Raw genomic sequence first — 57671 nt, forward strand, 5'->3', positions numbered from 1 at the left:
AAGTTCATATAAAAAAACAACTGCTGCTCAAACGATTAAAAAAGAAAACACAGACAGTCAACAAAATAAAGAGAACAAAACAGAAAAAGAAACGGATGTATCTTATAAAACAATTGAAGTAAAAACTGGTGAGACAGTTCTTTCTATTACAGAACAAATTAACAAGAAAAAAATTCCTTCCATAGAAAAAGTCATTGACGACTTTAAACAATTAAACAAAAGTACATCTGCTACAAAAATACAAATTGGAAAGTCTTATAAATTCCCCTTATATCAATAAGCTATCACTTAATCCTTGTCAATTACATAAAGGCGCTGATACAATAGTAAAAGTGAAACCGAGTACTTCGGTTTCTATAGCCCTATATCACGTATACTATCATTGATATGAGGGACTAAATAAGAAACTTCTTTTATAAGGAGAGCGATCTATTCGTGAATGAAATGACTCATCGTACAAAAACACGTCCAGTTAAAGTCGGTAATTTAACAATCGGCGGTAATAATGAATTAATTATACAAAGTATGACAACAACAAAAACACATGATGTTGAAGCAACAGTTGCTGAAATTAAGCGTTTAGAAGAAGCCGGCTGTCAAGTCGTCCGCGTTGCCGTTCCAGATGAACGCGCAGCAGATGCTATTGCTGATATAAAAAAACAAATCAACATTCCACTTGTTGCTGATATTCATTTTGATTATCGCCTTGCTTTAAAAGCAATTGAAGGTGGCATTGATAAAGTACGTATCAATCCAGGTAACATTGGTCGTCGCCATAAAGTAGAAGCTGTTGTAAATGCAGCAAAAGAGCGCGGTATTCCAATCCGTATTGGTGTAAACGCTGGTTCATTAGAGCGTCACATTTTAGAAAAGTACGGGTACCCAACTGCAGATGGTATGGTTGAGAGTGCGCTACATCATATTAAAATTTTAGAGGACTTAGATTTCCACGATATTATCGTATCTATGAAAGCCTCTGATGTTAACTTAGCAATTGAAGCATACGAGAAAGCTGCTCGTGCTTTTGATTATCCATTACATTTAGGTATTACAGAGTCCGGAACATTGTTTGCCGGAACTGTAAAAAGCGCTGCTGGTCTTGGAGCAATCTTAAATAAAGGTATCGGAAATACACTACGTATTTCATTAAGTGCTGATCCAGTTGAAGAAGTAAAAGTTGCTCGTGAACTATTAAAATCATTCGGTCTTGCGTCTAACGCAGCAACACTTATCTCTTGTCCAACTTGTGGTCGTATTGAAATCGATTTAATTAGCATCGCTAACGAAGTGGAAGAATACATCTCTACACTTCAAGTACCAATTAAAGTTGCAGTACTTGGTTGCGCTGTAAATGGCCCTGGTGAAGCTCGTGAAGCTGATATCGGTATTGCCGGTGCACGTGGAGAGGGATTATTATTCCGTAAAGGGCAAGTCGTTCGTAAAGTACCAGAAGAAACAATGGTAGAAGAACTGAAAAAAGAAATCGACGTAATTGCTGCTGAAATGGCTGCTGAACGAGAAAAAGAAAAAGAGACACAAGAACAATAAAAAGAAGGTTGCCACAACATTTGTGAGCAACCTTCTTTTCTACGTAAAAAAGCTCGTCAGTTATATAACCGACGAGCTTTTACTTTGCACATTTTGGACAACGACCATATATTTCAAACTTATGCCCTGTTACTTCATAACCGGTAAAATCTTTATTCATAAAATCCATTGGGCAGGAAGTAATCTCTTTCGTTCCCCCACAATCCAAACAAATAAAATGATGATGATGTTCCATAATAGAACAAGTAAAACGAAAATGTTTTTCACCATTTAATTCCGTTTGTTCTAAAACACCAATCTCAGCAAAAACTGTTAAGTTACGATAAATCGTATCAAAACTAAGCCCCGGATAATCGTCCTTCATATGCTCTAAAACGTCTTTCGCAGTTAAATAACGATTATGTGCTGCAAATAATCTGAGCATCTCTTCTCTTTTTCCAGTATGTTTGTATCCTTTTTCTTTCATTAGGCGTAAAGCTTCTGTTAGATTCATACCTATCCCTACTTTATGCAGTTTTTTTCTTCTTCCATAAAATCGCACCGATTAAAATAAGAACTGCTATCATAACAATTGTACCACCTGGCGCTAGATCAAGTTGATACGAAGCAAACATTCCACCAATTACTGCAATTTCACCAAATAAAATGGAAAAGAAAATTGTTTGTTTAAATCCTTTAGCAATACGAATACTTGCTGCAACTGGTAACGTCATTAATGATGATACAAGAAGAACCCCCACTACACGCATTGATACTGCAATGACAAGAGCAACTAATATAATGAAAATAAAGTGAATCCATTTCGCTCTTAAACCAGTTGATACTGCGTATTCCTCATCAAATGATAATAGAAACAGCTCTTTATATAATAAAATAATTGTCGCAACAACAACAATTGCTACAATCCCAATAATAATTAAATCTGTACTTGTTACAGCACTGACACTACCAAATAAATAACTAAATAAGTCTGTGTTAAATCCATTTGCAAGTGAAATGAAAATAACTCCAACCCCCATCCCTGCCGAAAGGATAATTGGAATTGCTAATTCTTGATAGTGCTTATATACAGTTCGTAACTTTTCGATTAGTAGCGCTCCACCAATCGAGAAAATCATCCCCATATATAAGGGGTTTAAAAACCCACCTGTAAAAATGGTTTTTTCAAGTAATAAACTTGCTGCAATACCCGATAACGTCACGTGACTTAATGCATCCGCAATAAGAGATAAACGACGAATAACAACAAACACACCAATTAACGGTGCAACAAGTCCAATTAAAATACCTGCGTATAAAGAATTACGTAAAAAGTCATATTGTAAAAAATCTTGTATCATTATATCCTCCCGTGATGCTCATGTTCGTGTTCTAAACGATGAACATGATGTCCATATAAGACGGACATTTCTGCATCTTCTAACTCTCGGAACTTCTCTACATTCCCATGGAAATGTAGATGTTGGTTTAGGCATGCAACATGTGTTACTTTTTCAGTAACAGCTCCCATATCATGAGTAACAAGAATTAATGTGATCCCGAGCCTTTTGTTTAAATCCTCTAATATTTCGTAAAAACTTTCCACATTTTTCACATCGATTCCAACAGTAGGCTCGTCCAAAATAAGCAATTCAGGATCACTAACGAGCGCACGAGCAATAAATACACGCTGTTGCTGTCCACCAGAAAGCTCTCCAATGTTACGACCTTGAAACTCACTCATCCCTACATCAGCAATTGCTTTTTCTACCTTTTTCTTATCCTCTTTTGTGAAAAAGCGAAAAAGCCCTTTTTTCGAAACAAGTCCCATTGACACAACTTCAGAAACAGTTGCTGGAAAACCAGAATTGAAACTATTTGCCTTTTGGGATACATAACCAACTTTGTTCCATTCCTTAAACTTCTTACTATCAACGCCAAACACGCGAATGCTTCCTTCTTTTGGCTTTAAAACACCTAATAAACACTTAAGTAAAGTTGATTTACCTGAACCATTCGGTCCCACTAAACCTAAAAAAGCTCCCTTCGGAACTTGCAAATTAATATTTTCTAACACATTCCGATCTTCGTATCGGAATGTTAAACCTTCAATTTCTAATATATTATTCATAGCATCTCACCTATTTTAATTCAGAATGATTCCGATTTATATCTATTTGAATTATAGTACAGCTTATTATAGTTGTAAACCAATCTGCCTAAAATATATCTATTTTTTCAAGAAACCTTACTATTATAACAAAAAGCAGAGAAAAATTCTCTGCTTTCGAAAAATATTCCTATAAACTTTTTAGTGAATAGCCGATTTAAACTTACCACCATTTGTCTCTTGCGTGCTCATAATCGTAACAAACGCATTTTCATCAATTTCATGCACAATTGATTTTAACTTCGTCACTTCTAGACGCGTTACAACTGCATAAATAACTTCTTTTTCTTTATCCGTGTAACCACCTTTCGCTACAAGCTTTGTAGTTCCACGGCCAAGACGATGCAAAATCGCGTTTGATACTTCCTCATATTGATCAGATACAATTAAAACCGCCTTCGTTTCATCTAACCCTTGAATTACTGTATCGATCGTTTTAAATGCGATATAGTACGTCATAACAGAATACATCGCTTGTTCCACACCAAACACAAATGCTGCCCATGCAAAAATAAATAAGTTCACAAACATTACGAATTCACCAACAGAGAACGGTAATTTCTTCGTTAATAAAATCCCCATAATTTCAGTTCCATCTAGCGATCCACCATGACGAATTACAAGTCCTACACCAAGACCTAAAATAAGACCACCAAACACTGTCGCTAAAATAGGTTCTGTTGTAAATGGTGGTACCGCATGTAACGTTGACTCAATGAAAGCTAACGCTACAATACCAAATGTCGAAGATAACATAAATGTTTTTCCAATTTGCTTATAACCGGAATACATAAATGGGATATTGAGAACAACGACTAAAGTAGAAAAACTTAACCACCAAATGTTAGGAGTAAGATAATCTAATATAAGAGAAATACCAATAATTCCACCATCAATAATTTTATTTGGCATTAAAAATAGTTCAATTGCTACCGCCGCGCATGCTGCTCCAAAAATAATCATAACTAAACGATAAATGAGATGAATAACACTTTCTTTTCGATGTTGCTTTTGCTCCATAAGTCCTCCCTTTACTCTTTTTCTGTAGTTTTGTCCTTATATTATAACATACGCTTCTTTTCCTCATGAAAAAAGAAACTCCATACGAATATGTACAAGCTATATGCTCATATATTTCGATAGAAGAACGCGTGAAGGAGGATAATAAGATGAACCTCATTAAACAAATTGTTAATAAAAAATTAAATCATATTTCTACAAAAGAGTTATTAAAATATAGCAAAGAATATGAAGTTCCCATTACAGCCGCACAAGCTGATCAAATCGTTTTACTTATGAAGGGTAAAAATATTAATATTTACGATAACAACGAGCGACTAGAGCTCTTAAAACAAATCGCAAAAGTAACTTCCCCTGCCACTGCCCAACAAGTAAATACATTATTTCAGCAACTACTAAAATAAGGAGGGGATTTCCCCCTCCTTATTGCGCTTTAATTTTTTCAAGAAGCCCTTCATCAAAAGTGCCGTTTTTCAGCATTTCGATTTCCAATTTGTATGGCGGCTTCTTATCTTTTTTATCTTCCCCTACATACGGTGTTTCAAGAATTTTTGGTACATGCATTAACTGTGGATGATGTACAATGTGATGCAATGCTTTATACCCAATGTGACCAAATCCAATGTTTTCATGACGGTCTTTTCCTGCTCCGCGTATATTTTTACTATCATTAATATGAAGTACTTGTAAACGATCTATACCAACGATTTTATCAAATTCGTTTAATACGCCGTCAAAGTCATTTACAATATCATATCCTGCATCGTGCGTATGACATGTATCAAAGCATACAGATAGCTTTTCATTATATTTTACACCATCAATAATTTTTGCAATTTCTTCAAAGCTACGACCGCATTCTGTTCCCTTTCCTGCCATCGTCTCTAACGCAATGTTAACCGTCTGTTCTGGCGTTAATACTTCATTAAGCCCTTTAATAATTTGTTGAATACCAGCATCCGCTCCAGCACCAACGTGCGCTCCTGGGTGAAGAACAATTTGTTTCGCTACACCTAATGCCGATGTTCTTTCAATTTCCATGCGAAGAAAGTCTACGCCTAATTGGAATGTTTCTGGCTTCGTCGTATTCCCAACATTAATAATATACGGCGCATGGACGATAATTTCCTCAATTCCGTTCAGCTCCATATGTTTTCTTCCTGCTTCTATGTTCAATTCTTCAATTGGTTTTCTTCGTGTATTTTGCGGTGCACCTGTATAAATCATAAACGTTGTTGCACCGTATGAAACAGCCTCTTCACTTGCTGCTAATAACATTTTCTTACCACTCATGGAAACATGAGATCCAATCTTTAACATACAATCACCTCTTCAATATACAATAGATATAATGATAGCATAATTTGTAGAAATATGTAGTGAATTGTTTGTTCACAAAAGATGCACTACACAAATTTATATGACTATTTATACAGACTATACTTTTCATTTAAATTAGCTGGATTAAGTGAAACTTTAATCAATACTTTTCTATCCATATTGATTACACCTCCCACAAATAGCGGGATAAAAAAAAGATAAGGGAAACCCCTTATCTTTTTTTATTGCCATATTTTTTCTTCACTTTGTCACGTTCTGTTGCAAGTTTACGTTTATAGTTTGGTTTTACTTTTTTCGGTTTTTTAATAACTTTCGTTGCCATAACATCAAGTTCGTCATTTGGTTTTTTACGGCTCTTACGACGACGACGCTCACCTAAATCGGCCCACTCATCTCCGCGTAAATCTACATGCTTGAACTCAATATGACGTTGTTTTTCTAAACTATCTAACGCTTCTTCGTTTGCTGGATCATATATCGTCACTGCAATACCAGAATGCCCCGCACGTGCTGTTCTTCCAACGCGGTGAACGAAGAAATCTAAATCTGATGGTAGCTCATAGTTAATAACATGGCTAATCCCTTCAATATCAATACCACGTGCTGCTAAATCAGTCGCAACAATATATTGGAATTCAAGGTCACGAATTTGTTTCATCATTTTTTTACGATCACGTGGTGATAAATCCCCGTGAATTCGTCCAACTTTTAAGCCGCGTTCCATTAATCCATCAGCAACTTGGTCTGCCATCTTTTTCGTATTCGTGAAAACAACTGCTAAATACGGTTTAAATTGAAGTAGCATTTTATGCACTAAATCAATTTTATTACGATGTTTAGAAGGCACTAAATAGTGTTCAATGTTTCCAGCTGCAACTTGTTTTGGATTGATATGAATATGCTCTGGATTCTCCATATACTTCTTCAGAAACGGTTTTAGTTTTTGAGGAATTGTTGCAGAGAAAACTAACATTTGCAAGTTTTTAGGCATGCGTGCTGCAATTTTATCTACATCATGAATGAATCCCATATCAAGCATTAAGTCTGCTTCATCGACAATAATCGTATTTGCTTTATGAACAAATAATGCTTGCTCTTCTACTAAATCTTTAATACGTCCTGGTGTTCCAACTACGATATGAGGTTGTTTTTTCAACTTTTCAATTGAGCGTTGTTTATCAGTTCCACCAATTAAACAACGTGCTGTAATCATTTGGTCTTCCGCACAAAACTTTGTTAATTTCACGATTTCTTCGTAAATTTGTTGTGCTAACTCACGAGTAGGCGCTGTAATAACAAGTTGTACTTCTTCACGACTTGCATTAATTCTGTTTAATGTAGGAAGTAAGTATGCATGTGTTTTCCCAGAACCTGTTTGGGATTGTCCAATTACACTTACACCTTTTTTCACGACCGGGAAAATTTTCTGCTGAATTCCTGTCGGCTCTGTAAAGCGTAGTTCACGAACTGCATCTATTAAAAATGGTTTAAAATCATACTGTGTAAAAGTTTGTTGTGTCATAAGTTACACCTTCTTTCTAAAATTTCTACTGCGCGCACAAATCAGTCAAGTCTACATTATATCGAAATCTACAAGTAAAATCCATCTTTAGTTTAGGTTTTCACTTCAAAAACTAACCTTCTTCCCTTTTATTGCATATTGTATGTGTATATACCTAACTGAAGAAAGGAGGATTTCTCACATGTTTCCGAAATCCCCTACAAGGCAAATGTATCCGAATCCAGGGCAACAACCTTATACACCATATCCAATTCCACAACTACCACCAATGGCACACAAAAAGAAAGGTTTTCTTGCTAAGCTTTTTAAAAAACACGATCCAACCGAGCCTTTTATGCAAATGGTTCCACCTTACCGACAAATGGAGGGGCAACCGATGATGCATCAGCAACCACCACCGCCACAATATCAACAGCAATATCAGCAGCAATACCACCAACAATATCAGCAGCAACATCCACAATATCAACCATACATGCAGCAACACCCTGAGCAAATGATACCGCCTCAAATGTATGAATCAAATGAAACGCGCGGCGGCGCAACTACAGCTGCGGCAACAGCAAGCAGTGGCATCGGCAGTTTCTTTTCGAACTTAATTTCGAATCCTACTAATATGATAAACAACATCGAAAAAGTATCCCAAGTCGTTCAATCTGTAGGTCCTGTCGTCGAACAGTATGGTCCTATTATGCGTAGTCTACCAAGCATTGTTAAAATCCTCACCTCTGGAAAAAGTACGGAAGAAAATCAAACGGAAAATGTAACAGAGCCAGTTGAGGTAGAAAGTCCGCCTCCTGCACCTCAAAAAAAGAAACGAAAACGAAAGAAAATAGTGATTGAACCTGTAATAGAAAAAGAGTTACCGAAAGAACCAGTTCAACAAACAGCAACAAAACCAAAACTATATGTGTAACAATCCTTTGTTTTCTATCCACTCCTCCTTTATAATGTAAAAGACTATGCACAAAAGTATCCCTTGTTTAGAAGGAGAGGATTACTCATATGAAAATTGTTAAAATTTCCCCTCGTGGTTATTGCTACGGTGTTGTCGATGCAATGGTAATTGCACGTAACGCTGCATTAGATAAATCATTGCCGAGACCCATTTATATTTTAGGTATGATTGTTCACAATAAACATGTTACAGACGCTTTTGAAGAAGATGGAATCATCACATTAGACGGTCCAAGTCGCTTAGAAATTTTAGATAAAATTGATTCTGGTACTGTTATTTTCACAGCACACGGTGTTTCTCCAGAAGTTAAACAACGCGCAAAAGAAAAAGGTTTAACAACAATCGATGCCACTTGCCCAGATGTTACCAAGACGCATGACCTTATCGAAGCTAAGAAAGCGGAAGGGTATCATGTCATTTATATCGGTAAAAAAAATCATCCAGAGCCAGAAGGCGCAGTTGGTATTGCACCTGACATCGTTCACCTTATCGAAAGAGCCGATGATTTAAAAACATTAGAAATCCCAACAGATAAAATTTTAGTAACAAATCAAACAACGATGAGTCAATGGGATGTTCAACATTTAATGGAGGACATTCAAAAAAAATTCCCAACAGCAGAATTCCATAAAGAAATTTGTTTAGCTACTCAAGTTCGCCAAGAAGCTGTCGCTAAACAAGCTGATGTTGCAGACTTAACAATTGTTGTTGGTGATCCGAAAAGTAACAATTCAAATCGCTTAGCACAAGTATCACAAGAAATCGCGGGTACAAAAGCATATCGAGTTGCTGATGTAAGCGAAATTCAATTAGAGTGGCTACAAGGTGTAGAAAACGTAGCTGTTACAGCAGGTGCTTCTACTCCAACGCCAATTACGAAAGAAGTTATCGCTTTCTTAGAGCAATATGACCCAATGAATCCCGCTACATGGGAAAGAGTTCGAAAAGTACCGTTACAAAAAATATTACCTCGCGTGAAAGTGAAAAAAGAACAATAATAAAAACCGTTGCTTACATGAGCAACGGTTTTTATTTTTCTTATACAAATATAAATGGATCTGTATGTAACTGCGAAGCATGAATGTGTACATTGAGTTTCTTTGCATCCACTTTTTCTTGTAATTGCTTTTGCACACCTTGTTTCATTACTTTTTCAACATTATGTCCCGGGTCAACTATATTTAAACCGAGCATCATCGCATCATGAGCAACATGATAGTACATGTCACCAGTTACATATACATCTGCTCCTTTAAATTTCGCTTGGTTTATATATTTATTACCATCTCCACCAAGTACAGCTACTTTACGCACTTTATCATCTAACTTACCGACAACTCTTGCGCCCTTCACGTCTAATGATTGTTTCACATGTTCTGCAAATTGGCCAAGCGTCATTTCTTCTTGTAAGTATCCTATTTTTCCTAGGCCTAACGTTTCACCTTTATTATCAAGCGGATACACATCGTACGCTACTTCTTCATAAGGGTGCGCCGTTACCATTGCTTTAATCACTTTCCGCTGTAAGGAAGCTGGAATAATCGTTTCGATTCGCACTTCTTCTACACGTTCTAACTGTCCAGTTTCCCCGATATAAGGATTTGTCCCCTCTTGAGGTACAAATGTGCCTGTACCCTCGCTACTAAACGTACAGTGGCTATAATTGCCGATATGACCAGCACCTGCGTCTCCTAATGCTTTCCTTACTTCTTCTGCATGAGTGACTGGCACAAACACAACAACTTTTTTCATTTCTTCTGCATATGTCGGTGCCAAAACTTCTGTATTTTGCAATCCTAACGCCTCAGCAAGTAAATCATTTACCCCGCCCTTAGCAACATCCACATTTGTATGCGCTGCATAGATTGCAATATCATTTTTAATACACTTTTCAATAATTTTCCCATACGCCTTATCTGTATGAATTGCTTTTAACGGGTTAAAAATTAAAGGATGATGAGCAATAATGACATTTGCCCCTAATTGAATTGCTTCATCCACAACTTCTTCCGTTACATCTAACGCAATCAATACGTGCTGCACGGGTTTATTAAGCGCTCCAATCTGCAGGCCAATCTTATCTCCTTCCATCGCCAAATGCTTCGGATACATACTTTCAAATAAAGAAATAATTTCATGGCCGTTTGGAATTTTACTCATGATAAAACCTCCCCTATCATTTTCATTTTCGCTTCTACTTCCCCACGCTTCGCTTTTGTTTCTTCAGAATCAGCCGCACGTTCCAACTGTTTTAAAATATTTTGGAAGTTTTTTAATTCTCCTTCCCATTTTTCAACGAAAGCCTCACTTTTTTCTTTTATTAAAAATGGTCCCATAAACAATTCAGCTTGTTTATTTTCAGAGTAAGGCGCTACAACATTTCCTCGCTCCCCTACTAAAATTTCGTAAATTTTCCCATCTTCTTTTACGATTTTTTCATGGATAAGCTCCCAACCATTCTCAATAAACCATTCACGAATATGATGCGCTGCAATATTCGGCTGTAAAATTAAACGTGTTACACCTTCTAATTTTTCTTTACCACTTTCTAAAATGTCACGAATTAACGCTCCGCCCATTCCAGCAACCGTAATTACATCTACTTCTCCTGGCGCTATAACAGCTAATCCATTCCCTTTACGCACATCTACTTTATCTTGTAAACCACTTTCAGCTACAGTTGCTTGCGCAGAGCGAAATGGTCCATCTACAACCTCTCCTGCAACTGCTTTTGTAGCAATATTATTTATAATTGTATAACACGGTAAATACGCATGATCCGATCCAATATCAGCAACTGTAGATCCTACTGGTATTTCACGTACAACTTCTTCTAATCGTTTTGAAAGCTTTACTTCATTCATGTATTTCCATTACTCCTTCTCTTGTCAGTCTGTCTCCATGATAATGAATTTATAGTAGTTGTTGCAAGCCCATAACAACAATTCACCGCTCTATCATTCATCGTATTTTAGAAAATATAGAAAAACAAGCCCTTTGCATAAGCAAAAGGCTTGTCATACGGAACTTTATTTTTTCTTCGATAACCAATCAGCTACTTTAGCGGCTTGATCAGCTGGAACTATATTGGCAGGCATATTGCCTTTTCCTTTCGAAAGAATTTCTTTAATTTCATCCTTTGAAAGTTTCCCACCAATTTTTTGTAAGTTAGGTCCAACTGCCCCTTGTAACTGATCACCATGGCAGCTCGTACAGCTTTGCTTCACAATATCCTCTGGCTTTGATGCTGTTTGTGCTGGCTTCCCGCCATTTTTTGCATCAGCTAACTCTTTAGATTTATTTAGCCCCTGAAATGAAAATACAAACATAACGATAATACCCAATGCTGCAATAAGAGCGAACGGAATCAGCGGATTACGTTTCATATCTCTTCTCCCCCCTCTATACCCCTAAATAGTTAGATGATTCAGTCATTTCCATTGTACTTGAAAACGCTCTATCAGAAAAGAGTAAACTACCACTTGTTAAAAATATTCCATAAATTCAGTTTATTGTTTTTTATTGTCATATCGCTTATTATTTCGATAATTATTAACGTTTCTCATCATATTTTTCGCTTTTCTACATATATTTTTGTATATAATAAACAAAATTAATCGAAAAATCGAAAAATGAGCATTTGCAAATCAAAAGACAATTCTGTAAAATAAATTACAAGAAATTGTAATCGTTGCCCATAGCTAAATTTTAACAAAAATTAACAAAATAAAAAAGTTTACTTCACAAAAGTGAAGTAAACTTAAAAAATAACCTATTCTAAGAAATCCTTAAGACGCTTACTACGGCTTGGATGTCTTAATTTGCGAAGTGCTTTTGCTTCAATTTGACGAATACGCTCTCTCGTTACGCCGAATACTTTCCCAACTTCTTCAAGCGTACGAGTTCGTCCATCATCTAAACCGAAACGAAGACGTAGAACATTTTCTTCACGATCTGTTAGTGTATCTAACACATCTTCTAATTGTTCTTTTAGCAATTCATAGGCTGCATGGTCCGCAGGCGATGTTGCTTCTTGGTCTTCAATAAAGTCACCTAAATGGGAGTCATCTTCTTCACCAATTGGTGTTTCAAGAGAAACTGGCTCCTGTGCAATTTTTAAGATTTCACGTACTTTTTCTGGAGCAAGATCCATTTCCTCACCAATCTCTTCAGGAGATGGTTCGCGACCTAAATCTTGTAATAATTGACGTTGTACACGAATTAACTTATTAATCGTTTCAACCATATGAACTGGAATACGAATTGTTCGTGCTTGGTCTGCAATGGCACGTGTAATAGCTTGGCGAATCCACCAAGTTGCATACGTACTAAATTTGAAACCTTTACGATAATCGAACTTTTCAACAGCTTTAATTAGACCCATATTACCTTCTTGAATTAAGTCTAGGAAAAGCATGCCACGGCCTACATAGCGCTTTGCAATACTTACTACAAGACGTAAGTTTGCTTCTGCAAGACGACGTTTCGCTTCTTCATCGCCTTCTTCAATACGCGTTGCAAGTCGAATTTCTTCTTCTGCAGATAGTAAGTCTACACGACCAATTTCTTTTAAATACATACGAACAGGATCGTTGATTTTAACCCCAGGTGGTACACTTAAATCATTGAGGTCAAACTCTTCTTCTGTTTTTGTAATTTGGCGATTATTAGGGCCTTCTTCGTTGTCATTATCACCAACTAAATCAATGCCTTGTTCACCTAAATATTCATAGTATTCATCCATTTGATCGGATTCAATTTCAAATCCATTCATGCGTTCTGCAATCTCTTCATATGTAAGAACGCCACGTTTTTTTCCGAGCTCAGTGAGTTGTTCTTTCACTTGCTCAAGGGTCATTTCAGTTTCAATTTGTTTAGAACGAGCTGGTTTGTCAGCCATCTGTTCCCCTCCTTACGCGAGATACAAACATTCATTATACTAAAACTTTATCAAAAAAGCTATTTTCTCGCTTTTTGATTTTGTAAATATGCTACATAATATTTAGCAGCCTCTACAGGATCTGTTTTTTCCATTTGTTTCACTTTAAAGATGATCTCCATCTTTTCAAGTTTTTCCTGATGCCGTCTAAGCGTCTCCAAATGGCCTTGCAACACTTCTTCTGTGTATTCTGGATTAATAAATTCATCCGTCGAAATATCAGTGATAATATTTTTCAACTTTTCATCAGAGAGCCAACTTAAAAATGTTCCGACTGAAGGTTCATTTCCCTTTTCATAATATGCGTATAGTTCATATAAAATCCCTTTATGTTCTTCTGTATGAAAATCTTCTATATGGGATTCCATACGAACAGCTACTTCTGCACTTTGCAACATATGGTAAATAATTTCTCTTTCCGCTCTTTCAAAACCTGTTAACTTCGGTTTTGTTTGAACGACTTGAGACGGTTTAGCAACCTGCTTTATTTGTTTTTGCTGTACCTTTTGTTCTTTGCGATATTGGTGCAATTGATTCAAAAGTGTTTCCATTGAATACGAAAATTCTTGCGATAATGACTTCAAATATGACTCTGCCTGCATCGCATCTTGTAACAACGATAACTCTTTTAAAACACTTTTCACATATTCTTCTTTGCCAGACTCATCTTGCAAATTTTTCCCTAAACGCAAATAATTTATTTTAAAACCAACAAAACTCACACTTGATTTCACAAGATTTTCAAAAGCAGTAGTCCCATATTGTTGCACATATTCATCAGGATCAAGCTTATCTGGCAAGGATGTGACTTTCACTTGGCAACCAACTTTTAGCAATAATTGCCCTGCTTTCATCGTCGCTTCTCGCCCTGCTTTATCACCATCATAGCAAAGAACAACAGTTTCAACGTTACGTCGCAGAAGTTTTGCTTGTTCTTCAGTTAAAGCTGTTCCCATTGTCGCAACAGCTTCTTCCACACCACTTTTTACCGCAGCTAGTACATCGGCATATCCTTCAAAAAGAACCACTTGCCCACGTTTTCTAATAAACGGTCTTGCTTGGTGGAAGTTATACAACAATTTACTTTTGTGAAAAATCGGTGTTTCAGGGCTATTTAAATATTTCGGAGTGTCATCTCCTAACGCCCTTCCACTAAACGCTATCACCTTACCTTGTAACGTATAAATCGGGAACATAACTCTTCCACGGAAGCGATCATAATGACTACCATCCTTCTCACTTCTTATTAGAAGGCCAGCTTGTTCCATACTAGACAGCGATAAACCTCTTTTTTGTAAAATTTTCGTCGCTGCATCCCAAGTAGGTGATGCATAACCAATTTCAAACTTCTCAATCATCTCTTTCGTAATACCACGGTTTAATAAATATGAAAGTGCTTCATTTCCCTCTTCCGTATTTACTAATAAATGATGATAATACTTTTTCAATAATTCATGAGCTTGTTGCATGATGACAGTGTCATCAGATATGTCTTCTTGTTGTCCTTGCCCTGATGTATACTCTGCAACCGCAATTCCATTTCTTTCGCCTAGCTTTTGAACAGCCTCGGTAAAAGCCAGTCCTTCCATTTTCATTAGAAAGGAAAATACATTTCCACCTTCTCCACATCCGAAGCAATGAAAAATTTGCTTATCAGATGAAACAGAGAATGAAGGAGAATTCTCACCATGAAATGGACAAAGGCCGAAATAGTTACGCCCCTGTTTTCTAAGTTGAACGTATTCACCAATGACTTCTACAATATCGGATGATGTCCGAATCTGTTCAACAACTTCTTCGGGAATTCTGTTCCCCATAACTCCATCTCCGTGTCGTATTTTGTATTCGATATAAATTAAAAAATTCCTTTATAATTCGACAATATTTTTCTAAACTTGTTAGAAAGTGTTGCCGATTACATTGTATAAACGATTTTAAACCTTTCCTATAGGTCCTTTATCTGCATAAATCGCATATACATACTTGCTATATAAAATTGTATACATTTGCTCATCTGTTACAAATGTATCTCTTAGAAACAATACATATACACCTTTTTATAAGAAGAGTAGCAAGCCACATATACTGTTTGATCTTGAGATTTGTAACTTTCTCATGTTGATCCATATAACGATCAACTCCATTTTGTTCAGTATCTACAAAGATCCAATGGCCTTGCTATTTCCTTAAAGGATGAGCATATGATGCGACAAACAAAATTCCGACATGAAATTCCGCTCCAACTTGCACAATTTCAGCCTTCACGGGATATACATCCACACCAACTAATATGTTGTCAATGCTTTGCATATTTCTGTATTCTACATCCCTTCTGTGAATCCTTCCATAATGTGCGTTTTCTTGTATAGATTTTGTCGATTTAACGTAATTACATGTCTTTTTCGTAAATCCTATCCCTAGTTTATTCTGAAAAATTAAAGTCTAAACGTAAAATATAGGTTTTTATCACAATTTTTTATTATAATATATTTTCTTCAACTACGCTACATATCCCTTTATTTTTTCATCTTACATTTCAGGATGACAAACTCACACCTTGAATATACTAAAAGACAAAGGAGTATAAGTATAACCATTACACTACAATCTATTACAAAATCCATAGGTACCATATTTCACACGAGCGAAAAAAGCACATTCACCTTTGGTAAATGTGCTAAAACATTTTTTGGTTTTGCACTGCATTCACAATAATATTTGCTGTTTCTTCAATTGCTTTATTCGATACATCGATTACTTGACAATTTATTTTACTAATTACTTCCTCAAAGTGATCAATTTCTTCTTGAATACGATTAATATTTGCATATGTTGCTCCATCACTTAATCCAAGTGATTTTAATCGTTCTTTTCGAATATGATTTAACTTATCTGGCGTAATTTTCAAGCCGAAACATTTTTCTTTTGCCACTTGATATAGTTCTTCAGGTGGGTCAACTTCTGGCACGAGTGGTACATTCGCAACTTTCAAGCGTTTATTATGAGCTAAATATTGAGAAAGTGGTGTTTTTGATGTACGCGAAACACCAATCAACACGATATCCGCTTTTAAAATACCTCGTGCATCTCTGCCGTCATCATACTTCACAGCAAACTCAATCGCTTCAATCTTTTTAAAGTATTCTTCATCTAACCTACGGACAACGCCTGGCTCATATCTCGGCACTTGCCCCGTAATTTCTTCAATTTGATCAATAAGAGGGCCGATAATATCGTATGCCTCTACCCCTTCTTTTGCAGCCTCTGTTACTAAATATTTGCGCATATCAGGCTTAACTAACGTAAAACATATAAGTGCTTGATTACTCTTAGCAATCGAAATCACTTCTTTTAATGTCCCTGTATCTTCTACATACGGTACACGTCTAATATCAGGAGCAAACGGGAATTGCCCCATTGCTGCTCGAACAACCAAATCAGCCGTTTCCCCTACAGAGTCAGATACGACATATACGATTTTATTATCCATTACATTACCTCACTTTAAACAAATTACACTTATTCGTTATTTACTAAATTTACAAACGCACGTGTAATATTTGTTTTTGTAATTCGCCCAATCACTTCTAAACCTTGTTTCGTATCTTTTACAACTGGCATTGCATCAATCTGTCTTTCTATTAATTCCATCGCAATATCATATAAAGAATCCTCTCTACGACACATCGCAATGTTTGGCATCCTTGTCATGATAATATTAACCGGAAGAGAGGTTAAATCCTGCTTTCCTAAGCTCGCTCTTAATAAATCTTTACGAGACACAACACCAACTAATAGAGTCATCTGATCTACAACGAACAATGTACCAACGTCCTCTAAAAACATCGTACAAATTGCATCGTATACGGAAACATTTTTATCAATTACAACCGGTCTAGATTGATAATCTTGTACTTTAATTTTCTTAACAGCTTCAGATAATAACTGCCCCCCAGTTTTACCCGTATAAAAATAACCTACGCGTGGACGTGCTTCTAAATAACCAGCCATCGTTAAAATTGCTAAGTCTGGTCTTAGCGTCGCACGTGTTAGACCCAATTGCGCTGCAATTGATTCCCCTGTAATAGGACCGTGATCTTTTACAATCTGAATGATATGTTCTTGCCGTTTATTCAGCTCTATGATAATCACCACCTTTAATGCACAACGAAAAAAGTTATACTATCTCTTAAATATTATATACTAAATATGCTATTCGAAAAAGAAAGTATGTAAAAAGGACCGTATACGGCCCAAAATTATATTTGAAACTTATCAAGTTGTTCTAAAAAACGTCTTGATTTCAAATAAATTCCGCAATATTCATCATAATATGTATTCAATACTAAACGCATTTGTTTTTTTGTGCTATCCTTTACCGATACATTTCCGAGCCTATGTAAATCGAAATGGAAGAAAAGACGTAATAATTTATGAACAGCTTCTCCTACCGGTATACGATACGGGTCTTGCTCCGCATGACGTGAGCACAGAAAACCGCCTTCCCTAACGGAGAAGGCGACAAAGTCTGTTTCTTGATGACAAATCGCACATGTATCAAAGTACGGGCGCATCCCTAATACCGGAAGCATTTTCGTTTGATAAATTAATGATAATACTTCTGGATCAACACCCTCACACATATAATGCAACGTTTGATATAACATTTCAAATAAATACGGATTATGTTTTTTATCTTCTGTTGCTTTATCAGTTAATTCAACAATAAATGATGCATAAGCAGTTAAAAATATGTCCTCGCGAATTTCTTTCATAGTTGAAATAATCTCGCCTTGTTGCAATGTTCCAAGCCCAGATCCCATTTGAATAAGAAACTGGCCATGTGTCATTAATTGCGACACAGATGCTAATCGGCTTTTCGGTTTTTTTGCCCCTCTTGCCATTGCACTTACCTTACCAAGTTCTCTTGAGAATATTGTAACAATCTTGTTCGTTTCTCCGTAATCTGTCGTACGGATAACGATGCCCTCAACTTTTTGAAACATGTTCGTCACCATCCAAGGTTTGAACAAAACGGGTCAAGAAATTGGAGAGTCTAGATGCGCTAGCTCCTCTTCATGTTGATCCATCTCATCGTTTACGTCTTTTTCCATTTCTTTCAAAAGCAAGTACGTTTCAATGCTTCCTGTTTTGGAGAAAAACTTCCAGGTAAAATCTAGCATAAGAATCCACCTTTCTCAATAAGCGTAGCCTATAAACCAATTTCCTTTGTTGTTATTAAATTGACCCATTTTGTCCATTTTCATGTGAGAAAAATTTTTCCTAATTTATCAAAGTTCATAAAAACCAATAATCAGTGGATGAACCAACCATCCACTGATTACAGCTTGACTCTATTTTAGTACTCATCCTCGCGGAAACCTAGGTCACGAAGCTGAGACATTTTATTACGCCAATCTTTTTGCACTTTTACCCATACTTCTAAAAATACTTTAGAACCAAGTAGCGCTTCAATATCAAAACGAGCTCGCTTACCAACTTCTTTTAACATTTTCCCTTGTTTTCCGATGATGATTCCTTTTTGTGATGCACGTTCAACAACAATCGTTGCATTTATATAAACTGCCCCGCCCTCACGCTTTTGAATCGCATCGATAACAACAGCCACAGAATGCGGCACTTCTTCACGTGTTAAATGTAGTACTTTCTCACGAATAAGCTCTGCAATAATAAATCTCTCCGGATGATCCGTTACTTGATTATCTGGATAGTATTGTGGTCCTTCTGGTAAATACTTTTTAATTGTTCCAATTAAAGCGTCCACATTATTACCGTCTAACGCAGAAATTGGTACAATTTCTGCAAACTCATGTAGTTTACGATATTGATCAATTAACTCTAGTAATTGCTCTGGATGAAGTTGGTCAATTTTATTAATAACTAAAAATACTGGTTGTTTCGTTTCTTTTAACTTCTCGATGATGAATTCTTCACCACGACCAAAGCCTTCGACAGCATTAACCATAAACAGAACGATATCAACTTCTTTTAATGTCGTTTGCGCCATCTTCACCATGAAGTCGCCTAGTTTATGTTTAGGTTTATGTATTCCTGGTGTATCAATGAAAATAACTTGTGCATCATTTTCTGTATATACACCTTGAATTTTATTACGAGTCGTTTGTGGCTTATCACTCATAATAGCAATTTTCTGGCCGATAATACGATTTAAAAATGTAGATTTCCCAACATTCGGTCTGCCAATAATAGAGACAAAACCTGATTTATAACCTTTTCTATTCATGTAAATCCTCCGCTAAAAATGCTCCTGGTAACAATTCTCCGACTGTCGTCTCCTGAACGTCACCATGTAAATTTGATAAGTATACTTTCGTATCCTGTTTACATAATTCTACCATAACTTGTCGACATGCTCCACAAGGAGGTACTGGGCGCTTTGTATCTGCTACAACCGCAATGGCTACAAATTCTTTATCTCCTTCAGAAACCGCCTTAAATAAAGCTGTTCTTTCAGCACAATTACATAAGCCATATGATGCATTCTCAACATTACATCCACGATATACTTTTCCATCGCGCGTTAATAGTGCTGCACCTACTTGAAATTTAGAATATGGTACGTACGCTTGTTTACGCGCTTCGATTGCTTCTAGAATTAATTGTTTACTATTCATATTCCCGCATCCTTCCTGTTCACAGCTATGAAGAGGTACACTCTCTCATTAAAGCCCCTTACGGCACTTCCAAAGCTTAATAAAAGCTTCGGAATGCAACTATACCATATACGGTAAAAAGATAATAGCACCAATTATAACAGCTATAATTGCAAACAATAAAACCGCTCCTGCCGCAACATCCTTTGCAATTTTTGCAAATGGATGAATATCGGCAGTCGCTAAATCTACTGTTTTTTCCACAGCCGTATTTACCATTTCTAAACTCATTACACTACCTATTACAATAAGTAATATCATCCACTCTGTTCTCGTAATATGGAAATAAAAGCCGCAGCATATAACAATGACTGCGGCTAAATAATGGATTTTCATATTTCGTTCATGACGAAAACAAAAGAATATACCAGCTATAGCATATCCAAAACTATCTATAAGTTTTCCTTTTTTCATCGTCCTAATCCAAAAGCTTCTAAAATTTCTTTTTGTCTTCCGAACATTTCTTTTTCATCTTCTTCTGTCATGTGATCATAACCAAGTAAATGTAAAAAGCCATGTAACGCCAAAAATCCAAGTTCACGATCGAAAGAATGTCCGTACTCTTCAGCTTGCTCTTTCGCCCTTGGAATAGAGATAATAAGATCACCTAACATGCGCGGCATCTCTGCACCAACAATCTCCATTTCTCCTTCTCCCATTTCTTCCATCGCAAAGGATATTACATCTGTAGGTTGATCTTTATCTCGGTAATCACGATTAATTTCTCTAATGCGCTCATTATCTACAAATGTCACCGATACCTCCGCACCATCCTCGATATTTTCCATTTGAGCTGCTTTTTCTAACACTTCACGAATTAAACTCATATACGCTTCTTTTACTTCTTCTGTTTCATCAATAAAATCAATTAACAAACTCATTCTTTCTCCTTTTCTTCCGGAAGTTCCGGATATGTAATACGCGAATGGAAAATACCATTTAACGTTTCACACAACGTTTTTCCAACGATTTGTAGTTCCTTAAACGTCAAATCACATTCACTAAATTGACCGTCTTGTAGTCGATCTTTAATAATACTTTGCACCAAATTATTAATTTGTTCTGGCGTTGGATGATTCATAGAACGTACCGCAGCTTCTACACTATCAGCAATACCAACAATTGCCGATTCTTTCGAAGTTGCTTTTGAACCTGGATAACGGAACATCTCTTCTGTATATTTTTCTTTATCTTCTTTAATAGCTTTATAATAAAAATATTTCAGTAACGTTGTACCGTGATGTTGCCCAGCGATATCAATAATTTCTTGTGGAATATGATATTCTTCGAGCATTCTTACTCCATCCGTTACGTGAGCAATTATAATATCTTTACTTGTTACAGGATCTAATTTATCATGCGGGTTTTCAATTCCCATTTGGTTTTCAATAAAAAATTGCGGTTGTACTGTTTTTCCTACATCATGATAATATGCCCCTACACGCGCTAATACACCATTTGCCCCGACTGCTTCACAAGCAGCCTCAGAAAGATTCGCTACCATTACACTATGATGATATGTCCCTGGCGCTTCTAACAAAATTCTGCGTAAAAGCGGATGATTTGGACTTGATAGTTCCATAAGCTTCATGCTTGATACGATTCCAAGTCCACTTTCTAAATATGGTAAAATCCCCATAGCCAAAACGGATGATATAATCCCTGAAAGTGAAGCCATTAATAATTGCGTACCAATTTCAAGAGGCGAAAAATTCCCATTACGTAATAATAAGAGCGCCGCCAATACGACTACATTTAATACAGAAACGAGTATACCAGCTTGTAAAATCATTGTACGACGATTTTTTTCTCGCAAGAAAATACTAACCGATAATGAACTTAACAATACGTAAATCCCTACACTATAATTTAATGTACTCGTTACTCCTTCATTAAACATAATACTTCCGCATACAGAAAAAATCATACTCGTTAAAAAGACAAATCGATCACCAATCATTAGTTTTACAAGTATTGTTCCCATCGCAACTGGGACAACATATGCAATCCCCGCGTATTCAAGTTTTTGAAACAAACTAATGATTTTCATTAAGACGATTGTGATAGACAAAATTGTAATATACGCTAAAACATACGGTCTATCTTCTCTTTTTCTCTTTAAAAATAATTCAAATTGTTTATGCATAAAGTATAGTAACACACCAATGAGTACCGCTAATCCAACATAAGGTTGAAAGCCGTTCCCTTTTTCTAACAAACCAACTAATTTCAACTGATTATACACATCACTTGAAATTGTTTCACCTTCTCTAACAAGAACTTGTCCTTGAAGAATATAAACAGGTGGAACTAAATCTTCCTCTGCTTTTCTCTTCTCTTTCGTTAAGATCGGGTCATAAAAATAGTTTGCTGAAATTGCATATCTTCCTAGCGCCTTAATTGACTCTTTTAAACCATTATCAACATTAACACTATTCATCTCACTTACATATCGTTCTTTCGCATCTTTCAATTCGTCCATTTTAATATGCTCAGTCATGATACTATTAATCGCTGTGACCGCAGCATCTTTCGCTAATACTAATTGGCTCGAATCTGCATTAATCAAACTTAGTAAGTTTGAATCAGATAATTCTTTCGTTAAGTCAGCGGGTAGTTTCTTTTTTAACTTCTCCACTTTCTCAGCATCAGTCATCTTTTTTTGATCATCCGGTCCAACAGCTTTAATCTCTTGCACCACTTCATCCACTTTAGCAAAGACGTCATTCACAATATCAACTTTGTTTTGTTTATACTCACTTTTATATGTATATTGATCTTCAACTTTTGTAGCGGCTTCTTTTTTCTTTTTATCCGTTGTAACTTTATCTTCAATTTTTATAGGAGAATGGATTGTCTTTTTCGCAATAGAATACATATTAACATCTAATTGCTCTGGTTTTACATTATTCATAAGCGCAAAAAACAGCACTGCTCCTAATACAACGTAAGAAATCCAACTTAGTTTTTTCGAATGTTGTAAATTACGAAACCACTTAGAAATTTCTTGAGATCTTGACATGATTTCAATACCTTCTCCTCTCCAGAAATAAAGTGAAACTATTTATAGCTTTCATTTCTTCTACCAAACGATACTTTGAGGCAACATTTTATACACTAGTACCTATAGTTTATTTTCCTTATCTTTCATGATAGTAAAAAATATGACGTTCGCCAACCTTATCATACAAAAAGAAATGATCCTGACAAATAGGATCATTCCATTTTATCATATGCCTCAATAATACGTTGCACCAATGGATGTCTCACAACGTCCGTTTGTTCTAATGTAATAAATGACAGACCTGATACACCAGATAAAATATTAGCAGCTATAGATAGCCCTGATTTTACCCCTTTTGGCAAGTCTACTTGTGAAGGGTCCCCTGTAATAACCATTTTAGAACTAAAACCTAATCTTGTTAAAAACATTTTTATTTGAGCACCCGTTGTATTTTGAGCCTCATCTAAAATAACAAATGAATCATCAAGCGTACGCCCCCTCATATAAGCAAGTGGCGCGATTTCAATTACTCCTCGCTCCATCATACGCTGCGTATATTCTTGTCCAAGAATATCATGTAAGGCATCATATAATGGGCGTAAGTATGGATCTACCTTCTCTTTCAAATCCCCTGGTAAAAAACCTAAATTTTCTCCAGCTTCTACAGCAGGTCTTGTTAAAATAATTTTCTTTACATACCCTTGTTTTAAAGCCCTCACAGCCATTACTACAGCTAAGTATGTTTTTCCAGTTCCTGCAGGCCCTATCCCAAAGACAATATCATTCTTCTTCATCGCATGAATATATCGTCTTTGCCCCATTGTTTTTACACGAATGGATTTACCTTTTGCAGTCTTGAAAATTTCTTCTTCATATAACTCTTCAAATTGAGCAATTTTCCCTTGTTGTGCAAGCTGAATTGCATACGCAACATCTCTCTCTGAAATTGATATACTTTTACGAATTACAACAAGTAATTGCTGTAAGATTTTTTCTACGAGTGTCACCGTTTCAACTGCCCCAGATACATGAACAGTTTCTCCTCTAGTTACGATCGATACATTCAGTTCTCGTTCAATTACTTTTAAATGTGCATCATTGACTCCAAAAAGAGCGATTGCTTCGTTAGTATTTTCCAATTGTTGGTTCATTTCTACTAATTGTTCTGCCATTACTCAGTCTCCTTGAATATCGGATTCGGATATTGGTTGTGGCTCTGCAATATTTTCAACCACAGTATAATGCAATGTGACCTTTAGTTGACCCGCCTCAACCTCTTTACTCAAAATCTTATCACTTACAATCATAGCATGTTCATCCAATTTTTTCTTTAGTTCTTTTTCGGCCATCTCTTTCGCTACTTTCAGCGCTTGCTTTTCTGTATATTCTCGATTCGCTTCTTCCTCTTCTCTCACAACATCTTTTTCATATGCAATCGGCAGTGTAAAACCAAATAATTTCACATCATGCTTTACACTTTCAGTACGAGAGCGTTTATACTTATCATGCTGAAATCCCCATATTTTTATTTTCGTATCCCCAAATTTAAGAAAATGTTCATTGTATACATTACCAGTATACACTTGGAATTGCGTCTTTAACGGGACATCCACCTTAGATGTATACCACGTTTCTCCATACACAATACCTTTCGCTGAAACAATCGTCGGACTTTCCTCATTACCATATATTCCTGATACGAGAATCTGCCCTTTTTCTACATGATCATTTTTCAGTACAACCGGCTTTCCAACTTCTACGAACGTCTTTGTAATAATCGCTTCTTTTTTTGCTACTAAATTTTGCGGCCTTTGTTCCTTTTCTTTCTTCGGTTCGTTTTTTTCAACAATTTTAAAATGATACGTCGTTCCTCTTACTTCTAGTCCCGCCCAAGTAATGGCATTAATATTATCTGTCAAATGGCGTTGTACATCTTCTACATTCGGCATTTGAAATTGTAGTTTCCCTTTTTTAATACCCATTTTATCCAATTCTTTCATCAATATATATTCCGTTTCAGGTTTTGCTCCTGTAATTTCAATTTTCCAAACCATATTTGACATTGCAATCACACCAAAAAAGAAAATTAAAAAACCAATTAAAAATCCACTATTTTTAATTAAACGCTTATTCCAAAAAGGAAAACCATAACGTCCAATAAAATATAATTTACATTCATTTTTTCTATAAATTGGTTTTATTTTTTTCACATCGCGTAACAACATACAAAAAACTAACGTTTCATCAGCTATCTTTTTAACATCCCAAACTAATAAATTCCTCCGTACACATTCATTAACAAACCGTTCCGCTCCTCTACCTTCAATTCGCACTTTTACATATCCAAGCCACTTTATAAACCATTTATTTTTCATTTACCACCTTCACTACCTTTCTAAAAGTAGATATACTACTTTTTATTTGAAACATTAAAATAGCTCGTACTAAAATGAAACCGAGTAAAACTGTAATCAGTCTCTATCAACGGAACTTTTACAGGATAAAGAAGAAAAACTTCACAAATGGAAGTTTCACTTCAATCACCTTTTTTTTCATTTTCTAAAAATGTTACTTGCTCAATTATCCCTTCGAGCAAAAGCTCTTCTGGAAGAATCGTTTTAATAACAAAGGATTGTCCTTTAATTAATAATTGACCGTGTTTTAAAAGCAATCGTACTTCTTTATCTGAAAACACTAATAACCCCCGATGATTTTCTATATAAATATGTATTTGCCCAACAAGAGTAATCCGAGGTAGATCCATTAATACATCCACTGGTAGGTCTACTTGTTTTGTCAACCAATTTTTCATTTGTTCTAATTTCTTCATCTCGAAAGACCCCCTCTCATCCCATATATATGTATTTCTTCACAAGTGCCTATCGTGTTATAACGACTTCACTAACATAACTATATTCTGTAAGAGTTCATATCATGTTAATTAAAACAGTCGCTATATGAAATCATATTTGTCAGGACAATGATGGATCAAAGGATGTTACCTTTAATAATAGAAGTATTAATACAAGAATATGCGCCCCTACAGGATATCAGTACAAGTTACATTAAGAAATTGAGCCTAGCGAGAAGTTAGAAACTTGAAAAAAACTGTTACAATTCGTTCTGGATGTGACATACTGACCATAGAATAAGTAGTTGTCATTTATTGGACAAATGAGATAAAGTGAAACTTTAATCCCCCCTCACCAATCGGGCTGCCCGTTAATGAGGGATAAAATCAAAAAAAGAAAATTTCTCCACTCTGAATGTTACGTTGTAAGTAAGAATATTTTATAGATGGTTGTTATATGAATTTCAAAAAATATTAGGGTTCATTAAAAAATGAATTAATAAACGAGGAAATACGAAAGTAAATTGGCTTTAGTCAAGAAATTTCGAATGTTATAAAACAAATTATCGACAGTAATATCCGGCCATTTTATGCAACTGATGCAAAATCTAAAATAGTTAGAATCTCTTTCGTTACCTTTGAGGATTATGCTGAAGAGCAAGCTATAAAACTTCAATCTGATTTTCAGAAGGTTCGGTACTTAGCTTTTATTTGCGAAAGAAGTTTTAGTCAAGGAAGTAAGAATAGGTGTAGAATCGGAATTATACAAGGAAGTAAGAATAGGTGTAGAATCGGAATTATACAAGGAAATAATAAATTGAAACTTTAACTAGAGGGGTTTCTATCACTTATAGAAACCCTTTTTAAACAATATAGCGTTTCTCCTTAATAAGAACAATAAAAAAACGTCTCATACGAAATGAGACGTTTTTTTACGCTAATAGCTGGATAACCAGCTTATTCACAAGTGATCCGTCTGTTTTACCTTTTACTTTCGGCATAACAGCAGTCATCACCTTACCCATATCTGCTTTAGAAGTCGCACCAACTTCAGAAATAACTTGCTTGATTACATCAACTAGTTCTTCTTCAGTTAATTGCTCTGGCAAATATGCGCTTAAAATCTGAATTTCACTTTGCAGTTTATTAACAAGGTCTTCACGACCAGCTTTTTTAAATTCAAGGAGGGAGTCCTTATACTGTTTTACTTCACGAGCTAAAACTGTTATTTCCTCTTCTTCAGTAAGAGTATGTTGCAGTTTAATACCTTCATTTTGTAAAGCAGCCTTAACCATACGAATAACGGTTAATTTTTCTTTTTGTTTATTCTTCATCGCTTGTTTCATATCATCGTTTAAACGACCGAGAAGACTCATAACTTACACCCTCTCTTAGAATTTACGCTTTCTTGCCGCTTCAGATTTCTTCTTACGTTTTACACTTGGTTTTTCATAAAACTCGCGCTTTCTTGCTTCAGCAAGTGTACCAGTTTTAGAAACCGATCTTTTAAAACGGCGAAGTGCATCCTCCAAAGACTCGTTTTTACGAACGACTGTTTTTGACATTCTCTTTCCCTCCCTCCGAAACATCACACTTACATACTAACTTCAGCATGCAAAAAGAAACACTTCTTCAGCATGTCTTTTACGATTATAATACATTTTATCACTTCAGGTCAACTATTTGGCAGAATAAAAGAAGAATAGAAGCATTTCCTTTTCAAAAGTTATGCAAATAGCTAGTATCCTTTACTGATGAAGACAACTATATTTTTATCATTTCATCTTTTTTCATACAGGGATGCATGAAACGCCTCCCCACCTTATAGTACTTAACCGCTTCAAACAAAGAAAGCATGCAAACCGTTTCCGGTTGCACGCTCTTTTTATGCGCTAGCTGATTCTTTTTTTACATCATCTTCAAGAACACGAACAAATTGCGCTTCGTTATATGGATAACCAGCTTTCGTAATTTTCACTTTCACTAGCTTACCAATTAATTCTTCTGATCCTTCAAATACAATTTTCAAGTAGTTATCTGTATAACCTACATATAAGCCTTCACGGTCGCCCTCTTTAAATTGCTCTTCCGGAATGATTTCAAGCACTTCACCTTCAAACGCTGATGCGTACTCTTTCGCTAATTGATTAGATAGCTCAATTAAACGATGAACACGATCGTTCTTCACATCTTCAGGAACTTGATCTTCCATGCGTGCTGCAGGTGTTCCTGTACGTTTTGAGTAAGGGAACACATGTAACTCAGAGAAGCGGTTCTCTTTAATGAAATTGTATGTTTCCATGAATTCTTCTTCTGTTTCACCTGGGAAACCAACGATTACGTCAGATGTAATCGCAAGGCCTGGTAACGCTTCTTTCAAACGATCTAAACGCTCTTGGAAGAACTCCATCGTATATTTACGACGCATACGTTTTAATACAGTATTAGAACCAGATTGCAACGGAATATGCAAGTGGCGTACAACTACTTCAGATTTATCTAACACTTCAATTACTTCATCTGAAATTTGACTCGCTTCAATAGAAGAAATACGAAGACGTTTTAATCCGTCTACTTCCGCTTCCATATCACGAAGTAATCCAGCTAAGTTATAATCTTTTATGTCTTCGCCGTATCCACCTGTATGAATACCCGTTAATACGATTTCTTTATAGCCTGCATCCACTAATTGTTGTGCTTGTTTAATAACTTCTTTTCCATCACGAGAACGCATTAAACCACGCGCCCAAGGAATGATACAGAATGTACAGAAGTTATTGCAACCCTCTTGTATTTTTAAAGACGCACGTGTACGATCCGTGAAATAAGGTACATCAAGTTCTTCGTACACACGTGTTTTCATAATATTACGGACAGCATTAATTGGTTGACGCTCTTTACGGAATTCTTCGATGTAACCTAACATCTTTTCACGATCCTGTGTACCAACTACAATATCTACACCCGGAATCGCCATAATTTCAGCTGGAGATGTTTGTGCATAACATCCCGTTACGCAAATAACTGCATCTGGATTTTGACGCACAGCACGTCTGATTACTTGACGGCTTTTTTTGTCCCCAGTATTCGTTACTGTACATGTGTTAATAACATATACATCAGCTTTCTTTTCATATTCTGTTCTTTCATAACCACCTTGTTTAAACAATTGCCAAATGGCTTCTGTTTCATAGTGGTTTACTTTACAACCTAACGTATGGAACGCAACAGTTGACATTGATCATCACCCCATCAATTCAAAATGATACGAAGCAGCACTTAACGCGTATAACGGCGCCGTTTCTGTTCTTAAAATTCTTGGTCCTAAACTACATGGTACAAATTTATGTTCACGAAGCGCTGTAATCTCTTCCTCAGCTAAACCGCCTTCTGGGCCAAATACAATCAATAGCTTTTGACCTGGTTTCATTGTCGTTAAAGCTTTCGCAAAATTAGATTTCTCACCTTGTTTTGCTTCCTCTTCGTAAGCAACAAGACAAACATCATACTCACCACTCATTGAAAGCAATTGCTTAAATGATGCCGGAGCATGTACTTCTGGAATTTCACTTCTATGTGATTGTTCCGCAGCTTCTTTCACAATTTTTCTTAAACGCTCAACTTTTTTATCAGCTTTTTTCGCATCCCATTTTACGATAGAGCGAGATGCTTGAAATGGTAAGAATGCAGCTGCCCCAAGCTCAGTTCCTTTTTGAAAAATTAACTCTAGCTTGTCTCCTTTTGGCAGTCCACTTGCAATCGTCACGAAAACAGGAAGTTCACTTGACGCCTCTACCCATTCTACAATAGCCGTATTAATAAATTCACTGGTAATTTCATCAATTGAACATACTGCTGTTTTTCCGTTTACACAGCAATAAATATGATCACCAGCTGACATACGCATCACTCTTGCGATATGATGTACGTCATCACCTACAATGCGAATACTTGTCTCATTTACATATTTCTCTTCTACAAAATAACGTTGCATATAATCACCTTAGTAGAGTTTCGTTCCTTTCGTAAGTCAACACTTACGAAAAGAACGAAACGTTATCATTTTTCATATAACAAACGGCAAGTCTCTCACCTTATAGTGAGAGACTCCCCTTTTCATTATAGACTAAAATCTATATTACGCATTTCGTGCAATAATTGCTACCCAATCTTCCATTCGTAACACTTCTTCAATTGTAAATCCAGCTTGTTCTAACGCCTCAGAAATTACTTTTTCCTTCGCAGCAATAATGCCCGATGTAATAAATAATCCACCTGACTTCACAACTCTTGCTGCATCTTCAGGGAATAATAGAATAATTTCTGCTAATAAGTTAGCTACGATTAAATCAACAGGACCTTCAATGCCTTCTAAAAGACTATTTTGTCCAACAGACACGATATCATCTGTTTTATTTAAACGTACATTCATTTCTGCACTTTCAACCGCAACCGGATCTAAATCATATGCTTGAACAGAAGACGCACCTAATTTTGCAGCCGCAATACTAAGTACACCAGAACCTGTTCCTACATCAATAATAGTGTCACCTGGCTGTACTGTTTTTTCTAAAGCACGGATACACATCGTTGTTGTTGGATGAGTTCCTGTACCAAACGCCATACCCGGGTCTAATTCAATGATTTTTTCATTAGGAGAAGATGGTGTATATTCTTCCCAAGTCGGTACGATTGTGAATGTATCAGAAATTTGTACTGGATGGTAATATTTTTTCCAAGCAGTAGCCCAATCTTCTTCATTGACTTCGTTAACGGTAATATTTCCAGTACCAATTTCGATGTCGTAAGATGGAAGCACATCAATAGATGATTTTACACCTGCAATCGTTTCATGTAAAGAATCCGTTTGCGGGAAATACGCTTTTATTAATACACCTTCCGCCGGATATTCATCTGGGTTCAATGCATAAATTTCACCATATTGTTGCTCGCGCTCTTTCGTTAACTCCGCTGGATCCTCAATCGCAACTCCACTAGCACCAGCTTCATGTAAAATATGAGAGACAGCTTCTACTGCTTCTTCTGTTGTATGAATACTAATTTCTGACCATTTCACAATTTACCAACTCCATTTTTTATTTCCATTATTCCCCTTTGAAAGCACGTTTAAGCTTTCCGAATAAACTATCATCCTGCTCTTCTTGTCCTGCAAATTCACGTAATAAATCTTTTTGCTGCGAAGTCAATTTCGTCGGTACAACAACACGAACGACTACATATTGATCTCCTTGGCCGTATCCACGTACGTTCGGAGCACCTTTTCCTTTTAAGCGGAATTCTGTTCCAGTTTGTGTTCCTGCTGGAATTTTCAGCTTCACTTTACCATGAACAGTAGGAACTTCCACTTCATCACCAAGCGCCATTTGCGCAAATGTTAATGGCATTTCGCAAATAATGTGATCTCCTTCACGCTCGAAGAATTCATGATTTCTTACATGAACGACAACATATAAGTCTCCTGCTGGTCCGCCATTTACGCCGGCTTCACCTTTTCCAGACACACGAATTTGTTGACCATTATCGATACCCGCTGGAATTTTAACATTGATTTTTTTACGTTTACGAACTTTACCTGAACCGTGACATGTCGTACATTTTTCTTTAATAATTTGTCCAGTTCCTGAACAATGACCACAAGCTTGACGATTTACGATACGACCAAACGGTGTGTTTTGTTCTACACTCACTTGACCAGAGCCTGAACAATGTTTACATGTTTCTTTTGAAGTTCCTGGTTTTGCTCCACTACCTTTACAAGTATCACATGGATCTTCTACTGGAATTTCCACATTTAATTCCTTACCAAAAATAGCTTCTTCAAAATCTAAAGTGACTTGATATTGTAAGTCAGCACCTTGGCGCGGAGCATTTGGATCACGACGTCTGCCGCCACCACCGCCAAAGAAAGAACTAAATATATCTTCAAAACCGAAGCCACCGCCGAAGTCTCCTCCGCCGCCAAATCCACCGAATCCTTGATTTGCACCAGCATGACCAAATTGATCGTACTGTGCACGCTTTTGATCATCACTTAACACTTCGTATGCTTCTTGTACTTCTTTAAACTTTTCAATTGCATTTTCTTCTTTACTTACGTCTGGATGGTATTTTTTAGCCAAACGACGATACGCTTTTTTAATTTCATCTGTTGAAGCGCCCTTGCTAAGTCCAAGGACCTCATAATAGTCTCGTTTACTCATAAATTTACAACCCCCGAATCTTTCACATAAACGTAATTTTAACACCGAAAGAAAGTGCTTTGCAACAAAGTTTCCTCACTTACAGTATGCAAAGCGAAAAACTTAAGATCCTCACACATCGCTTCTCATTCGTGAAAAAAGCCAAAGTCAAGGCACGCTTGACTTTGACTTTTTGTCATCTTACTTATTATGTTTACAATTGAATTACTTGTCTTCTTTTACTTCTTCAAACTCAGCGTCAACTACATTGTCTTTCTTTGCGCCAGCATCTTGTGCACCTTGCGCACCTTCTGCTTGACCAGCAGCTGCTTGAGCCTGCTCGTATAATTTAACAGTTAATTGTTGTACGATTTCTTGTAAAGCATCTTTTTTCGCACGAATTTCTTCAAGCTCGTTTTTCTCAATTGCAGCTTGTAATGCTTCTTTCGCTTCTGTTGCTTTTGCAACTTCAGCTGCATCTACTTTACCTTCTAAATCTTTTACAACTTTGTCTGTTTGGAATACAAGTTGGTCAGCTTCGTTACGAAGTTCAACTTCTTCCTTACGTTTTTGGTCAGCGTCAGCATTTGCTTCCGCTTCTTGTACCATACGTTCTACTTCTTCATCAGAAAGACCTGAAGAAGATTGGATTGTAATAGCTTGCTCTTTGCTTGTTCCTAAGTCTTTCGCACGTACGTTAACGATACCGTTCGCATCAATATCGAATGTTACTTCGATTTGTGGAATACCACGTGGTGCTGGTGGAAGGTCAGTTAATTGGAAACGACCTAACGTTTTGTTGTCAGCCGACATTGGACGCTCACCTTGTAATACGTGAATGTCTACTGCTGGTTGATTATCAGCAGCTGTCGAGAATACTTGTGACTTACTTGTTGGAATTGTAGTGTTACGCTCGATTAATTTCGTGAACACGCCACCCATAGTTTCAATACCTAAAGAAAGTGGAGTTACGTCTAATAATAGAACGCCTTCTACATCACCAGTAAGTACGCCACCTTGAACTGCAGCACCTAATGCTACAACTTCATCAGGGTTTACACCTTTATATGGCTCTTTACCAGTTTCACGTTTAATAGCTTCTTGTACAGCTGGGATACGAGTAGATCCACCAACAAGAATAACTTTATCTAATTCGCTTGGAGCAAAACCAGCGTCTTTTAATGCACGACGAGTTGGCTCTAATGTTCTTTCAACAAGACCTGCTGAAAGCTCTTCGAATTTCGCTCTTGTTAACGTTAATTCTAAGTGTAATGGACCAGCAGCTCCAGCACTAATGAATGGTAATGAAATTTGAGTTTGTGTTACACCAGAAAGATCTTTTTTCGCTTTTTCAGCTGCATCTTTCAAGCGTTGAAGCGCCATTTTATCTTGGCTTAAATCAATGTTATTTTCTTTTTTGAACTCAGCTACTAAGTGATCGATGATAACTTGGTCAAAGTCATCGCCACCAAGACGGTTGTCACCAGCAGTTGAAATAACTTCGAATGTGCCGTCTGCTAACTCAAGGATAGATACGTCAAATGTACCGCCACCTAAGTCATATACTAAGATTTTTTGTTCTTCGTCTTGTTTTTCTAAACCGTAAGCAAGTGCTGCTGCTGTTGGCTCGTTAATAATACGCTCAACTTCTAAACCAGCGATACGACCAGCATCTTTCGTTGCTTGACGCTCTGCATCGTTGAAGTATGCAGGTACTGTAATAACAGCTTTCGTTACTGTTTCACCTAAGTATGCTTCAGCAGAAGCTTTTAAGTTTTGTAAAATGATTGCAGAAATTTCTTGAGGTGTATAATCTTTACCTTCAACTTCTACTTTGTAGTCTGTACCCATATGACGTTTAACAGACATGATTGTATTTGGGTTTGTAATTGCTTGGCGCTTTGCAACTTCCCCAACTTGACGTTCTTCATTTTTGAAAGCTACAACAGAAGGTGTTGTACGGTTTCCTTCTGGATTTGGGATAACCTTTGGTTCTCCACCTTCCATAACAGCTACACAAGAGTTTGTTGTACCTAAGTCAATACCGATAATTTTACTCATGGCGAATCCTCCTAGTTTTATGTAAATTATTGATTTACTTTTACCATTGATGGGCGAATCACACGGTCTTTTAGTTTATAACCTTTTTGGAATTCTTCCACAACCGCGTTTGATTCAAATTCACTATCTTCCACTTGCATAATAGCTTGGTGTTCATTAGGATCAAACTGTTTACCAACAGCTTCAATCACTTCCACACCTTCTTTAGTCAGCGCTTCTAACAATTGACGATGCACCATTTCCATACCTTGTAACAAGGATTTCGTTTGCTCATCAGTCGCTTCCACTTGCATTGCTCTTTCAAAATTATCAAGAGCTGGCAAGATGTCTGAAACTAGACTTTGTGCTCTATATTTTTCAGCAGCCTGTTTATCCATTTGGACACGGCGCTTATAATTTTCAAAATCAGCTTGTAGACGTAATGTGCGACCTTCCGTTTCCGTTAGTTTCGCTTGTAGCTCATCTACTTTTTCTTGTAAAAGAGCAGCCTCACTTTTTTCTTCTACAGTTTCTTCACTGTTTTCTGGCGTGACAGCTTCTTCAACTTGCGCTTCTTTTACTTCTTCTACCACTTGTTCGTTACGCTCTTCCACAATATTCACCTCCTTAAAAGGTATTAGGTATCATGCATAGCATGATTACCTAAGCATTATATATTACACACAGCAATGAAAATTTCATCACTTGAGCGAATGTATTACTCTCATTTACTTTTTAAGTCCATCAGTAAATTGTCTCGTAAATAACTGTAACAAACTAATTACACGAGAATATTGCATTCTCGTAGGACCTAAAATAGCAATTGTTCCAAGTTGCTCTTCGCCGATTGAATATGTTGCAGAAATTAAACTACAATCCTCCATAGCCGTCGAAGAGTTTTCCCTACCAATTTTCACTTGAATCCCGACTTGTTTATGACGCAAAATGTCATAAAATTCGGCTTCATTATCAATCATGGTAAGTAAAGATCTAACCTTTTGAATGTCATGGAACTCTGGCTGCGAAAGCATATTTGCTTTTCCTCCAAAGTATATCTTTTCCGATAACGGAACTTGAAATGTACCATCCAACATTTTTATTGCACTATCGTAATTATGAACATACCCACGTAAAACTGTAACAATCTCCTTAAAGATTTTATTATGAAGTTCTTCCATCGGTACGCCAGATAGCTTTTCATTTAAAATATTAACCATTTTTTCTAAATCTGATAAATCAACAGATTCCGGAACGGTAATCGTTTTACTTTGTACATGCCCTGTATCGGTTACAATAATAGCGACAGCAGTTTGACGATCAAGCGGCACAATTTGTACATTTTTAAGTTTATTTGTACTTAACTTCGGTCCAAGAACAATGGCCGTATAATTCGTAAGTTCTGATAAAATTTGAGCAGATTGTTGTGCAATTTTTTCCGCTTCAAAAATTCTTTCAGCAAATAAATCTTTAATTTGTACAATTTCAGCGTTCGGTAAGTTTTGCGGTGCTAAAAGATGGTCTACATAAAATCGGTAGCCTTTCTCAGAAGGAACACGTCCAGAAGAACTGTGCGTTTTTTCAATAAAACCTAATTCTTCTAAGTCCGCCATTTCATTTCGAATAGTAGCTGAACTAAATGTAATTTCATCTTTTTTAGCCAACGTTCTAGACCCAACGGGCTGCGCTGATCCAATAAAGTCATCAATAATTGTTTGTAAAATTAAGAGCTGACGTTCCGTAAGCATCTCATCATCACCTCTGTTAGCACTCTTTGTCTTTGAGTGCTAAATCTATTAATAACTTACCAAAATTGACATTCAATTGTCAACGGAAACGTCACGAAATAATGAAACTTTTTCACGCCTATGGAACATTTAATTAGTCAATCAAAAATGATTGGAATACTTCATTCCCTAATAATTTTCCTTTTCGCGTTAAACGCACATGTCCATCTTCCTCTTCAAGCAATCCCTGCTCTTGGTTGCTTTGTAACTGCTTCGCGAAAACTTGATCCATCTCTACATTAAATTTATTGCGGAACGCCGTTTTAGAAACACCTTTTGTTTTTCGAAGCCCTAAGAACAGCTCTTCTTCCATTCTTTCTTTCTCCGTCACTTTGTGAACATCTAAATACGGAAATCCTGTTTCATCAATTTTATTAAAATATTGCTTCAGCGGACCTACATTTTGAATACGTTCCCCGTTCACATAACTATGAGCTCCAGCTCCAAATCCATAATACTCTTCATTATTCCAGTATGTGAGATTATGTCTACTTTTATTGTCACCTTTTGAGAAATTACTAATTTCATACTGGTTATAACCGTGTTTCTCCATTTCATCCATTACTATTTCATACATTTTCGCTTCATGGTCTTCACCCGGAAGACGCAATTTCCCTTTGTTCATTAAGTTATAAAACACTGTTTTAGGTTCCACAATTAATGAATATGCAGAGAAATGTTGTACACCAAGCGTAAAAGCAATATCTAATGTTTCTTTTACATCTTCTATCGTCTGTCCTGGCAAAGCATAAATAATATCTACATTAATATTTTTAAATCCTACTTCCTGTGCTTCTCGAATCGCGAGGAATGCATCTTCCCTCGTATGCTTGCGCCCGATTTTCTCAAGCAGTTCATCACGGAACGTTTGCACACCAAAACTAATTCGATTCACTCCACCTTCTAGCAGTACATTCAACTTCTCTTTCGGCAGATCTCCTGGATTCGCTTCAAATGTTAATTCACAATTTGGGGCGAACGGACGCAAATGACGATTAATAATCTCGAGTAATTTTTTTGTCTGTTCCATATTTAACGCTGTCGGAGTTCCCCCGCCCACAAAAATCGTTTTTATACTATCAAACGGAACTTTTTGAACCGTATTTATTATTTCCTTCTCTAAATAATCTAAATATTGATCAACCGGTTGGCGTTCAATAAACACTTTATTAAAATCACAATAGTGACAAATGTGCTGACAAAACGGAATATGAATATATGCAGCTTGTACCAAATATAACTCCTACCTTTCTAAAAAGAAAACCTCCGCACTCCGGAGGGTTCTCTACTTCTCTAACGTATTACGAATTTGTTCCATTCGCATTTTTCCCCAATCATACATCATTTCAACGATCGGTAAAAGTGACATGCCTAGTTCCGTCATATAATACTCAACGCGAGGAGGAATTTCGGGATATACTGTCCGATCAACAATTCCATCTTCCATTAACTCTTTTAATTGGTTCGACAAAACTTTATGAGAAATGCTTGGGAATAACCGTTGTAATTCACTGAAACGATGTGGTCCTTCCACACCAAGATGCCACAGTATCACAACTTTCCACTTTCCACTAATAATAGAAAGCGTCAATTCCTTTTCACAATTAAAATTACCATTTTGTATTTTATCTTGAATATCTTTTCGAATATTTTCGGACATTAACAATCTCCTAACTCTATATGAACTAAAAAGCTCTCTCATTATTGTAAATGAGAGCTGCTCAGATGTCTAAAAAGTAATTATACAGAAAAAAGAAGCCGCACAAACGACTTCTTTTTTATTTCAAATATTAGTTGTCATCCATTTTCAGTACAGCCATAAATGCCTCTTGCGGTACTTCTACAGAACCAACAGACTTCATACGTTTTTTACCTTCTTTTTGCTTATCAAGAAGTTTACGCTTACGAGAAATGTCACCGCCGTAACATTTTGCAAGTACGTTTTTACGCATCGCTTTAATTGTAGAACGTGCTACAACTTTATTTCCGATAGTCGCCTGAATTGGCACTTCAAATTGTTGTCTCGGAATTAATTCTTTTAATTTCTCTACGATTACTTTACCACGGTCATACGCTGAATCACGGTGTACGATAAATGATAAAGCATCCACTTGTTCATTATTTAAAAGAATATCCATTTTCACAAGTTTAGATGGTTTATAGCCAATTAACTCGTAGTCAAATGATGCATACCCTTTCGTATTTGATTTCAATTGATCGAAGAAGTCATATACGATTTCTGATAACGGGATTTCATATGTTAATGTAACACGCGTTTCATCTAAATATTGCATATCAATAAACGTTCCACGTTTACCTTGGCAAATCTCCATTACAGCTCCAACATAGTCATTCGGAACCATAATTGAAGCCTTCACAAACGGCTCTTCTACACGATCGATAGACTGTGGATCTGGCATATTAGATGGGTTATCAACAATAACATCTTCACCGTTAGTTAAATAAACTTTATAAATAACGCTTGGCGCTGTTGTAATTAAGTCAATCTTAAATTCACGTTCAATACGTTCTTGAATGATTTCCATGTGAAGAAGCCCTAAGAAACCACAACGGAAACCAAATCCTAGCGCTTGAGATGTTTCTGGTTCAAACTCAAGAGCAGAATCGTTTAACTCTAATTTTTCTAATGCATCACGTAAATCGTTATAACGAGCAGAGTCAATTGGATACAGACCACAGAATACCATCGGATTTAACTTACGGTAACCTGCTAACGGCTCTGCAGCTGGACGTTTCGCATGTGTAATCGTATCACCAACACGTGTGTCACCAACATTTTTAATCGATGCTGCTAAGAAACCTACATCACCTACTGTTAACTCGTCACGTTGCGTAGTTTTCGGTGTAAATACACCTACTTCTGTTACTTCAAATTCTTTACCCGTTGCCATCATACGTACTTTATCGCCAACTTTTACTGTTCCATTTACAACACGGATATAAGCAATTACACCGCGGTACGGATCATATAAAGAGTCGAAAATCATACATTGTAATGGCTCTTCTGAATCACCCGAAGGAGCTGGTACTTTTTCAACAATTTGTTCTAAAATTTCTTCAATACCAATTCCAGCTTTCGCAGAAGCAAGTACCGCTTCTGATGCATCTAAACCAATTACATCTTCTACCTCTTGACGTACACGTTCTGGATCCGCACTTGGTAAGTCGATTTTATTAATAACTGGTAAAATTTCTAAATTGTTATCAAGCGCTAAGTATACGTTTGCTAACGTTTGCGCTTCAATACCTTGCGCTGCATCTACTACAAGAATCGCGCCTTCACAAGCCGCTAAACTACGAGATACTTCGTACGTAAAGTCGACATGTCCTGGTGTATCAATTAAATGAAGAATATACTCTTCACCATCTTTTGCTTTATAGTTTAATTGTACTGCGTTTAATTTGATTGTAATACCACGCTCACGCTCTAAATCCATAGAGTCAAGCAACTGAGCTTTCATTTCGCGTTGTGTTAACGCGTTTGTTTTCTCTAAAATACGGTCTGCTAACGTTGATTTTCCGTGGTCAATATGAGCAATAATAGAGAAATTACGAATTTTGGACTGTCTTTTTGCTCTTTCTTCTTTATTCATCTATGTTCTCAACTCCTAATAGTCTCGCCAATATACACTAGCACTGATTATATCAATAGAGCAACAAAGATTCAATGAAAACTCGTGCTGCTTACGATACAAATCATTCTATCTATATCTTATGCGAATAAACCATAAGAGACAAACCCTTTTCAAATTTTAAAACGGCTGTCTTACAAATCAGTAAAACAACCGCCTCCCATGTTACTCTTAGCTAAAAATTCCTTTTATTTTCCCAACAACTATATCCGTCCCGAACTTCGTCATTTCATAAGCTACACTTGCTACCGCCATCCCAATTCCTTCTACAACATTAAAACTTCTTAAACGTTCTAATTGCTGTTGTTTTTCTGAGGCCGAAAACGAGCTACCCAAAATTTCTGATTCAGCACCTGTACTTTCTGTCCCTGTCATATGAGCTATTTGTTCATATGACAATTGCTGATAGCCTTTCATACTTTTCAAACCATGATTAGCAAGTGCCACTCCTGCTATCATCATAAGTAAACATAAAGCTACACTACATATACACAAAAGCGCAAAGCGACTCAAACCATAATTATCTGTTCCCCTCAATGTGTATATGCTCCCGTATTATCTTGATCAATTTGATGATGTAGCGCTGCATTTAAACCACTCGCTATTACATTCGCCATATCCTCAATAAAAGTATCTACTTCTTTTGGGGTTACCATTAAATTATGACCAAGAGGAGATAGCACTTCATAAATCAGCCTTCTTTTTTCTTCTTCTTCCAATGTACCAACAGCACCTAAAAACATATTTCTGCTCTTTTCATCCGGCATATCTTCTTCTGTTAATTTTTTCTTTTCTCCAAATGAAAATCCCGCTGGTAACAAAGATCGTGAAGGTTTATTCCCTTCTTTCATCTCTCGACCAAAATGTTTCAAAATAAAATCAATCGTATCACTTGTAATCGAAACAGCATCGACCACAGTCGGAACACCAATTGCGATAACAGGGATACCTAATGTGTCTTTACTTAGTTCTTTACGTTTATTCCCAACCCCCGAACCAGGATGGATTCCAGTATCAGAAATTTGTATCGTGCTATTTACTCGTTCAATAGAACGGGCAGCTAATGCATCAATTGCAATTACAAAGTCCGGGTTCGTCTTCTCAATAATTCCATAAATAACATCGCTCGTTTCGATTCCTGTAATCCCCATTACCCCCGGCCGAATTGCACTAACAGGCCTAAATCCTTCTTCTACACTTTCAGGCTGCAATTGAAACAAATGTCTCGTTACTAATACATTTTCTACAACTATCGGTCCAAGAGCATCTGGTGTTACATTCCAATTCCCAAGACCTACAATTAAACAGCTTGCTTCTTTTGTAACTCCAACCTCTTCTAAGAAACAAGAAAATTCTTTTGCAAAAATACGCTCCACTTTTTGTTGAAGTTCTGTATCTTGCTGACGTATCCCTTGTACTTCAAGTGTTAAATAATTTCCAGGTTTTTTCCCCATCGCTTCAGAGGCAGCTTCATCAATCGTTACTTTTGTAATTATAGTACCTTCTTCTTCTCTCTCTTTTACAATAACTCCCTGTATCCCTTTTTGTTCTTCTTGGCTTTCTTGCAACATTTGATGAGCTTCTACAGCAAGGTCAGTTCTAATGCTATATTTACTTAAATCTAATGGTTCTTTCATCGTATCTCCTCCGTAATTCATAGTAAATATCGTTAGATTTCCCAAAGTTATATAAGGTCATTCTTTCCTTTACGTGAAATTTCATGGATATACTATTGCAATTCTCTTCACCGTTTGATAGAATATCACTTGTTCTATGTAAGAATCGAGTCATTCGATTGCACCAGGGAGGTGAAAAGTATGGCAAACATCAAATCTGCTATCAAACGCGCTAAACTTAGCGAAGAGCGTCGTGCACATAACGCTTCTATCAAGTCTGACATGCGTTCTGCTGTTAAAACTGTAGAAGCTTTAGTTACTAATAACGATCTTGAAAATGCTAAAGAAGCTTTCAAAACTGCTTCTAAAAAACTTGACAAAGCAGCTCGTAAAGGTCTTATCCACCAAAACGCTGCAGCTCGTCAAAAATCTCGCTTAGCGAAACAAGTAAACGCGTAAGGCGTTTAAAAAACGATCCATTTGGATCGTTTTTTTATATACAAAAAAGTTCATGCACTAAGTGCATGAACTTTTTTGTGTCATCACATATGATTTAATCGCATTAAGAAAAATTCGAGCACAAGCTTCTTATCCATCTTTCCCGTCTTCATACTATAATCAGCTTCCGCTAATTCTATAATCACTTTTTTTAATTCTTCAAAAGAGAACAACTTCGTTTGATTCATTGCTAACTTTACACGATACGGATGTACACCAATATGAGACGCAATTTGATTTTGTCCATAACCACGTTGCTGTAGCTCTTTCACTTGATACAACAAGCGGAATTGACTCACTAATAACGCAAGCAATTTAATCGGCTCTTCCTGCTGCGTAAATAATCCATCCAAAATTTGCATTGCACCTGCAATATCTTTTTTCACCACTTTTTCTGTCAAAGCAAATACATTTTGCTCAACTGATTTTGGCACAAGCTCTGCAACAAGTTTCGTCGTAATCTCTCCGCCCATACCAACGTATAACGTTAACTTGTCCATTTCCTTCGCCAACATCGTTACATTACTTCCCACAAGCTCTAGCAACAAACTAACAGCCGCGTTATCAATATGCACATGCACTTCATCTGCACGAGCAACAATCCACTTCTGAACATCCTGTACTTGCATTGCATTCGCTTCTACTACATCTGCTGTTTTCTTTAATAGTTTTGTAATTTTTTTTCGCTCATCAAGTTTTTCGTAAGGCGCAACAAAAACAAGAATAGAAAATGGAGAAGGTTCACCAATGTATTCTTCTAAAATTTTTATATTTTGCTCTAACTTTTCTTTTTGCGAAGTCAAAAATAGCGGTGATTTTATTAACAGTACTTTCCGTTCTCCGAAGAAAGGAAGCGTACGCGCATCCTCAACCACATCTTCTAAATACGCTTCTTCTAAATCGTATGTCACAACATTAAACTCTCGATCTTCTTCTTCAAGTGCTTCTGTCGTAATAAGCTTTATCGTTTCATTTATAAAAAAAGCTTCCGTTCCATATATTAAATATAACGGAGCAAACTGTTTCTTTTTAATTTTTTTATGTATATCACTCATACTTTTTCCTACTCCCTAACTTGGCAATATATATTTATACTAATGCCCTAGCTTTTGTTTTACAAGTACAAAGGAACAGGCTTTATAACCCGTCCCTTTATTTATATTAAACGCCACGCAATAAGCCCCGGGTTTCTTATTGGTGTGCGGTAATCACCTTCCCTTTATTATTCGCAATAAAAATTTGAGTATAAGTGCCAACTGTTAACATGCTTGGAAACGAAAAACTCACATTACTTCATGATTTACAAGTAACAAAAAAGCTCGTTTTCTCTTCATATGGAAATTGTAGATTTTTTTCTGACAATATTTTATACTAAAGTGGAATGTTGGGGAGGGATTCTAAATGAATGATTTTGAACAAAACGTTCAAAGTAAACGCAATGACGCTATTGATTCAGGGGTAGGATTTATCGTCTCATTTGGTTTTTTCGCAACACTTTTCATCATTGCAACTGTTATTAAATTTATCGGTTCTTAAAGACTGCCACTTCATGGCAGTCTTCTCTTTTTCATCTATTATGTGTTTTATCATATGTGATTTTACTTTTAAAGGTTCCATTTTCCCCTTTAAAAACATAGGAAATAGCACCTTGCTTGTCCGTGCGCCATATCGCACTCCCCATCTTCTCAAAACGCTCTATCACTTCTTTATGCGGGTGTCCATACCTATTCTGCTTACCAACAGATATAATCGCTACACGAGGCTGTATGACGTTCAAAAAAGGCTCTATAGATGACGTATTACTCCCATGATGAGCAACTTTTAAAACATCCACTTGTAAATCTGGATATGCCTCTACTAAAATCTTTTCCCCTTCTTCTTCCAAATCGCCTGTAAATAGCCACTTCAACCCTCCAAATTTTGCCCATATTACAATTGAAGCGTTATTTTCACTTTTTTCTTTTCCTTTTGGAGCTAAAACAAAAAATTCCGCTTCATTTACACTCCAACTCTCCCCTTCCCCCACTTCAGTTATTTTCATTTCCTTTTCTAATGCCTGTTTCTTGACTACTTTTTCTAATACTGCATCTTTTCCCTTTCGGCCAAATACCACTTCTTTTACAGGTATATATGATAATAATTCTTGCGCAGCACCTATATGATCTGCATCTCCATGCGTTACGATTAATTTATCAATTGTTTTAATACCTTCTTTTTGTAAAAAGGGTATTAAAACATCATTTCCAACAGAAAATTCATGCTTTTTTTGTTGCCATTCTTCCTTATTCACACGAAGCGTTCCACCTGTATCAATAAGATAAATCCCTTTATCATACGGAAGGCGAATTAATATTGCATCACCTTGTCCAACATCAATAAATGTTACACTTCCGCTTCCTCTAAAATATGGATATATATAATGACATGTGCTAATAAAAAGAAATACACTCGCAACTATACAAACTATTTTTTTCGGCGCTCTCCGTTCCCAAACCATCAATATGCTGACAATACTCGCGCAATATACAGCTACAAGATTGAAGGGCGTTTCCCCGAAGATAAGCTGGGTAAATGGTAAACTTTCACAATAACTTAGAAAATCATTAGACATACTCAAGCCTATTGATAATACATCGGCAAATCCTTTTGCGAGAAACGGGACAATTGGCATACACAGTAAAATAATAATGCTACATGGTAATACAATGATAGATAAAAACGGAACGTATAAGAGATTGAGGAGAATGCTATATGGAGAAAAATAACCAAAGTGATATAACAAAATCGGAGTACTAACGAGCTGTGAAATGATAGAAATATAAATAGAATTCCGGATTACTCCGTTGCTACTTCCTAACAATAACGGAGCAGACAAAAGTAAAGCGAAGCTACCTACAAAAGAAAACTGAAATCCAATATTAAAAACAAGATAAGGGTCATATATAAGCATGCATATAGCTGTTACACTTAAAGCATCTAAACTAGACAAACGAATCGAGCACATAAAAGCAATCAACATCAAAACTCCTGTTATAGAAGCTCTTATAACAGAGGGTGACGCCCCTGCTAAAACCATATACAAAGGAATACAAACGATAAGGCAAATTGTTGCTACCTCCCTTGTCACACCGCTTCTTAGCAAAATAAAATATACTATCACCATTAACAATACAATGTGCGAACCTGAAATTGCTAACAAATGTACAAGACCAAATTGTTGATATTGCTCTTCCACTTCAAACGTCATTTGTTGTCTATCACCAAATAGTAATGCATTCATAAAAGCACCTGATTGCTCTGGAAACATTTCTGTAACTTTCGAGATTACTTGTTGCCTCAAAAGAAGAATCCATTGCGCGAGCGACAGTGATGTTTTATAGCATTCAGAAATATATGTAGCCTCAAATGTGAAATGAATATGTTGTTTGTATAAATAATCACGGTAATTAAAACCATGAAAATTCCGAGCTGTTTCCGGTTCTTTCCTCTCACCCTCGAATACACATGATATCCCTGCGTATAATTGTTGCATTTTTTTCTTTTCCAAGACTGATTTGATTCTATAACTTAACTGCACTATATTTTTATTCTGATCTTCAAATTGAAAAGATAGGCGATCCCCATTAACAAGCGGTGTATTTTGTATAACCCCTCTTGTAACTCCATAGGACTCTCCTAGAGGCTTATTCCACGTTTGAACATAGGAAGTGTATATGGCGCTATTAAAGCACGCTACAATACAAAAAATGAAGGTTTTACGCGAAGTGCGATATAAACAGAAGAAAACATTTAAAAAGAGGCAAAAAACTATCAATAAAAGTGACGAGGAAAAGGCAATTGCAATCCCTATTATAAATGAGATTGCAACATACCCCCATTGTTCCTGCAACTTATACTCACTCCTTATAGCATCATTTTTGCTTTCGTGAATACATGCTGTAATTCTTCCATTGATAAATTATCTTTTTCTAAAGACGCAAATAATTCTTTCAACTCTGTATAACGTTTTTGCTCCTCTAATGCAGCAATATCATATTCTAGCGGAACGTGCTTCACTGTTACGTTCGCTTGTTCAAATAACTCTATGGCGTATGGATGATTTTTATAATCCTGCGCATAATAAACCGCTGTAATACCACTTTGAATAATTGCCTTACAACATTGTAAACAAGGGAAATGCGTAACGTAAATTTCTGCTTCCTCTGTTTTCGCACCAAACTTGGCACATTGTAATAAAGCATTCATTTCGGCATGAATTGTCCGAACACAATGATTATCGATTACGTAACAACCATCATCTATACAATGTACGCCACCTTTAATTGAACCATTATACCCACCAGCAATAATTCGTTTATCGCGAACGATTGTCGCTCCTACCGCAAGCCTTGTACATGTACTACGCAAAGATAGTAGATGGCTTTGCGTCATAAAATATTGATCCCATGAAATTCGTTCCATATTTTTCACCTACTTTTTTGTCTACTTGTAGTGTAGCGAAAGAAGAAAAACTTCGTCAATCTTTTACGGAATAATAATTTGACCTTTTATCTTTTCAAGAGACTTCGCACCAATCCCATCAATCTCTAATAAATCTTCTATTTTCTGAAATGGACCATGTTCTTCTCGATATTTCAAAATACTTTCTGCCTTTCGAGAGCCAATCCCTGTAATTTTTTCTAGTTGTTCTTTCGCCGCTGTATTTATTCGAATCTTGCCATCTTCCTTAGAAGAAGTAAGCACCCCTTGTTCTGACTCATTTTTACTCGGTATATAAAGAAGCATTTGATCTTGTACAATTTGTGCTAAATTTACTTTTTTCATATCTACTTCTGATAAAAAACCACCAGCCTTTTGAACCGCATCCTTTACACGATCTCCTTCCTTCATTTCATATACCCCTTCTTTACTAACCGCTCCTTTCACATCAATTATAATTGTTCTTTTCTGTTCCTTTGTATCCGATATTTTCGGTTTACCCTTTTTTTCTATCTCCTTCTCTTGTACATTCATTGTAATAGGCGTTCGTTCTACATTCTGATTCGTTTTCCAAAAAACAAGAAAAAGTAAAGTTCCAATAATAGCTACTAAACCTAACCACTTTTTCGGAAAATCCCACATCATTTTACACCTCTAATCATAAATTTATAACATCATTCATATTGTTTAGGAGAAAGCTGTTACGAAGGAGGGATGAAACTTTGAACATAGGAATTATAGGGACAGGAAACATGGGAAATATACTAATCGATGCATTTTTAGAAACCCGTGCTGTCAAACCTTCTTGCCTTACAATCATTAATCGGACGCCCGCAAAAGCATATCATATAAAAGAAAAATACCCTTCTGTTCAGATAGCAAAAACAATCCCGGAAGTAATCGAACAATCACAACTTATTTTTATTTGTGTTAAGCCGATAGATATATACCCTATCCTAAAAAAATACGCTGAACATTTTTCTGATGAAACGTGCTTAGTTTCTATTACAAGTCCAATATCTCCATCACAATTAGAGACTCTCGTACCTTGCCACGTCGCGCGTATCATTCCAAGTATCACAAATCGCGCTCTCTCTGGCGCCTCACTATTTACATTTGGAGATAATTGCTCTGAAGAATGGCAACAAAAACTACTTCGTCTATTCAAAAACATTTCTACACCTCTTGTAATAAAAGAAGATATAACGCGCGTTTCATCTGATATAGCAAGTTGCGGTCCTGCTTTCTTTAGTTATTTACTACAATGCTTCATTAACGCTGCTGTAGATAAAACAAATATTACACACGAAGAGGCTACTACTTTAGTAAGTGAAATGGTCGTGGGGATGGGGAAATTACTTGAAAAAGAAATCTTCACATTACCTACCTTACAAGAAAAGGTTTGCGTGAAAGGCGGCGTTACTGGGGAAGGCATTCGGGTTTTAGAAGAACACGTTGGAGATATGTTCCATAAGTTAATCGAGCGAACACATGAAAAATTTGATGAAGATTTAGAATGCGTTGATCAGCAATTCAATAAACACACATAATAAATACGTCATTTTCATTCCAAATCCTTTTTATAAATACTTACTTTTTTACAATACATTTTCACTTCAACTACTATTCCCACACTTTACGCATACAATCTTCAGATTATGCTAGAACTAAAAATACATTTTCTTTATAAAACAAAAGCAACCTTCTCGGTTGCTTTTGTTTTATCCGTTTTTCTTCGCCATGAAGAAAATACGCTCTGTTTGTTCTGTAACTTCAAGTCGCTCAAAATCACCTGTTACACGAAGCACTGTAAAACCTGCTTCTTCAAGCCATTTCGTTAACTCTTCCACTTGATATGCACGTTGCACGTGACATTCGTCAAACCGATGGTACACATCTTCTTCCGGATCTTGAACAAAGAATGTTAAATCATGCTCTACACTATTTGATTCTTCACCAGGGAAGCAATTCCAAATAAGAGATATTTCTTCTCCATTCACTGTATACGTTTCATTTTGAAATACATGATGTATTTTATATAAAGAATGTACATCAAATAAAAACAAACCATCTTGACGTAAATGATGAAATACTCTTCTAAATGTTTCTTGTACTCCATCTTCTTGCAATACATAATTTAATGAATCACAAAAGATGGTTACACAATCAAACTCACCTGGAACATCAAGCTCTCGCATGTCTTGTTGATAAAAAGGAATAAAGTATCCCTCTCCTCCTAGTTTTTGCTGAGCGACTGTTAACATTTCTTCTGAAAGATCGACACCTATTAAATCGTAACCCTTTTGCACAAGCGGCAGGGTTACATTACCTGTACCGCATGCTACATCAAGAATTTTTGCCTCTTTCATATCTGCCTGCTGTAAACTTTCCTCTGTAAATTCCACCCATTTATCATAAGGGACATCATTCATTAGTTCGTCGTACAACAATGCAAATTGTTCGTATTTCATTGGCCTAGCTCTTCTGTAATATCTTCACGTGGCACATCGCCCCATAGACGCTCTAAATTATAGTGATTACGCTCATCTTTATGGAATACATGAGCAACTACATCTCCAAGATCAACTAATACCCAACGTGCTTCGTCAAACCCTTCCATACGTTGTACGTCGATTTGGAACTCATGTGCTTTTGATTTAATTTCACGTGCAATTGCTTGCACTTGTTTGTCTGAATTCCCGTGACAAATAATGAAATAATCTGCAATTGGTGAAATACCTTGCATATTTAGGACAACCATATCTTCTGCTCTCTTATCATCAGCTGCTTTTGCCGCTAATACTAATAAATCTTTATCGTTCATTTACTCATTTCCTCCTTGATAACTGCATTGTATGTTTGGAATGTTAATGGATAAATCGTCTGATCTTTTTCCATTAAAAATTGAATTGTTCTCTTTAACGCAAATAATAAAGCTTGATTTATATCCGTATATGCGAGTTTACGAGCCTCTTCCACTCCTGGAAACTTTCGCCCAGGTTCAATGTAATCAGCTACATAAATCACTTTATCTAACATCGTCATATTCTCATGACCACTTGTATGATATGTAATAGCTTGCAAAATTTCAGAATCCGTAATGCCTACTTCTTTTTCTACTAAGTATGCCCCAACAGGTGCATGCCATAACTCTTTGTTATAGCAAAGTAAATCTTTCGGCAAATCTTCACGTTTAATAATCTCTTCCATCTCTGAAATTGCTCTACATTTCGCATAATCATGGAATATAGCTGCCATCTCTGCTTTTTTTTCGTCCACACCGTATAACTTAGCAAGCTCAATCGCTGTCTCCATTACACCAATTGTGTGTATATAACGTTTTTCATGCATTTGTTGTTTGACAATATGCAGTGCATTCTCACGATTCATACAACCCATTCCTCTCGATATATACCTGTACTTTTTCGGGAAGTAAATATTTACACGTTTTCTTCTCCTTATATCTCTCACGTAATAAGGATGAAGAAACTGCAAATTCCGGAATTTCCACTGTAGTAATCTTATATGGTGTATGCAATGTATACCCAGGTCTTGCAACTCCAACAAACGTTACAAGATTAAGTAAAGCTTCAATGTTATACCACTTCGGTAAATACTCAACCATATCCCCACCAATAATAAAGTGAAACTGCACATCCGGATACTTCTTCGTCAATTGTAACAGAGTGTCATACGTATAAGATGGGCCCTTCCTACTTAGCTCTTCTAAACAAATAGAAAAGTGCTCTTCTGCCTCAGTCGCGAGCTCTAACATATGTAAACGACTTTCTACACTTGTAATATTCCGCCCTTGTTTATGTGGCGGAATCTGGTTTGGCAAGAACCATACTTCTTCCAAGTTCAAAGCGTGATATACTTCATTTGCAATTAGCAAATGTCCATAGTGAGGCGGATCAAATGTACCGCCAATGATGCCAATTTTTCTCAAAAGAAACGCCCCTTCCTTTTACATACAGCAACTCTCCTCGGTTAGGAATGAAGAGAGTTGCTATTAATAAAAGTTCAATTGGTTTCGCTCTCTACATCATTACGCATAAACGATAAAAATAGCGCATGCTAGTCTTTTTATCGAGGAAGCTTAATTTGTTTATTTTCTCTTGATTCTTTGTATAAAACGATTGTGCTTCCAATTACTTGAACGATTTCAGCACGTGCACCTTTTGCAAGTTCTTCCGCAACCTCACGGCGATCAAATTCACAGTTTTGTAATACACTTACTTTAAATAACTCACGAGCTTCTAAAGTATCTGCGATTTGTTTAATCATATTTTCATTTACTCCGCCTTTTCCTACTTGAAAAATTGGTGTTAAATGATGTGCTTGTGCACGTAAAAATCTTTTTTGTTTTCCTGTTAACATATATGTTAGCCTCCAAGCTTTTCTATAACTAATTGTTTCATTCTCTCGATATTTGGCGTGCGTCCTGTCCACATTTCAAATGCAAGTGCTCCTTGATAAACAAACATATCAATACCATTTTGAATGATTGCACCTTGCTCTTTTGCCTCACATAAAATTTTCGTTTCAAATGGATTATAAATTATATCTGATACAATCGTTCCTTTTTTTAACGAACAAATTTGTAATGGCGTATGTTCTACGTGTGGATGCATACCTATCGTTGTCGTCTGAATGATAATATCATAATTTCCTTGTTCTTCTGTCGCTTTTTCTAATGACAAAGCAACAGAATTAACATCGGCCGTACGTGCAGCAATAAGTTCCTTTGCCTTATCTACTGTACGATTGGCTACATCAATCTCTTTTACACCTACATCAGCAAGAGAAAAATAAATAGCTCGGCTAGCACCACCTGAACCAAGTAACAAAATACGTTTCCCTTGAAGTGGTTCATTACTAATTGACTGCAGCGCTCGAACAAAACCAATCCCGTCTGTGTTATAGCCAATTAATCTTCCATCCTTATGAACCACTGTATTTACTGCACCGATTTTCCTTGCCAATGGGTCAATCTCATCCAAATACTCCATAATAGCAACCTTGTGCGGAGTTGTTACATTAAATCCTGAAATACCTAATGCTTTTAAACCTCTTACTGCTTCCCCTAGCAATTCCTCTTCAACAAGGAACGCATGATAATGGGCATCCATATTCAAGTGTTCAAATGCATCGTTATGCATAACGGGTGATAATGAATGTCCAATTGGATTTCCGATTACACCATATAATTGTTTCATAAATCCCTCTCCATATTAAATTAAAGATTTACGTAGTGAAACACTTACTCCTTTTGGTACGTGTGCAACAATTTTTGCTCCTGGTTCGTTCACAGTAACCCATCCTAATCCAGAGAATACAACATCCGTTTTAGGTTCACGAATATTAAATTCGTATTTCACTAGCTCAGGCATATTTGCTAATTCTTCTGGCGTTGGTGGGCTTAGTAAATCCCCGGCATGATTTTTATATAATTCATCTGCTTTCTCAAGCTTTGTACGATGGATTGTTAAGCGATTCGAGAAGTGACAAGTAAATGCACGACGACCACCACTTACATAATCAAAACGTGCCAATCCACTAAAGAATAACGTTTGTTCTTCATTTAATTGGAATACCATCGGCTTAATTTCTTTTGTTGGTGTAATAAGCTTTAAGCTTTGCTTTCCAACATAATGAGCCATTTGGTGGTGGTTAATAATACCTGGCGTATCATATAAAGAAGACTCTTCGTCCAATGGAATATCAATTAAATCAAGTGTTGTTCCTGGGAAATGAGATGTTGTAATTACATTTTCAGTCTCATCACTAAATTCTTTAATCATACGATTAATAAATGTCGATTTCCCTACATTCGTACATCCAACAACATAAACATCTTTGCCGCCGCGATAATACTCAATAGCATCTGCTAGTTCAGCGATTCCTTGTCCCTTCGCTGCACTAATTAAAAAGACATCTTCTGGTTTTAATCCTAGCTGCTTTGCACTATAGCGCATCCAATGTTTTACTTTATCATGTTTTACTGACTTTGGAATTAAATCAGCTTTATTTCCAACAAGTAATACTTTATTATTCCCTACGAAACGATGTAAGCCAGGTAACCAGCTACCATTAAAATCAAAAATATCTACAATTTTGACTACTAATGCATCTGATTTTCCAATTCCATTTAAAATGCGTAGGAAGTCATCATCTGTTAACGATACATCTTGAATTTCATTGTAATGCTTCAAGCGAAAACAACGTTGACAAATAACTTGTTCTTTCTCTAAAGATGAGGCAGGAGCATACCCCACTTCGTTTTTATTTTCTGTTTGAATTTCTACACCGCAACCAATACATTTAATTGTTTCAGTCAAACTTTATTCCTCCCAGTTAATTAAACCTTTTTTCTTCATATTTTTCATAATTCTTCGTTCAATTTTTCGATTAAAGCGCGTTACTAATCCGTCCGTTTGTGCTACCGGTACAACTAAAATTGTATGAAGGCCTACTCGGTTTCCACCAAGCACGTCAGTCAGTAACTGATCTCCAATTACTACAACTTCATCTGGCTGCAAACGCATCTCTTGTATCGCACGCTTAAATGCGCGAACAAATGGTTTACGTGCACTATGAATAAATGGAATACCTAATGGATCAGCAAAATCTTTCACACGTTGCTCATTATTATTTGAAACGACCGTTACTTGAATGCCTTGCTCTTTCATTTCCAAGAACCATTTTTCAAGTTGCGGCGTTGCATTGGGACGATCCCATTCAATTAAAGTGTTATCTAAGTCAGTAATAACGCCTTTAATCCCACGTTTTTTTAAATCTTCTGGTTGAACATGATATACATTTTTCACATATTCATTTGGTAAAAATAGTTTCAATTTCTTTCACCTCTTTGAGGATTTTTCATAAAATTTTTCGACAACATTTTTCGATATATAACCTGTGGATAAAATTGTACACATTTTCCACATTAATTTTTCAGTTAATTTAGAATTTACTAACAAACTATACACACTTTATCCACCTAGGTATGTGGATAACCACTCGTTTGTGACTGTCATATTTTTTTGGTACATTAAATGCATCAACGAATCAATCCTTATATTATTAGGAGGTGACTCACCTTGAAAACAAAACATATGGAACAGTTATCCACTGAGTTACTCACTGAGTCTTATTATAAAGCAAAAGAACTAAAATTAAATCCCGACTTCATTTTACTTATAAAACAAGAAATCATTAGACGCTCATTAGAGGACAAGCTTGTCAAATCATCTTGATTACATATAAAGTGAAAGTTTAATCAGCCCTTACCAATCAAACAGTTAAAGGATAAATTATTAGATGCCCTGTAAAAAGAGCCATCCTACGATGGCTCTCGAATAAACAAGTACTCCCATCTAGGGGATTTCATCATTAAGTATCTTTGCCCATAACTCTTACTTACGGTTATAAAAGCTTTTCTTTATTTATGAGCTAAGCGAGTAGCTATTTTTTCACCAAGACGAAGCTCTTGTCCACTCTTTAATTCCTGCACTACTTCTATCATATCTTTTTCAAACAATAACACAACTGTTGAACCAAATGTAAAGTATGCCATTTCTTCACCTTTTTGAACAGTGTCTCTCTCATGCAAAAGCTCAATACTATTAACAAACATAGCACCTACTTTTACAAGAGCCATATGCTCGCCATCACTGCTTACTTCTGTAACAGAACGATAATTTTTTGACAGTGGTTCTTTCCCGTATTCCATACCAGCTGCATTTACCGGATATGATTTTCTACCGAGTACAAATCTTTCAGTCACAGAACCAGAAAGCGGACTATGAATGCGATGATAATGACTTGGACTCAAATAAATTACCATATATGTACCGCCTGCATATCGCGTTGCACGTTCTTCATTACCTAGCATATCCACGATTGAATAGCGCTTTCCTTTAATATCAAATGTTTTTGTATCCTCAATAGGACCATGATCTGCAAAAACACCATCAACAGGACTAACGATACTCGATGCATCTGTATCAATACTACGCTTTCCTTCTTTTAGCTTACGCGTAAATAATTCATGCAATGTTCTATATTCCTTCAAACCCTTTTCCATCTCATCTTGATTAATTTGAAAAACTTTCGCATATGATGGAATAATGATAGAGCTCAAACGAGATTGTGCAAATTTACGTAATATATAAGAAGTAAAGCGACCATTTGTAAGTTCTATCATAAGTCGATATAATGTACGTCGCAAATTGCGAAACCCCCTAATCAGTCTATAACTTTAGTTTTCCCTTCTTTTCTTTCTATATCATATGTAAAATTGGTTCTTATTCCCACATATCATATAAAGCAGCCTTATTATATATACAGAAAACTAAGTATGGTATTATTCTTAAATTATTTAGCACCTTCTAATATTACAGATAGAATCCGTCATTTTCAACAGTGAACGTGTATTTCTTCTTAGCATAACGCGTTTTCTTTTCTTATTTACAATAAAAAAAGCAGCCCATTTTAAATATGGCTGCTTCTAATACACTTTACTCTTTCGCTTTTTTCTCTTTCTCTGCCCTTACAAACTCGTGGAACATTTTCATTAAAGCACGCTTTTCAATCCGTGATACATAGCTTCTAGAAATACCAAGCGCCTTAGCGATTTCCCGCTGTGTTTTCTCCTTATCTAGCCCAAGTCCAAAACGTTTCACAATCACTTCTTTTTCTCTTTCGTCTAAAATATCGATATACTCTTTAATTTTTTCTAACTCCATACTAAGCTGAATCATATCAATTACATCTTCAGACTCTGATTTTAATATATCAATAAGCGATATTTCATTGCCCTCTTTATCTTGCCCGATCGGATCATGAAGTGAAACATCTTTTTTCGTTTTCTTTAGTACACGTAAATGCATCAAAATTTCATTTTCAATACAGCGTGCTGCATACGTCGCAAGCTTCGTTCCCTTTCCTGCAGAATAGCTCTCGATCGCTTTAATGAGCCCGATTGTACCAATTGAAATTAAATCTTCTGCATCTTCTCCTGTGTTCTCAAATTTTTTAACGATATGAGCTACAAGCCGTAAATTATGTTCAATTAAAAGATTTCTCGCTTGAGCATCACCTTGCTCCATTAACTCTAAGTACTTTCTCTCATCATCTGATGATAACGGCTGCGGGAACGCATTGTTCTTCACATAAGAAACAAAGACAAACACTTCTCGAACCATATATCCAATTGCGGCGAATAGACTCAAACCTTTCACCTCCGCCAAAATAGTGGTCTTTATTATGTGTATGTGGGCGTGAGGTTGTTTGTGTCTGTACAGTTTATTTATAAAACTCAACACTTCTAACATTTAAAATATTTTATCGTTATATTATAATTAAATAAAATTGTTATTTATATATGAATATGCTATTAAAGGGGACACTATTCATGATTACATTAGAACGATTATTAAATGTAACAATTTATTTAGGGGTATTTTTACTTTTCATTTCGTTCATTACTTTTGTTATTAAAAGAGGGCCTGATTTATTATTTTTTCAATTTGGAATTTCTTTATTTTTTGGAGCTCAAATTATAACTGGAATAAAATTTTTTCATAACTATGGTTTCTCCTTTCACTCAAAACTAGAACTACTTATCTTTATTTTCTATGTAATTGGAATTATTACATGTATACTATCATTCTTTCACTTTCAAAATCCGTATCGAATTTTTTTATTAATCTGTAGTTGTTTATTTTTAACTGGATCCAATTATTACTTTAAAGAAACATTAAATTTTAGTAAAAAAATTCCAAAGCAAAACAAAACTTTTTTAAGTACACAAGAAGACTCTTTTCCAAAAGAAGTTCGTAAATTTTCAGAGGATTACAACAACATAATAAGGAATGATTTTTATGAAATACCGATGATTCCTACTGAATTACAGATTACAAGCAAAAAAGATTCTTCTCATAGTACATCTTTCTTAGTTGAACTTCATAATAGCGAGAATGAAATTACTGATGACTCTGTACAATTAACTCCATCAGACCGTTTTTATGTGCTGTTAAATAAACAAAAAACAAAAATATCAAAAATAGTATATGAAGGGCAGAATTTTTTCACATTTACAGTCACACTAAAGGCTCTTAATTTACAGCAAGAACCAGAGATTCATAATATGTTTTTAGAAATAGATAAACGTAGAGCGATGAATCTTCTTAATTTTGAAATTAAAGCCCATACTAAAGAATGGAAAGTAATATTTAAAAGTGATAGTTCTCATTCCAATCTTCCTATCACATTTACTTTTGAAAAACGAACAGGCAAAGTATAAAAATAAAAAGAGTTATTTTCTTTGAAAAATAACTCTTTTTATTTTACTTACTCCAAATCTTTCTCCCCGCTTGGGCATCAATATAACGAATTTCCCGCCTACAATTAAAAGGTTCTTTATGTTTTTCATCTGTCGTTTGTTTGTAAAGTAGTTTGTATTTCGTTTCCTCTGCATCATGATCTAAAAACCATTCTAATTTAACTCGGATAGCCTCTCTGTATATTTCTAACGCTTTTTCTTTAGTTACTTTTGGTGTTATTTCATATGTGAGCAATTCTTTTATAAAGTTGCTAGACTCCCCCGAGTAGTGCATAACAGCACCATTTTCTGCATTGATGTTAATCATAAATTGGTTATACTCTGCCGGAATATCATTTATATATACAGAAAAGATAAATCTTTCAATCCCATCTTCTGCTTCTTCACGTTCCTCCCAAAGACGCAGATATTGTGTGATATCTGGAATAACTCGTTCTAAAAATTGAAGTGCTCTTTGTAAACATTCCTCTCTAGACAGTATTTGCTTTACTTCTTTATCATCTGTCAGTTTTATAAAACCAGTTAATTCATTGGTTAATTTATCAATTTTAACGCTAACTAAATTATTATATTTCAACATCGGTAAATGCTTTTTAAAAAATTCATTCATTAAATATGGATCCTTTTCTTCTTTCTGTTTTTGTAATTCCTCTTTCGGAACAAATTTCATCCTTATTTCATCATCATTTTCTGTCTCATCTACTTTTGTAAAACCTTCTTTATTCCAGTCAAATAATTCGAATACGTCACCTCGTTCGTTACCTTTTTTCGATTTTTCAACAGCTACAGCCGAAGGCAATTTATAATGATCTGGTCCAAATAAATCTTTACCTGTACTTGCATCAATAAACGCATGACTAGGCTCTGGTTCATATACAAGATGGTACCCTTTTACTTCTTCCCCGCTTTCATACTCACATGAAGAGTATGTTAAATCTACAAATACAAGTCTCATATCTTGTCTAGCTTTCAAATTTTCTAAAACGATATTCTCCTCAACAATTTCACTTGGCCATAACGGTTTTT

Annotated in this window: 62 protein-coding genes (2 of these 62 only partly in view); 10 read left to right on the top strand and 52 right to left on the bottom strand. The window is 36.0% G+C overall.

Annotated features, from left to right (window positions below; all coding sequences use genetic code 11):
* Positions 1-280, top strand: the 3' portion of a protein-coding gene (yqfZ, locus tag BHV55_RS21455; protein ID WP_000825416.1) for a protein YqfZ. The gene continues 86 nt to the left of window position 1, outside the view; only the last 280 of its 366 coding nucleotides appear in the window; the start codon falls outside the window, past its left edge; the stop codon is at positions 278-280.
* Positions 281-444: 164 nt separating this feature from the next.
* Positions 445-1548, top strand: a complete 1104-nt coding sequence (gene ispG, locus BHV55_RS21460) for a flavodoxin-dependent (E)-4-hydroxy-3-methylbut-2-enyl-diphosphate synthase (protein ID WP_153577907.1) — start codon at positions 445-447, stop codon at positions 1546-1548.
* Between the two features lie 79 nt (positions 1549-1627).
* Here ispG and BHV55_RS21465 read toward each other — a convergent pair whose 3' ends face one another.
* From BHV55_RS21465 to BHV55_RS21480, 4 genes are all read right to left on the bottom strand, one after another.
* On the bottom strand, positions 1628-2041 hold the full coding sequence (locus BHV55_RS21465; RefSeq protein WP_001054516.1) for a Fur family transcriptional regulator: 414 nt from the start codon (positions 2039-2041) through the stop codon (positions 1628-1630).
* A 13-nt stretch (positions 2042-2054) separates the two neighbouring features.
* The gene (locus BHV55_RS21470; RefSeq protein ID WP_000613815.1) at positions 2055-2888 is read right to left on the bottom strand and encodes a metal ABC transporter permease; all 834 of its coding nucleotides are present in this window, start codon (positions 2886-2888) and stop codon (positions 2055-2057) included.
* Positions 2888-3658 carry a metal ABC transporter ATP-binding protein gene (locus BHV55_RS21475; protein WP_001059662.1) on the bottom strand — a complete coding sequence of 257 codons (771 nt, stop codon included), beginning with the start codon at positions 3656-3658 and terminating at the stop codon, positions 2888-2890. The genes BHV55_RS21470 and BHV55_RS21475 overlap by 1 nt, the downstream gene beginning before the upstream one ends.
* A 180-nt stretch (positions 3659-3838) precedes the next feature.
* The gene (locus tag BHV55_RS21480) at positions 3839-4717 is read right to left on the bottom strand and encodes a YitT family protein (protein ID WP_000435963.1); all 879 of its coding nucleotides are present in this window, start codon (positions 4715-4717) and stop codon (positions 3839-3841) included.
* A gap of 149 nt (positions 4718-4866) precedes the next feature.
* Between BHV55_RS21480 and BHV55_RS21485 the strand changes: the two genes are divergently transcribed.
* A complete protein-coding gene (locus BHV55_RS21485) occupies positions 4867-5121 on the top strand; it encodes a DUF2624 domain-containing protein (protein ID WP_001048954.1) in 255 nt (84 codons plus the stop codon).
* Between the two features lie 19 nt (positions 5122-5140).
* On the opposite strand, the gene BHV55_RS21490 is transcribed toward BHV55_RS21485, so the two are convergent.
* A complete protein-coding gene (locus BHV55_RS21490) occupies positions 5141-6037 on the bottom strand; it encodes a deoxyribonuclease IV (RefSeq protein ID WP_000912456.1) in 897 nt (298 codons plus the stop codon).
* A 232-nt stretch (positions 6038-6269) separates the two neighbouring features.
* Entirely contained in the window at positions 6270-7580 is a 1311-nt protein-coding gene (locus BHV55_RS21495; protein WP_000194015.1) for a DEAD/DEAH box helicase, read from the bottom strand.
* A gap of 181 nt (positions 7581-7761) precedes the next feature.
* Here BHV55_RS21495 and BHV55_RS21500 point away from each other — a divergent pair, with 181 nt between their 5' ends.
* Positions 7762-8496: a YqfQ family protein gene (locus BHV55_RS21500; RefSeq protein WP_070756953.1), complete on the top strand. Its 735-nt coding sequence runs from the start codon at positions 7762-7764 to the stop codon at positions 8494-8496.
* Positions 8497-8585: 89 nt separating this feature from the next.
* On the top strand, positions 8586-9536 hold the full coding sequence (locus BHV55_RS21505; RefSeq protein ID WP_000706659.1) for a 4-hydroxy-3-methylbut-2-enyl diphosphate reductase: 951 nt from the start codon (positions 8586-8588) through the stop codon (positions 9534-9536).
* 40 nt (positions 9537-9576) lie between these two features.
* On the opposite strand, the gene BHV55_RS21510 is transcribed toward BHV55_RS21505, so the two are convergent.
* The 31 genes from BHV55_RS21510 to gpr all read right to left on the bottom strand — a co-directional run bounded on the left by BHV55_RS21510 (position 9577) and on the right by gpr (position 41341).
* Positions 9577-10698 carry a Nif3-like dinuclear metal center hexameric protein gene (locus tag BHV55_RS21510; RefSeq protein ID WP_000036220.1) on the bottom strand — a complete coding sequence of 374 codons (1122 nt, stop codon included), beginning with the start codon at positions 10696-10698 and terminating at the stop codon, positions 9577-9579.
* Complete coding sequence (locus tag BHV55_RS21515; protein WP_001006544.1) at positions 10695-11402, bottom strand: tRNA (adenine(22)-N(1))-methyltransferase; 708 nt, start codon at positions 11400-11402, stop codon at positions 10695-10697. The genes BHV55_RS21510 and BHV55_RS21515 overlap by 4 nt, the downstream gene beginning before the upstream one ends.
* Before the next feature lie 165 nt (positions 11403-11567).
* Positions 11568-11924 (bottom strand): cytochrome c550, encoded by a 357-nt coding sequence (gene cccA, locus BHV55_RS21520; protein ID WP_000828141.1) that lies wholly within the window; start codon positions 11922-11924, stop codon positions 11568-11570.
* Between the two features lie 386 nt (positions 11925-12310).
* The gene (gene rpoD, locus BHV55_RS21525; RefSeq protein ID WP_000764066.1) at positions 12311-13438 is read right to left on the bottom strand and encodes an RNA polymerase sigma factor RpoD; all 1128 of its coding nucleotides are present in this window, start codon (positions 13436-13438) and stop codon (positions 12311-12313) included.
* A 59-nt stretch (positions 13439-13497) separates the two neighbouring features.
* Positions 13498-15294: a DNA primase gene (gene dnaG, locus BHV55_RS21530; RefSeq protein ID WP_000528224.1), complete on the bottom strand. Its 1797-nt coding sequence runs from the start codon at positions 15292-15294 to the stop codon at positions 13498-13500.
* Between the two features lie 860 nt (positions 15295-16154).
* Positions 16155-16967 carry a pyruvate, water dikinase regulatory protein gene (locus BHV55_RS21535; RefSeq protein WP_000368936.1) on the bottom strand — a complete coding sequence of 271 codons (813 nt, stop codon included), beginning with the start codon at positions 16965-16967 and terminating at the stop codon, positions 16155-16157.
* A gap of 29 nt (positions 16968-16996) precedes the next feature.
* Entirely contained in the window at positions 16997-17629 is a 633-nt protein-coding gene (gene ccpN / locus BHV55_RS21540) for a transcriptional regulator CcpN (RefSeq protein ID WP_000583756.1), read from the bottom strand.
* Between the two features lie 107 nt (positions 17630-17736).
* Positions 17737-18483, bottom strand: a complete 747-nt coding sequence (recO, locus tag BHV55_RS21545) for a DNA repair protein RecO (protein ID WP_000487013.1) — start codon at positions 18481-18483, stop codon at positions 17737-17739.
* Positions 18484-18516: 33 nt separating this feature from the next.
* Positions 18517-18660, bottom strand: coding sequence for a YqzL family protein (locus BHV55_RS21550; protein WP_000883924.1), 144 nt, complete (start codon positions 18658-18660; stop codon positions 18517-18519).
* 176 nt (positions 18661-18836) lie between these two features.
* Positions 18837-19742, bottom strand: coding sequence for a GTPase Era (era, locus tag BHV55_RS21555; protein ID WP_001080229.1), 906 nt, complete (start codon positions 19740-19742; stop codon positions 18837-18839).
* Positions 19735-20133 carry a cytidine deaminase gene (locus tag BHV55_RS21560; RefSeq protein WP_001086281.1) on the bottom strand — a complete coding sequence of 133 codons (399 nt, stop codon included), beginning with the start codon at positions 20131-20133 and terminating at the stop codon, positions 19735-19737. The genes era and BHV55_RS21560 overlap by 8 nt, the downstream gene beginning before the upstream one ends.
* Before the next feature lie 99 nt (positions 20134-20232).
* Positions 20233-20586, bottom strand: a complete 354-nt coding sequence (locus BHV55_RS21565; RefSeq protein ID WP_000715469.1) for a diacylglycerol kinase family protein — start codon at positions 20584-20586, stop codon at positions 20233-20235.
* A complete protein-coding gene (gene ybeY, locus BHV55_RS21570; protein ID WP_000054679.1) occupies positions 20583-21053 on the bottom strand; it encodes an rRNA maturation RNase YbeY in 471 nt (156 codons plus the stop codon). Before ybeY ends, BHV55_RS21565 begins: the two co-directional genes overlap by 4 nt.
* Positions 21050-23194, bottom strand: a complete 2145-nt coding sequence (locus BHV55_RS21575; RefSeq protein ID WP_000091514.1) for an HD family phosphohydrolase — start codon at positions 23192-23194, stop codon at positions 21050-21052. The genes ybeY and BHV55_RS21575 overlap by 4 nt, the downstream gene beginning before the upstream one ends.
* A 194-nt stretch (positions 23195-23388) precedes the next feature.
* Positions 23389-24348 carry a PhoH family protein gene (locus BHV55_RS21580; RefSeq protein WP_000840520.1) on the bottom strand — a complete coding sequence of 320 codons (960 nt, stop codon included), beginning with the start codon at positions 24346-24348 and terminating at the stop codon, positions 23389-23391.
* Between the two features lie 3 nt (positions 24349-24351).
* Positions 24352-25551, bottom strand: a complete 1200-nt coding sequence (gene yqfD / locus BHV55_RS21585) for a sporulation protein YqfD (protein WP_000792499.1) — start codon at positions 25549-25551, stop codon at positions 24352-24354.
* A 161-nt stretch (positions 25552-25712) separates the two neighbouring features.
* Positions 25713-26006, bottom strand: coding sequence for a sporulation protein YqfC (gene yqfC, locus BHV55_RS21590; RefSeq protein WP_000732269.1), 294 nt, complete (start codon positions 26004-26006; stop codon positions 25713-25715).
* A gap of 953 nt (positions 26007-26959) precedes the next feature.
* Positions 26960-27403 (bottom strand): GatB/YqeY domain-containing protein, encoded by a 444-nt coding sequence (locus BHV55_RS21595; RefSeq protein WP_000054562.1) that lies wholly within the window; start codon positions 27401-27403, stop codon positions 26960-26962.
* Positions 27404-27418: 15 nt separating this feature from the next.
* Positions 27419-27592, bottom strand: coding sequence for a 30S ribosomal protein S21 (gene rpsU / locus BHV55_RS21600; protein WP_000048061.1), 174 nt, complete (start codon positions 27590-27592; stop codon positions 27419-27421).
* Positions 27593-27912: 320 nt separating this feature from the next.
* Positions 27913-29265: a tRNA (N(6)-L-threonylcarbamoyladenosine(37)-C(2))-methylthiotransferase MtaB gene (mtaB, locus tag BHV55_RS21605; RefSeq protein ID WP_000108676.1), complete on the bottom strand. Its 1353-nt coding sequence runs from the start codon at positions 29263-29265 to the stop codon at positions 27913-27915.
* A 6-nt stretch (positions 29266-29271) separates the two neighbouring features.
* Entirely contained in the window at positions 29272-30021 is a 750-nt protein-coding gene (locus BHV55_RS21610; RefSeq protein WP_001190159.1) for a 16S rRNA (uracil(1498)-N(3))-methyltransferase, read from the bottom strand.
* A 144-nt stretch (positions 30022-30165) separates the two neighbouring features.
* Positions 30166-31104 (bottom strand): 50S ribosomal protein L11 methyltransferase, encoded by a 939-nt coding sequence (prmA, locus tag BHV55_RS21615; RefSeq protein ID WP_000872112.1) that lies wholly within the window; start codon positions 31102-31104, stop codon positions 30166-30168.
* Between the two features lie 28 nt (positions 31105-31132).
* Entirely contained in the window at positions 31133-32248 is a 1116-nt protein-coding gene (dnaJ, locus tag BHV55_RS21620; RefSeq protein WP_000043947.1) for a chaperone protein DnaJ, read from the bottom strand.
* A gap of 204 nt (positions 32249-32452) precedes the next feature.
* Positions 32453-34288: a chaperone protein DnaK gene (gene dnaK / locus BHV55_RS21625; protein WP_000034700.1), complete on the bottom strand. Its 1836-nt coding sequence runs from the start codon at positions 34286-34288 to the stop codon at positions 32453-32455.
* Positions 34289-34314: 26 nt separating this feature from the next.
* Positions 34315-34881, bottom strand: coding sequence for a nucleotide exchange factor GrpE (gene grpE, locus BHV55_RS21630; RefSeq protein ID WP_000392711.1), 567 nt, complete (start codon positions 34879-34881; stop codon positions 34315-34317).
* A gap of 114 nt (positions 34882-34995) precedes the next feature.
* Complete coding sequence (gene hrcA, locus BHV55_RS21635) at positions 34996-36012, bottom strand: heat-inducible transcriptional repressor HrcA (RefSeq protein ID WP_000954941.1); 1017 nt, start codon at positions 36010-36012, stop codon at positions 34996-34998.
* 133 nt (positions 36013-36145) lie between these two features.
* Positions 36146-37285 carry a radical SAM family heme chaperone HemW gene (gene hemW, locus BHV55_RS21640; protein WP_000249427.1) on the bottom strand — a complete coding sequence of 380 codons (1140 nt, stop codon included), beginning with the start codon at positions 37283-37285 and terminating at the stop codon, positions 36146-36148.
* Between the two features lie 51 nt (positions 37286-37336).
* Positions 37337-37711 (bottom strand): winged helix-turn-helix transcriptional regulator, encoded by a 375-nt coding sequence (locus tag BHV55_RS21645; RefSeq protein ID WP_001293539.1) that lies wholly within the window; start codon positions 37709-37711, stop codon positions 37337-37339.
* A 130-nt stretch (positions 37712-37841) separates the two neighbouring features.
* A complete protein-coding gene (gene lepA, locus BHV55_RS21650; protein WP_001030951.1) occupies positions 37842-39665 on the bottom strand; it encodes an elongation factor 4 in 1824 nt (607 codons plus the stop codon).
* Positions 39666-39875: 210 nt separating this feature from the next.
* Positions 39876-40241 carry a YqxA family protein gene (locus BHV55_RS21655; RefSeq protein WP_070756954.1) on the bottom strand — a complete coding sequence of 122 codons (366 nt, stop codon included), beginning with the start codon at positions 40239-40241 and terminating at the stop codon, positions 39876-39878.
* Positions 40238-41341, bottom strand: coding sequence for a GPR endopeptidase (gene gpr / locus BHV55_RS21660; RefSeq protein ID WP_000662616.1), 1104 nt, complete (start codon positions 41339-41341; stop codon positions 40238-40240). The genes BHV55_RS21655 and gpr overlap by 4 nt, the downstream gene beginning before the upstream one ends.
* Positions 41342-41521: 180 nt before the next feature.
* Here gpr and rpsT point away from each other — a divergent pair, with 180 nt between their 5' ends.
* Complete coding sequence (gene rpsT / locus BHV55_RS21665) at positions 41522-41779, top strand: 30S ribosomal protein S20 (RefSeq protein WP_001274011.1); 258 nt, start codon at positions 41522-41524, stop codon at positions 41777-41779.
* Between the two features lie 83 nt (positions 41780-41862).
* Here the strand turns inward: rpsT and holA are convergent, their stop codons facing one another.
* Complete coding sequence (gene holA, locus BHV55_RS21670) at positions 41863-42873, bottom strand: DNA polymerase III subunit delta (RefSeq protein ID WP_065703161.1); 1011 nt, start codon at positions 42871-42873, stop codon at positions 41863-41865.
* Positions 42874-43219: 346 nt separating this feature from the next.
* On the opposite strand from holA, the gene BHV55_RS21675 reads away from it, so the two are divergent.
* The gene (locus BHV55_RS21675; RefSeq protein ID WP_000997609.1) at positions 43220-43354 is read left to right on the top strand and encodes a YqzM family protein; all 135 of its coding nucleotides are present in this window, start codon (positions 43220-43222) and stop codon (positions 43352-43354) included.
* Between the two features lie 31 nt (positions 43355-43385).
* Here the strand turns inward: BHV55_RS21675 and BHV55_RS21680 are convergent, their stop codons facing one another.
* The 3 genes from BHV55_RS21680 to BHV55_RS21690 all read right to left on the bottom strand — a co-directional run bounded on the left by BHV55_RS21680 (position 43386) and on the right by BHV55_RS21690 (position 46942).
* On the bottom strand, positions 43386-45707 hold the full coding sequence (locus tag BHV55_RS21680; protein WP_070756955.1) for a DNA internalization-related competence protein ComEC/Rec2: 2322 nt from the start codon (positions 45705-45707) through the stop codon (positions 43386-43388).
* A gap of 14 nt (positions 45708-45721) precedes the next feature.
* Positions 45722-46279: a ComE operon protein 2 gene (locus BHV55_RS21685; RefSeq protein ID WP_000439773.1), complete on the bottom strand. Its 558-nt coding sequence runs from the start codon at positions 46277-46279 to the stop codon at positions 45722-45724.
* A 63-nt stretch (positions 46280-46342) separates the two neighbouring features.
* Positions 46343-46942 (bottom strand): helix-hairpin-helix domain-containing protein, encoded by a 600-nt coding sequence (locus BHV55_RS21690; protein ID WP_000989929.1) that lies wholly within the window; start codon positions 46940-46942, stop codon positions 46343-46345.
* Positions 46943-47019: 77 nt separating this feature from the next.
* Between BHV55_RS21690 and comER the strand changes: the two genes are divergently transcribed.
* The gene (comER, locus tag BHV55_RS21695) at positions 47020-47847 is read left to right on the top strand and encodes a late competence protein ComER (RefSeq protein ID WP_001020560.1); all 828 of its coding nucleotides are present in this window, start codon (positions 47020-47022) and stop codon (positions 47845-47847) included.
* Positions 47848-48018: 171 nt separating this feature from the next.
* Here the strand turns inward: comER and BHV55_RS21700 are convergent, their stop codons facing one another.
* The 8 genes from BHV55_RS21700 to BHV55_RS21735 all read right to left on the bottom strand — a co-directional run bounded on the left by BHV55_RS21700 (position 48019) and on the right by BHV55_RS21735 (position 53154).
* Positions 48019-48768: a class I SAM-dependent methyltransferase gene (locus tag BHV55_RS21700; protein WP_000873069.1), complete on the bottom strand. Its 750-nt coding sequence runs from the start codon at positions 48766-48768 to the stop codon at positions 48019-48021.
* On the bottom strand, positions 48765-49121 hold the full coding sequence (gene rsfS / locus BHV55_RS21705; RefSeq protein ID WP_000998173.1) for a ribosome silencing factor: 357 nt from the start codon (positions 49119-49121) through the stop codon (positions 48765-48767). The genes BHV55_RS21700 and rsfS overlap by 4 nt, the downstream gene beginning before the upstream one ends.
* Positions 49118-49687: a bis(5'-nucleosyl)-tetraphosphatase (symmetrical) YqeK gene (gene yqeK / locus BHV55_RS21710; RefSeq protein ID WP_001078477.1), complete on the bottom strand. Its 570-nt coding sequence runs from the start codon at positions 49685-49687 to the stop codon at positions 49118-49120. The genes rsfS and yqeK overlap by 4 nt, the downstream gene beginning before the upstream one ends.
* Positions 49677-50246 (bottom strand): nicotinate-nucleotide adenylyltransferase, encoded by a 570-nt coding sequence (gene nadD, locus BHV55_RS21715; protein WP_070756956.1) that lies wholly within the window; start codon positions 50244-50246, stop codon positions 49677-49679. The genes yqeK and nadD overlap by 11 nt, the downstream gene beginning before the upstream one ends.
* A 137-nt stretch (positions 50247-50383) precedes the next feature.
* The gene (gene yhbY, locus BHV55_RS21720) at positions 50384-50677 is read right to left on the bottom strand and encodes a ribosome assembly RNA-binding protein YhbY (RefSeq protein ID WP_000955224.1); all 294 of its coding nucleotides are present in this window, start codon (positions 50675-50677) and stop codon (positions 50384-50386) included.
* A gap of 5 nt (positions 50678-50682) precedes the next feature.
* The gene (aroE, locus tag BHV55_RS21725; RefSeq protein WP_000812076.1) at positions 50683-51516 is read right to left on the bottom strand and encodes a shikimate dehydrogenase; all 834 of its coding nucleotides are present in this window, start codon (positions 51514-51516) and stop codon (positions 50683-50685) included.
* Between the two features lie 15 nt (positions 51517-51531).
* Positions 51532-52638, bottom strand: a complete 1107-nt coding sequence (yqeH, locus tag BHV55_RS21730) for a ribosome biogenesis GTPase YqeH (RefSeq protein ID WP_000140799.1) — start codon at positions 52636-52638, stop codon at positions 51532-51534.
* A 3-nt stretch (positions 52639-52641) separates the two neighbouring features.
* Positions 52642-53154 carry a YqeG family HAD IIIA-type phosphatase gene (locus BHV55_RS21735; RefSeq protein ID WP_000765314.1) on the bottom strand — a complete coding sequence of 171 codons (513 nt, stop codon included), beginning with the start codon at positions 53152-53154 and terminating at the stop codon, positions 52642-52644.
* A gap of 246 nt (positions 53155-53400) precedes the next feature.
* Between BHV55_RS21735 and sda the strand changes: the two genes are divergently transcribed.
* Positions 53401-53556: a sporulation histidine kinase inhibitor Sda gene (gene sda, locus BHV55_RS21740; protein WP_000850094.1), complete on the top strand. Its 156-nt coding sequence runs from the start codon at positions 53401-53403 to the stop codon at positions 53554-53556.
* A 185-nt stretch (positions 53557-53741) separates the two neighbouring features.
* Here sda and BHV55_RS21745 read toward each other — a convergent pair whose 3' ends face one another.
* A complete protein-coding gene (locus BHV55_RS21745; protein ID WP_001255000.1) occupies positions 53742-54530 on the bottom strand; it encodes a phosphatidylserine decarboxylase in 789 nt (262 codons plus the stop codon).
* A 289-nt stretch (positions 54531-54819) separates the two neighbouring features.
* Positions 54820-55533, bottom strand: a complete 714-nt coding sequence (gene sigK, locus BHV55_RS21750) for an RNA polymerase sporulation sigma factor SigK (protein WP_000051382.1) — start codon at positions 55531-55533, stop codon at positions 54820-54822.
* A gap of 152 nt (positions 55534-55685) precedes the next feature.
* On the opposite strand from sigK, the gene BHV55_RS21755 reads away from it, so the two are divergent.
* Complete coding sequence (locus BHV55_RS21755; RefSeq protein WP_083320096.1) at positions 55686-56606, top strand: hypothetical protein; 921 nt, start codon at positions 55686-55688, stop codon at positions 56604-56606.
* Between the two features lie 43 nt (positions 56607-56649).
* Here the strand turns inward: BHV55_RS21755 and BHV55_RS21760 are convergent, their stop codons facing one another.
* Positions 56650-57671: the 3' portion of a YcdB/YcdC domain-containing protein gene (locus tag BHV55_RS21760; RefSeq protein ID WP_070756957.1), read on the bottom strand. Its footprint extends 472 nt past the window's final position; only the last 1022 of its 1494 coding nucleotides appear in the window; the start codon falls outside the window, past its right edge; the stop codon is at positions 56650-56652.

Origin of the sequence: Bacillus sp. RZ2MS9 (assembly GCF_001816185.2) — a bacterium.
In the GTDB taxonomy this organism is placed as follows: Bacteria; Bacillota; Bacilli; order Bacillales; family Bacillaceae_G; genus Bacillus_A; species Bacillus_A cereus.

What these genes read in the sequence shown, in the direction of transcription:
- BHV55_RS21645 (WP_001293539.1), bottom strand. Translation starts at nt 37,711, where the DNA reads ATGTCCGAAAATATTCGAAAAGATATTCAAGATAAAATACAAAATGGT.
- BHV55_RS21610 (WP_001190159.1), bottom strand. Translation starts at nt 30,021, where the DNA reads ATGCAACGTTATTTTGTAGAAGAGAAATATGTAAATGAGACAAGTATT.
- BHV55_RS21515 (WP_001006544.1), bottom strand. Translation starts at nt 11,402, where the DNA reads ATGAATGAAGTAAAGCTTTCAAAACGATTAGAAGAAGTTGTACGTGAA.
- BHV55_RS21700 (WP_000873069.1), bottom strand. Translation starts at nt 48,768, where the DNA reads ATGAAATACGAACAATTTGCATTGTTGTACGACGAACTAATGAATGAT.
- yqeK (WP_001078477.1), bottom strand. Translation starts at nt 49,687, where the DNA reads ATGAATCGTGAGAATGCACTGCATATTGTCAAACAACAAATGCATGAA.
- lepA (WP_001030951.1), bottom strand. Translation starts at nt 39,665, where the DNA reads ATGAATAAAGAAGAAAGAGCAAAAAGACAGTCCAAAATTCGTAATTTC.
- dnaG (WP_000528224.1), bottom strand. Translation starts at nt 15,294, where the DNA reads ATGGGGAACAGAATTCCCGAAGAAGTTGTTGAACAGATTCGGACATCA.
- yqfC (WP_000732269.1), bottom strand. Translation starts at nt 26,006, where the DNA reads ATGAAGAAATTAGAACAAATGAAAAATTGGTTGACAAAACAAGTAGAC.
- BHV55_RS21480 (WP_000435963.1), bottom strand. Translation starts at nt 4,717, where the DNA reads ATGGAGCAAAAGCAACATCGAAAAGAAAGTGTTATTCATCTCATTTAT.
- holA (WP_065703161.1), bottom strand. Translation starts at nt 42,873, where the DNA reads ATGAGTGATATACATAAAAAAATTAAAAAGAAACAGTTTGCTCCGTTA.
- BHV55_RS21465 (WP_001054516.1), bottom strand. Translation starts at nt 2,041, where the DNA reads ATGAATCTAACAGAAGCTTTACGCCTAATGAAAGAAAAAGGATACAAA.
- recO (WP_000487013.1), bottom strand. Translation starts at nt 18,483, where the DNA reads ATGTTTCAAAAAGTTGAGGGCATCGTTATCCGTACGACAGATTACGGA.
- gpr (WP_000662616.1), bottom strand. Translation starts at nt 41,341, where the DNA reads ATGAAAGAACCATTAGATTTAAGTAAATATAGCATTAGAACTGACCTT.
- BHV55_RS21595 (WP_000054562.1), bottom strand. Translation starts at nt 27,403, where the DNA reads ATGAGTCTTCTCGGTCGTTTAAACGATGATATGAAACAAGCGATGAAG.
- BHV55_RS21580 (WP_000840520.1), bottom strand. Translation starts at nt 24,348, where the DNA reads ATGGCAGAACAATTAGTAGAAATGAACCAACAATTGGAAAATACTAAC.
- yqfD (WP_000792499.1), bottom strand. Translation starts at nt 25,551, where the DNA reads ATGAAAAATAAATGGTTTATAAAGTGGCTTGGATATGTAAAAGTGCGA.
- cccA (WP_000828141.1), bottom strand. Translation starts at nt 11,924, where the DNA reads ATGAAACGTAATCCGCTGATTCCGTTCGCTCTTATTGCAGCATTGGGT.
- BHV55_RS21505 (WP_000706659.1), top strand. Translation starts at nt 8,586, where the DNA reads ATGAAAATTGTTAAAATTTCCCCTCGTGGTTATTGCTACGGTGTTGTC.
- ispG (WP_153577907.1), top strand. Translation starts at nt 445, where the DNA reads ATGACTCATCGTACAAAAACACGTCCAGTTAAAGTCGGTAATTTAACA.
- BHV55_RS21550 (WP_000883924.1), bottom strand. Translation starts at nt 18,660, where the DNA reads ATGCTAGATTTTACCTGGAAGTTTTTCTCCAAAACAGGAAGCATTGAA.
- yhbY (WP_000955224.1), bottom strand. Translation starts at nt 50,677, where the DNA reads ATGTTAACAGGAAAACAAAAAAGATTTTTACGTGCACAAGCACATCAT.
- BHV55_RS21510 (WP_000036220.1), bottom strand. Translation starts at nt 10,698, where the DNA reads ATGAGTAAAATTCCAAACGGCCATGAAATTATTTCTTTATTTGAAAGT.
- BHV55_RS21470 (WP_000613815.1), bottom strand. Translation starts at nt 2,888, where the DNA reads ATGATACAAGATTTTTTACAATATGACTTTTTACGTAATTCTTTATAC.
- dnaK (WP_000034700.1), bottom strand. Translation starts at nt 34,288, where the DNA reads ATGAGTAAAATTATCGGTATTGACTTAGGTACAACAAACTCTTGTGTA.
- rpsT (WP_001274011.1), top strand. Translation starts at nt 41,522, where the DNA reads ATGGCAAACATCAAATCTGCTATCAAACGCGCTAAACTTAGCGAAGAG.
- era (WP_001080229.1), bottom strand. Translation starts at nt 19,742, where the DNA reads ATGAATAGAAAAGGTTATAAATCAGGTTTTGTCTCTATTATTGGCAGA.
- BHV55_RS21675 (WP_000997609.1), top strand. Translation starts at nt 43,220, where the DNA reads ATGAATGATTTTGAACAAAACGTTCAAAGTAAACGCAATGACGCTATT.
- BHV55_RS21685 (WP_000439773.1), bottom strand. Translation starts at nt 46,279, where the DNA reads ATGGAACGAATTTCATGGGATCAATATTTTATGACGCAAAGCCATCTA.
- BHV55_RS21485 (WP_001048954.1), top strand. Translation starts at nt 4,867, where the DNA reads ATGAACCTCATTAAACAAATTGTTAATAAAAAATTAAATCATATTTCT.
- aroE (WP_000812076.1), bottom strand. Translation starts at nt 51,516, where the DNA reads ATGAAACAATTATATGGTGTAATCGGAAATCCAATTGGACATTCATTA.
- dnaJ (WP_000043947.1), bottom strand. Translation starts at nt 32,248, where the DNA reads ATGAGTAAACGAGACTATTATGAGGTCCTTGGACTTAGCAAGGGCGCT.
- mtaB (WP_000108676.1), bottom strand. Translation starts at nt 29,265, where the DNA reads ATGTCAACTGTTGCGTTCCATACGTTAGGTTGTAAAGTAAACCACTAT.
- rsfS (WP_000998173.1), bottom strand. Translation starts at nt 49,121, where the DNA reads ATGAACGATAAAGATTTATTAGTATTAGCGGCAAAAGCAGCTGATGAT.
- ybeY (WP_000054679.1), bottom strand. Translation starts at nt 21,053, where the DNA reads ATGAGTTTGTTAATTGATTTTATTGATGAAACAGAAGAAGTAAAAGAA.
- hrcA (WP_000954941.1), bottom strand. Translation starts at nt 36,012, where the DNA reads ATGCTTACGGAACGTCAGCTCTTAATTTTACAAACAATTATTGATGAC.
- BHV55_RS21500 (WP_070756953.1), top strand. Translation starts at nt 7,762, where the DNA reads ATGTTTCCGAAATCCCCTACAAGGCAAATGTATCCGAATCCAGGGCAA.
- BHV55_RS21560 (WP_001086281.1), bottom strand. Translation starts at nt 20,133, where the DNA reads ATGAATAGTAAACAATTAATTCTAGAAGCAATCGAAGCGCGTAAACAA.
- rpsU (WP_000048061.1), bottom strand. Translation starts at nt 27,592, where the DNA reads ATGTCAAAAACAGTCGTTCGTAAAAACGAGTCTTTGGAGGATGCACTT.
- BHV55_RS21495 (WP_000194015.1), bottom strand. Translation starts at nt 7,580, where the DNA reads ATGACACAACAAACTTTTACACAGTATGATTTTAAACCATTTTTAATA.
- BHV55_RS21475 (WP_001059662.1), bottom strand. Translation starts at nt 3,658, where the DNA reads ATGAATAATATATTAGAAATTGAAGGTTTAACATTCCGATACGAAGAT.
- BHV55_RS21690 (WP_000989929.1), bottom strand. Translation starts at nt 46,942, where the DNA reads ATGATGTGGGATTTTCCGAAAAAGTGGTTAGGTTTAGTAGCTATTATT.
- BHV55_RS21575 (WP_000091514.1), bottom strand. Translation starts at nt 23,194, where the DNA reads ATGTCAAGATCTCAAGAAATTTCTAAGTGGTTTCGTAATTTACAACAT.
- BHV55_RS21535 (WP_000368936.1), bottom strand. Translation starts at nt 16,967, where the DNA reads ATGGATAATAAAATCGTATATGTCGTATCTGACTCTGTAGGGGAAACG.
- rpoD (WP_000764066.1), bottom strand. Translation starts at nt 13,438, where the DNA reads ATGGCTGACAAACCAGCTCGTTCTAAACAAATTGAAACTGAAATGACC.
- BHV55_RS21755 (WP_083320096.1), top strand. Translation starts at nt 55,686, where the DNA reads ATGAATATGCTATTAAAGGGGACACTATTCATGATTACATTAGAACGA.
- BHV55_RS21565 (WP_000715469.1), bottom strand. Translation starts at nt 20,586, where the DNA reads ATGAAAAAAGGAAAACTTATAGATAGTTTTGGATATGCTATAGCTGGT.
- BHV55_RS21490 (WP_000912456.1), bottom strand. Translation starts at nt 6,037, where the DNA reads ATGTTAAAGATTGGATCTCATGTTTCCATGAGTGGTAAGAAAATGTTA.